We start from the raw sequence: 56,916 nt of genomic DNA, 5'->3' as shown, positions 1-56,916 counted from the left end.
TGCTGCTGCCCGCCCTGTTCACCGGGGGCACCGGGCCGAGCATGCTGGTCTTCGTCGTCTTCTACGGTCTGGACTGGGTGGCGACCGTGCCGCCGACGGTGGCGCTGTGCCGGGAGTACTTCGGCGACTCGGCGGCGGTGGTCTTCGGTTGGGTGTTCGCCGCGCACCAGTTCGGGGCGGCGTTCGCGGCGACCGCCGCCGGCCTGGTCCGCGACCGGCTCGGTGACTACGCGCCGGCCTGGTACGCGGCCGGGGCACTGTCCATCGGCGCCGGGCTGCTGTCGCTGCTGCTGCGCCGCCGTCGCGCGGCGCAGGTGCCGGTCCTGACGCCGGCCCGGCCCGCCGGGGCCTGGAGCTACCGGGGCTGACCGGCGCGGGTCGGCCCCCGCCTGCCGGACGTGCTCAGCCGAGGGTCCACTGCTGGCCGGCGGCGGCGGTGCAGGTGGCCTGCACCAGGTCGTCGCCGGGGGCCGTGCCGTCGTCGCGGACCTGCGCGCACTTGCCCGACCCGACGCCGACCAGCAGGACCGGACCGGTGCCGACCGGGGTCACCCGCCACTGCTGGTTGGCCTGCCCGTGACAGCCGAACTGCTGGAGCCGGGCGCCGTCGTCGCTGCTGCCGCTGTCGACGTCGAGGCACTGGCCGTGCCCGGCGTTGGTGAGCGTCACCAGATCGGGCGCGACCGGGTTGGCGACCCACTGCTGCTCCGCGCCGCCGGTGCAGACGGCCAGTTCGGCGGTGGCCGTCTCGCCCGCGCCGTCGGTGCCGACGCAGAGGCCGGAGGTGACCGCCCGCAACACGACCGGCCCGGTGACCGTGGCCGGGGTGGTGGGCGGCGGGGTCGGGCTGGGCGGCGGCGTGGTCGCGGCCGGCGGGCTGGTCGTCGGGGCCGCCGGGGTCGGGGCGGCCGGGGTCGGCGCGGCGGCGGCCGGCACCACCGGCGGCGGGGAGCCGCCACCGCCGAGCACGCCGGTGGCGAAGAAGACCCCCAGCAGTACGCCCGCCAGGCCGGCGGCCAGCGCGAACCGCATCAGCGGATCACCGGGCAGCCCGGGGCGGGCCGCCCGACGGGCCCCGTACACGGTGCCGGAAGGATCGTGGTGGGGATCGGGGACGGCCATGCCAGCATGGTGACCCACCGGGCGGGCCGACGGCCAGTCGGCCCGCGGGCCGGCGGGATCAGTCGACGACCCGGACGTCCTTCCAGAACGCCACCCGGTCGCGGATCTGCTCCGCCTCGGGCTTCGGGTCCGGGTAGTACCAGACGGCGTCGGGGCTCGTGCGCTCACCGTCGGTGAGGGAGTAGTAGGAGGCGGTGCCCTTCCAGGGGCAGACCGTCTGCGTCGCCGACTCGGTGATCAGGTCGTCGCGCAGGGTGCTTCGGGGGAAGTAGTGGTTGCCCTCCACCAGGACGGTGTCGTCGCTCTCGGCCACGACCTGGTCGTTCCACACGGCTTTCGGCATGTCACCACGCTACGCCCCCGGTGGGCCCCGGTCGCGGGCCCCTCGTGGACCGTCCCTTCCGCCGGTGCCGGACGGGACGGCCGACCCCGCTGACCAGCCCGGCGAGGGCACCACGTCGGAGGTTGCCGGCTGATCCGAAACGGTCAGCGGTGCGGTCCCCCGGAACGGCGCTTCGCGCGTAAGGTGATCTCATGCGCGCGCTGCGTGATCATGAGCTGGCGGTGGACGCGTTGCGACGGTCGTACGCCGCCGTGCCCCCCGGGCATCCCGTACGCCTGGCCAAACGCACCTCCAACCTGTTCCGGCCCCGATCGGCCACCGGCAGCCCCGGGCTCGACGTCAGCGGTCTGGACGGTGTCCTGTCGGTCGACCCGGTGGCCCGCACCGCCGACGTGCAGGGCATGTGCACCTATGAGGACCTGGTCGACGCGACCCTCCCGCACGGGCTGATGCCGTTGGTCGTGCCGCAGTTGCGCACGATCACCCTGGGTGGCGCGGTCACCGGGCTGGGCATCGAGTCGACGTCGTTCCGCAACGGGCTCCCGCACGAGTCGGTCATCGAGCTGGACGTCCTCACCGGCGCGGGGGAGATCGTCACCGCCCGCCCGGACGGTCCGGACGCCGAGCTGTTCGCCGCCTTCCCCAACTCGCTGGGCAGCCTCGGGTACGCCACCCGGCTGCGCATCGAACTCCAACCGGTCGGGCGGGCGGTGGCCCTGCGCAACGTCCGGTTCACCCGGCTGGAGGAGCTGACCGCCGCCGTCGCCGACGTGGTCGCCAAGGGCGAGTGGGAGGGTCGGCCGGTCGACGCGATGGACGGCGTCATGTTCAGCCCCGGCGAGTCCTACCTGGTGCTCGGCTCGTTCACCGACGAGCCCGAGCGACCCAGCGACTACACCGGCCAGGACATCTACTACCGCTCGCTGCGCCGCCGGCTGCTTGACACCCTCAGCGGCCACGACTACCTGTGGCGGTGGGACACCGACTGGTTCTGGTGTTCGGCCGCGTTCGGGGTGCAGCACCCGGTGGTACGCCGGCTCTGGCCGGCCCGCTGGCGGCGCAGCGACGTCTACCACCGGCTGGTCCGGCTGGAACACCGTCACCAGGTGGCCGCCCGGGTGGACCGGTGGCGTGGCCGGCCGGCCCGGGAACGCGTCGTGCAGGACGTCGAGATCCCGCTGGACGGCACGGCCGACTTCCTGCGCTGGTTCGACCGGAACGTGGGGATGACCCCGGTGTGGCTGTGCCCGTTGCGGCTGCGCGAGCCCGACGGCCCCGGCTCCGCCCGCGCCTGGCCGTTGTATCCGCTACGCCCCGGCCAGACGTACGTCAACATCGGCTTCTGGGGCAGTGTGCCGATCGCGGAGGGCGCCGCGGACGGCGAGGTGAACCGCTCCATCGAGCGGATGGTGTCGGAGTTCGGCGGACACAAGTCGCTCTACTCCGACGCGTACTACGACCGGGCGGCCTTCGACCGGCTCTACGGCGGGGAGACCTGGCGTGCCGTGAAGGACCGCTACGACCCGGACCATCGGCTCACCGGACTCTACGAGAAGGCGGTTGCACGAGAATGAGCCTGACCGACCGAGAACAGGGGGCGGCGAGCGCCCCGGCCAGCCCGCCGGCGGGGGGTCGGCGGGCACCGACCGTCGCCGACGTCGTCCGCGCGGTCACCACGCGGGACCTGCCGGTCCGCATCACCGGCTACGACGGCAGCGCGATCGGCCCGGCCGACGCCGGGATCACCCTCGACATCCGTTCCGAGCGAGGGCTGTCCTACCTGCTCACCGCCCCGGGCGACCTGGGCATGGCCCGGGCCTACGTCAGCGGCGACCTCGGGCTCGGCGGGGTGCACCCCGGTGACCCGTACGAGGCCCTGCGGGTGCTCCAGGACCTGCGGCTGCGTATCCCCTCGCTGGCCGAGGGGCTGGCCCTGGTGCGCGGGCTCGGCTGGGAGCGGCTGCGGCCCCCGCCGGCCCCGCCGCAGGAGGCGCTGCCCCGCTGGCGGCGGGTGATGGGCGGGCTCCGGCACTCCCGCAGCCGGGACAGCACCGCCATCTCGCACCACTACGACGTGTCCAACGCCTTCTACGAGAAGGTGCTCGGCGACTCGATGACGTACACCTGCGCGGTCTACCACAGCCCGACCGACACCCTGGAGCAGGCCCAGTCGGCCAAGTACGACCTGGTCGCCGGCAAGCTGGCGCTCAAGCCGGGGATGCGCCTGCTCGACGTGGGCTGCGGCTGGGGCGGCATGGTCCGGCACGCGGCCCGCGAGTACGGCGTCACGGCGCTCGGCGTGACCCTGTCCCGGGAGCAGGCGCAGTGGGCCCAGGAGGCCATCGCCCGGGAGGGGCTGACCGGGCTGGCCGAGGTGCGTCACCTCGACTACCGCGACGCGCCCCGCGAGCAGTTCGACGCGATCTCCTCGATCGGGCTGACCGAGCACATCGGGGTACGCAACTATCCGGCCTACTTCCGGGCGCTGCGGGAGCGGCTGCGTCCCGGCGGCCGGCTGCTCAACCACTGCATCACCCGGGCCGACAACCGGGCCCCGCACCGCTCCGGCGCGTTCATCGACCGGTACGTCTTTCCCGACGGTGAGCTGGCCGGTCCGGGCCGCCTGATCAGCGAGGTGCACGACGCCGGGTTCGAGGTGCACCACGAGGAGAACCTGCGGCAGCACTACGCGTCGACGCTCGCCGCCTGGTGCCGCAACCTCGTGGCGAACTGGGACTTCTGCGTCGACGAGGTGGGCCGGGGCACCGCCCGGGTCTGGGGCCTCTACATGGCCGGGTCGCGGTTGGCCTTCGAACGCAACGGCATCCAACTGCACCAGGTGCTGGCCACCCGCAACGGTCCGGACGGCGTGAACGGCTACCCGCTACGCCCGAACTGGACGCCCTGACCCGTCGTACGGCTGCTGACGAAGCCGCGCCATCCCGGCGCGGCTTTCGTCGATCCAATTGACAAGCAGATTTTTTACGTACAGGATGATTTTTGCGATGAGAGACGTCCTGTACCTGGAGCAGATCGAGCAGGCCGAGACCCTGCTCAAGCCGCAGCGCGTGGACGTGCTGCGGCAGTTGGCCGAGCCGCGCACCTGCACCGAGGTGGCGGCCCGGCTGGCGCAGACCCCGCAGCGGGTCTACTACCACGTCAAGCAACTCGCCGCCGCCGGCCTGGTCGAGCAGGTGTCCAGCCGGAAGGTGCGCGGCATCAGCGAGGGCATCTGGCAGGCCGTCGCCCGGTCGTACTGGCTCTCGCCCCGGCTGGTCGGCCGGATCGGCGGCGTCCGCCGGGTGTCCGACGAGTTGAGCCTGGGTCACCTGCTCGACCTGATGGAGGAGGTCCAGGCCGACGTCGCCGCGCTCGACCGGGGCGCGCCGGAGCTGCCCTCGATCGGGGTCTCCGGTGAGATCCGGGTGCCGGCCGAGCGCCGGCAGGAGTTCCTGCACGACCTGCAATCGACGTTGCAGGACCTGTTCACCCGCTACGGCGGCGTCGAGGGGGACGCCTTCAAGCTCGCCGTGGCCTGCTATCCCAAGGGAGAAGACCGTGACTGAACCACTCACGCTGGGTGCCCGGCTCGCCGCGCCGGTCGAGGCCGTCTGGCGGGCGCTCACCGACCCGGCCGAGCTGCGCGTCTGGCTCACCGAGCACGCCGAGGTCGAGCTGCCCGGCCGGTACGAGTTCTGGGGTCGGCACACGCCCGACGGCGACGCCCCCCACCAGCGGGTGCTGCACGCCGACCCGTACACGCTGCGCTTCGGCTGGCTGCTCGACGGGGTGGAGACGACCAGCGAGCTGCGCCTGACGTCGGAGGGGCCGGACACCACGCTGCTGACCCTCAGCCAGACCCACTTCAACTTCGCCGAGGCGCTGGACGGCAGCAGCATCCGAGGCGTGCTGCAAACCTGGTGGTCGCTGTCGATCGCCAACCTCGCCGCGCACCTGGAGGGTCGCCCGCTGCTGCCGAAGACCGACTTCACCTCCACCGATCTGCGCGGCGAGCTGACCATCGCCGCACCGATCGACCGCGTCTGGACGTCACTGACCGACTCGGAGCAGGCCAGCGCCTGGTTCGGCTACCCGATCGGGATCGAGCCCTGGGTCGGCGGCCGGTATGCCATGGGCGGCTTCGACGCCGGGCCTGCGGCGAAGGTGGTCGACCTGGAGCCCGGCCGGAGGATGTCGGTAGACTGGGGGCCGGTCGGGGTCACCACCTGGGAGCTGGCCGAATCCGGCGGGAAGACGAAGCTGACCTTCGTGCAGAGCGGGTTCGCCGAGGGCAACCCGCCGTACGCGATGTGGTGCGGGTCGGTGGCCGGCATGTTCGAGCTGTGCCGGTTCCACGAGATGGCCGACTGGCAGCCGATCTGGGTCGCCGAGGAGATCCACACCGGCGCTCCCGCCGCCTGACGGGTCCCGCCCCGGGAATCTCCAGGGGCAGGACCATGCGTCGCCGGCCCTGTCCCCACGTCAGGTCCGCGCCGGCCCGGTCGTCGGGCCGGCCGGTCGAGCAGCCGTGACCAGGTGCGGGGCGCCGCCGGAAATCCCGGTTCGGTGGTTCCCCGCGTGCCGGGCTGGGTACTGCGAGGCGATGTTCCTCATCTTCGGACTCCGTACCAGGGTCACCCGGTCGGGGGTGGTGACCGCCGTCTGCCGGCACTGCGGCAACCAGGCCGCACAGGTGATCAGCCGCCGGTCGACGAAGTTCACCCTGTTCTTCGTCCCGCTGATCCCGATCCGAACAAAGTACGTGCAGCAGTGCTCGTTCTGTGGCGTCGAGTCCGTCGTCGACGCCGACGAGGCCCGTCGCCTCCCGGTCGGCTGACCGTGGCCCGCTTCCTCTGCTGGCTGATCGGCCGCCCGCCAGGTCCGCCGACCGCGCCGGTGCACACCGCCTCCCGCCCGCCCTGCACCCCCGGTCGTCGCCCGTCGCGCCGCCGCCGGCGGCCGACCGCCGGTGCCCGTTCCCCCCGTTCGCCCTGGAACCGGTCCGCCGGCCGCTGACCCGGCCGCCCCGCACCCGCAGCGGGCGTCGGCTGCCGGCCGGGGTCGGTCGGGGCGGCTATCGTGGCCTGTCGTGACGAGCACCGCGCAACGCCTGGCCGCGATCCGGGGCGATGTGCCCCCGAAACGGCACAACGCCCGGACCATCGCCGCGCTCACCGGAAACCCCGGCTGCGCCCGCCGGGCCGTGCTGGACGGGGCCGGGGTGGACAAGTCGGCGCTCGCGCAGCGGGTCGGCTTCCCCGCCCGGTTCGGCCAGTCCCGGTTCGCCATCACCCGGGGCAACGCGTTCGAGGCGCAGGTCAAGGCCGACGGTGGGGCGGAGCTGCTGCGGCTGGTCGCGCAGCGGTTGGGCGTACCGGTGCCGCAGCGGGCGAGCTGGACGGACCTGGGTGGCGCGGACGACCTGCCCGACCGGCGGGAACGTTCGCGGGCCGCGCTGACCGCCACCGGGCCGGACGCGGCGCTGTTCGACCATCCGCTGCTCGGCCTGGACGTGGCCGGTCAGCGGGTGCACCTGGAACCGGATCTGGTCGCCGCCCGGCTCGGCGGCCGGTTCCACGTCGTGGAGATCAAGTCGTTCCCGGTGATCGACGGGCAGGCCGACCCGGCGAAGGTGTCCGCCGCCGCCGTCCAGTCCGCCGTCTACGTGCTGGCGTTGCGCGACCTGCTCGCCGCCGAGGGGCGGGACCCGGAGTCGGTGTCGCACGACGTGGTGCTGGTCTGCCCGCGTGACTTCGCCAACCAGCCGATGGCCAGCCTGATCGACGTCCGCAAGCAACTGCTGGTGCTGCGCCGCCAACTGGACCGGATGGCCCGGCTGGACGACCTGCTCACCGCCGTGCCGGCCGGGTTCACCGTCGACCCGGCCGTCGACCCGGTGACGCTGACCGCCGCGCTGCACACCGTGCCGGCCCGGTACGCGCCGGACTGCCTGGCCGGCTGCGAGCTGGCGTACTTCTGCCGCGACGAGGCGCGCGGGCAGACCGGGGCGCTGGGCCGGCCGGTGCGGGAGGCCCTGGGCGGCATCGCCGAGGTGGCCGAGGTGCTGGCCCTGGCGGCCGGCAGGCCGGCCGTCGACCCGGAGCGGGAGGAGGCAGCCGCGCTGCTGCGCTCCGCCGCCCGGCTGCGCGCCGACGCCCTCGCCGGCCACCGGTCATGAGTACGCTGCGCGCGCTGGCAAAGGCGCAGGCGCTCGCCGCGGGGGTGGCCCAGCCGGTCGCCACCGTCCGGCACCTGCACCTGGCGCAGCGCCCGCTGGTGCTGGTGCCGCTGGCGATGGCCGGTGAGGCGCACGCCCCGCTCGCCGCGCTGGTCGGCACCGACCCGGCCGACGCCCGGCTGCTGGTCGTGCCGCAGCCCCGCAACCGGGACCAGCGGTTCCGGTTCGTCACCGAGCTGGCCGCGACCGTGCTGCCCTGGCTCGACGGCTTCCGGGGTGTCTCGGAGGCGGTGGCCGTGGACCGGGGCCGCGACGTCCGCTACCGGTACGCCGACGCCCCGCAACTGTGGGTGCCGAACCCGGCCGGGATCACCTTCCTGCGGCTGCTGGGCCGCTCCACCCGGTTCCGCCGCCCCGACGGGGAGTATCCGGTGCACCCGGCCGTCCCGCTGCTCGGCCGCTGGCTGACGTTCTTCGCCGAGCGGGCCGAGCAGCCCGGCTCGTCGGCGCTGCTGGCGATGACCGACGCGCTCACCCTGCACTGGGCGACCGGGCAGAGCGCGGTGGAGGACCAGCACCTGCCGGCGCTGCTCGGTTGGATCGACCCGCCGGCCGGCTCGACCGGGGCCGAGGCCGCCGCGCGGGCCGAGGACCCGGCGGTGTGCCCGCCGGCCGGCCCGGCCACCGACCCGGAGTTCGACAACGTGGCGCTCGCCCCGGTAATGGCGGCCTGGGCGGCGGCCGACGACGACCCGGCCGCCCGCGACGAGGCGTACGCGGAGCTGGTGCGGTTGCTGCGCGGGCAGCTCGCGCCCACCTGGGAGCTGATGTGGCGCGGCCTGGGGCTGCTCGACGGGCTGCCGCCCGGTGCCCGGGTGGCGGCCCGCTGGGCCGGTGACCGGGACGCCTTCACCGGTTACGCCGAGCACCTCGACGCCGACGGCGGGCCGCAACCCCGGCACGACGGCGCGGTCGCGGCGGCGATCCGGCTGCACCGGCTGGAACGTGCCGCGACCAGCTACGCCGTGCAGCGCGCCTATGACGACCCGCTGGTGATGGCCGAGCACCGGCTGGCCGGGGAGGCGTTCGTCGCCGACGTGACCCTGGCCGACCCGGGGCGGGTGGACGACAGCGGCAAGCGGCCGGTGCTGCGGCCGAGGATCCAGGTGGTGACCACCGAACCGGTGCGGATGCCGGTCGGGGCGACCCTGTGGTCGACGGCACGGCCGGCCCAGAAGGCGACGGTGGTCTTCGTGACCCCGGCGGCGGACGGCCGTACCGAGGTGGTGCTGGAGCTGTCGGGCGGGATGGGACGGGGGCTGACCGCGCCGCCGGGCAGCGTGCCGCAGGTGGGGGAGCGGCTCTGCCTGACCACCCTGTCGGAGGCGTACCTGCCCGCCGGGACGTTCCCCACGGCCGAGGAGACACCGTGGACGCACGGGGGACCGCCGACCTACGAACTGCCCGGGGCGCTGTCCTCAGTGGTCGGATAGCCGACCCGGTGAGTGTGGCGGTGACCCGCCCGGCTGGCTAGGCTTCGATGGTTCGCCGTCCGTGATCCGTCCGCACGGTCGAGGTGCGCGTTGGAGAGAGAGCCGGAGCGATCACCGTGCTACCCCAGGACGCCGTCTCCGGCGCGCCGACCCGACCGCTGACCCTCCCCCGGGCGGGTGCGGTCGTCGCCGCGGTGGCCGTCGTGCTGGAGTTGGCCTGGCTGCTCGCCGCGCTGCCCAGGGCGGCCCTGGTCAGTGACGTCACCGCCACCGCCGTGGCGAGCTGGGCCAGCTACGCCTGCGTCCGCACGATGCGCCGGCACCCCGCCCCGCTGCGCCGGTTCTGGGCGCTGCTCGCGCTCACCATGGGGCTGGCCGCCGCCGGCCGGCTGCTGTGGACGGTGGACCGGCTGCGCGCCGACGAGCTGCCGCACACCCCGCTGATCGGGGCGGTCTTCACCGCCGGCATCGTCACCGGCACGGCCGCGCTGCTGACCTCGCTGACCGCGCCACGCAGCGCGGTGGGCCGGGCCCGCACCGTGCTGGACGGGGTGATCGTCGGGCTGGCCCTGATCCCGATCGGCTGGGTGGTGGTGTTCCGCGACGTCGCCGCCGCCGACCTCGACGATCCGCTGCGCACCCTCGGCCTGCTCTACCCGATGATCGACCTGATGCAGCTGACCATCCTGGTGGCGGTGGCCGGCCCGGCCCGCTCGGTGTGGCCGCCGCTGACCCTGATCGGGGCGAGCCTGGTCACCCGGGCCGGCGCGGACGCGGTCTACGTCTCGCTGGTCGCGCACGGCAGCTACACCCCCGGGCATCCGATCGACGTCTGCTGGCCGCTGAGCTACCTGCTGATCGGCATCGCCACCACCCGGCCACCGCCGCCCACCTGCGACGGCGCCGAGGAGATCGGCGAGTCCCCGCTCCCGTCCTGGTGGCGGGTGGCGCTGCCGTACCTGCCGGTCGGCGGGGCGATCATCGCGGTGGTGCTGGCCCGCCGCCCCACCGGGCAGACCCCGCCGCTGGTCTTCGGCGGCATGATGGCGCTGCTCGGGGTGCTCGCCCTGCGGCAGGGGCTGGCCGCCAACGAGAACCTGCGGCTGGTGGCCCGGCTGCGACGGCTCGCCTACACCGACCAGCTCACCGGCCTGCCGAACCGGCTGATGTTCAACCGGCAGCTCCGCCGGGCGCTGCGCGAGGGGCCGCCGGTGGCCGTGCTGCTCCTCGACCTGGACGGCTTCAAGCAGGTCAACGACCGGTTCGGGCACGCCACCGGCGACACCCTGCTGACCAGCATCGCGCTGCGGATGCGGGCCGCCGTCGGCGACGACGGCACCGTCGCCCGGCTCGGCGGGGACGAGTTCGCCGTGCTGGTCGCCGGGGACCGGACGGTCGTGCCGGAACGACTCGCCGAACGGCTGCTCGCCGCCCTGCAACCGTCGGCGGGCGAGGAGGACGTCGGCGTCCACCCGTCGGCCAGCATCGGCATCGCCGAGTTCGGCCCGCAGCACGCCTCCCACACCGACGTGCTGCGCGACGCCGACATCGCGATGTACGCGGCGAAGGCCGCCGGGAAGTCCGCGTACCGCACCTGCACCCCGGCGCTGCGGGAGTCGGCGGTGACCCGGGCCGAGCTGATCGCCGACCTGCGGCGGGCCGTCGACGAGCGGCAACTGCACCTGGAGTACCAGCCGATCGTCGACCTCGCCACCGGCGTGGTCCGCAGCGCGGAGGCGCTGGTGCGTTGGCGGCACCCCCGGCTCGGACTGCTCGCCCCGGCGGCGTTCCTGCCGCTGGCCGAGGAGACCGGGCTGATCGTGCCGATCGACAGGTGGGTGATCCACGAGGCGTGCCGGGCCGCCGCGACCTGGCGGGCCCGGGTGCCCGAGGCGACCGTGGCGGTCAACATCGCCGCCGCGCACCTGCGCCGCCCCGACCTGATCGCCACCGTCACGGCGGCCACCGCCTCGGCCGGCCTGGCCCCCCGCGCGCTCACCCTGGAACTGACCGAGTCGGCGTTGATCGACGGCAGCGAGGCGGTGCTGGAACGGCTCGCCCAGCTTCGTGAGCTGGGTCTCCGCATCGCCATCGACGACTTCGGCACCGGCTACTCGTCGTTGAGCTACCTGCACCGCATCCCCGCCACCGAACTCAAGATCGACCGGTCGTTCGTGGCCCGGCTGGACACCGACGCGCGGGCGTACGCCACGGTGGAAATGGTCACCCGGCTGGCCGGGGCGTTCGACCTGGCGGTGGTGGCCGAGGGGGTGGAGACCGAGGGGCAGCACGCGGCGGTCACCGCGATCGGCTGCGTCCACGGCCAGGGCTACCGGTACGGCCGTCCCGGCGGCCTGTCCGCCCTGCACGCCCCCGCCGCCCCCCGCTGACACTCCGGCCGCCCGCCGACCCGGGAGTCGTGCCGGCCCGGTCGGGTCCACCGGCGCAGAATCGGGCTTGACCCTCACGTCGCGGCAGGCCGGAGCCTTGGTGCCGAAGGGAGGAAACCATGGCGTACACGGTGGGTCAGGTGGCGAAGGCGGCCCGGGTGACGGTCCGGACGCTGCACCACTACGACGATATCGGGCTGCTCTCGCCGGGCGGCCGGACGCCGGCCGGCTACCGCCGCTACGACGACGCGGACCTGGAGCGGTTGCAGCACATCCGCTTCTACCGGGAGCTGGGGTTTCCGCTGGAGGAGATCGCGGTGATCCTCGACGACCCGGATGCCGACCCGGCGGCGCACCTGCGCCGGCAGCACGACCTGCTGAGCGGGCGGATCGGGAAGCTCCAGGAGATGGTCGCCGCGATCGAGATCGCGATGGAGGCGAGACGGATGGAGATCAACCTGACCCCGGAGGAACGGTTCGAGGTCTTCGGTGACGTCGATCCGGAGGAGCACGCCGAGGAGGCGCGGCAGCGCTGGGGCGACACCGAGGCGTACCGGGTGTCGACCCGGCGGGCGGCGAACTACTCGAAGGAGGACTGGCTGCGCATCAAGGGGGAGCAGGAGGACTGGGGCCGGCGGATCGTGGCGGCGCTGACCGCCGGGACGCCCGCCGACTCGGCGGAGGTGATGGCGCTGGCCGAGGAACACCGGCAGCTCATCGTCCGCTGGTTCTACGACTGCTCGTACGAGGTGCACACCGGGCTGGCCGACATGTACCTGGCCGATCCCCGGTTCACCGCCTTCTACGAGAAGATCGCGCCGGGGCTGGCGGAGTACCTGGCGGAGGCGATCCACGCCAACGCGATCAGCCGGGCCTGAGCGGTGCCGCCTGCGGTGGGTGAGGATGGGGGTCGTCCCGCCCACCCACCGGAGGTCGCCCGTGTTCATCGTCGCCGGAAGTCTCTACGTCGACCCCGCCGAGCGGGACACCTACCTGGCCTCCTGCGTGGAGGTGGTCCGGCAGGCCCGCTCGGCGCCCGGCTGCGTCGACTTCGCCATCGGCGCCGACCTGGTCGAGCCGGGCCGGATCAACGTCTACGAACGCTGGGAGTCCGACGACGAGCTGCTGGCGTTCCGGGGGTCCGGCCCGGAGCAGGAGCAGGTCGCGGCGATCCGTGGCGCGGAGGTGCACCGCTACCGCATCTCCGCCGTCGAGGCCCCCTGACCGGCCCCGACCTGTCGTCGATGGGCCTGCGGTCGTGGTTCCCCGGCGTCACCGCCGCCGATCGGGTGGCCGGTCGGCGGCGAGCTGGTCGGGGGTGGTCGGGCCGGTCGGTGCGGTCGGGGGTGCCCGGTCGGCGGCCGGGTGCCGGGCTAGGCTGGCGCGACCGCTCTGTCACCAGCGTCGATCGGCTCGGCCGGCGGGCGCGCCACCCGGGGAGACCGCCGTGAAGCACCCGAAGCTGGCCGCCGCCACGGCCGCCCTCGTCGCCCTGGTGACGGCGGCCGGCTGCACCTCGGACGACAGCGGTGCGGGACCGGCACCGACCGCCGGGTCGGCCACGACCGCAGCGGCCCCGACCGAGCCGGCCGCCGTACTGGCCACCGCCGCGCAGCGGGTCGAACAGCAGTCCTACCGGCTGACCCTGGGTGACGGCGCGGGCGGCGGGGACACCACCACCCTGGTCTGGGACCCGAGGGGCCGGCGCGGGCGGGAGACGACGACGCTGGCCGTGGCCAACGGCAAGGTGGTCATCGAGCGGCTCGTCACCGGCACCGACGTCTACGTGAAGGTGACCGCCCCGGACCGGCGGGTGCCGGTCTGGGACGGGCGTACCTGGTGGCACCTGGGCACCGTGGAGGCGGCCGCCGCGAAGCGGACCGGGCTGGACAACACCCGGTTGGCCAGCACCCTCGGCTCGGCCACCGAGGTACGCGCCACCGGCGAACGGGCCTACGCCGGGACCCTGGACCTGCGGCGCAGCACCGAGGTGCTCGGCGAGGGGGTGGGTGGGGTGCTCGGCGAGCGGGCCGCCACGGTGCCGTTCACCGCGACGGTGGACGCGCAGGGGCGGCTGGTCCGCTACCGGATCGAGCTGTCCGGCGAGCCGGGCAAGACCTCGGCGCTCGACCTGACGTACGCGGACTTCGGCCTGCCCGTGTCGGCGGACCAGCCGGAGGCCGGCCTGATCGGCGAGGACCCACCCCGCAACATCCCCGGCGCCTGACCCCCGCCCCGCCCAGGCGGCCCCGCCCCGCCCTGCCCGCCCCTGCCCGCCTGCCCGGCGGGGCTGGCTCGCAATATCGCCACAACTGCGGTATCCGCGCGCTCCGATACCGCTCTTGTGGCGACATTAAGTTGATCAACGGTCGACCCGACCTGCGGGCGCGGGCGGGAGGGCCTCACAGGAGCAGGTCGAGGAGGAGCACGCCGGCGAAGCCGACCACCGAGATGATCGTCTCCAGTACCGACCAGCTCTTGATCGTCTGTCCCACGGTCAGCCCGAAGTACTCCTTGACCAGCCAGAAGCCGGCGTCGTTGACGTGCGAGAAGAACAGCGAACCGCAGCCGACGGCCAGGGCCAGCAGCGCCACCCCGGGACGGTCCAGGGTGGCCGCCAGCGGGGCGACGATGCCGGCGGCGGTGATCGTGGCGACCGTCGCCGAACCGGTGGCGACCCGGATGCCCACGGCGACCAGCCAGCCCAGCAGCAGCGGGGAGAGGTTGGCGTCCTTGGCCGCGTCGGCGACCAGGTCGCCCACCCCGGCGTCCACCAGCACCTGCTTGAAGCCGCCACCGGCGGCGACGATGAGCAGGATGCCGGCGATCGGCGGCAGCGAGCCGCCGAGCACCGAGGAGACCTGGCTGCGGCTGAATCCGGCCTGGTAGCCGAGGGTGAACATGGCGACGATCACCCCGGCCAGCAGCGCCACGATCGGCGCGCCGGCGATGTCGAGGGTCTGCCGGGCGACGGTGCCGTCGGCCAGGGTCAGTTCGCCGACCGCGCGCAGCAGCATCAGCACGACCGGCAGCAGCACGGTGAGCACCGCCGGCCAGAACCTGGGGGTACGCCGGGCCGTCTCGGTGCCGCTGTCGTCGACCGGGGCGCCCGGCCGGCCGGAGCCCGGGTTGACCAGGTCGTCGTCGGTGAGCAGGTCGTCGTCGCCGGCCGGTCCCCGCCCGGCGTCCCGGCCGTCCGACTCCCGGTCGCGGCCGGCGGCGGGGCTGCCCGGCCCGCGCCGGCCACCGCCGGTGGTGGCCGGTTGCCGGGTGGGCAGCAGCGCGGCCGGCGCGGTGGCCGGCACGTAACGGGCGATGAAGTTGCCGAACACCGGGCCGGCGACGATCACGGTGGGGATGGCGATGATCAGGCCCAGCCCGAGGGTGAGCCCCAGGTCGGCGTTGAGCGAGGAGATCGCCACCAGCGGGCCGGGGTGCGGCGGGACGAGGCCGTGCAGCACCGACAGGCCGGCCAGCGCCGGGATGCCGATCTTCATCAGTGGTACGTCGGTGCGCAGCGAGACCAGCAGCACGATCGGCACCAGCAGCACCACGCCGACCTCGAAGAACAGCGGCAGGCCGATCAGTGCGGCGACCCCGGCCATGGCCCAGGGCAGGGCGGTGCCGGAGACCCGTCCGACGACCCGGTTGACGATGCCGTCCGCCCCGCCCGACTCGGCGAGCAGGCCGCCGATCATCGCGCCGAGGGCGATCAGCAGACCCACCCCGCCGACCGTGGAGCCGACCCCGGCGCTGAACGACTCGATCATCGTGTCGGGGGCCATGGCGGCGACCACGCCGAGCACCGCCGCGCCGAGGATCAACGCCAGGAAGGGGTGCACCTTGCCCCAGGCGATGAGCACTACGACCGCGGCGATGCCCAGCAGGGCGGCCACGACCAGTTGGGCGTCACCGGCGCTGGTGGCCGGTTCCGCGGGTGCGGCGAGGAGGGTGAGCACGGCGATCACGACCTTCGGACGGGGTCCGACCCGACGAGGGGCGGGCGGTCACATGGGTGCGGGGGTGGGTGGTGGCTCCGCCGGCAGGCTGGGGGCCAGCCGGCGCAGCGACGCGAAGGTGGGCACCAGCGCGTCGTACAGCTCGGAGTGCAGGGGGAGCAGGGCGGCGTAGGTGGCGGCGGAGGCCGGTTCGGGGCGTACCGTCTCGTCGATGCGGACCAGGTCGGCGGCGACGTCGATGGAGTCGATCAGGCCGAGGGCCTGCATGCCGAGCAGCGCCGCGCCGAAGCTGGAGCCCTCGTGGCCGGCGGGGAACCGTACCGGCATGTCGAGCGCGTCGGCGAGCATCTGCCGCCACAGTGGGCTGCGGGCGAAGCCGCCGCTGGCGCGTACCTCACGGACCTCGTTGCCGGCGGCCCGGACCGACGCCAGGACCAGGGCGAGCTGCTGGCAGACCCCCTCCAGCGCGGCCCGGACGAGATGCTCGCGGCGGTGCCCGTGGGTGAGCCCGACGTACGCCCCGCGCGGTAGCGCGCTCCAGTGCGGCGCGCGCTCGCTGAGCAGGTACGGCAGCATGATCAGCCCGCCGGAGCCGACCGGGGCGGTGGCGGCCAGCGCGAGCAGCTCCTCCTCGCCGTGCTCGCCGAACTCGGGGGCGAGGGTGTCGCCGGCCCACTGGAGCACGATCCCGCCGTTGTTGATCGCCCCGCCGACGACCCACCGGTCCTCGGTGAGCGCATAGCAGAACACCCCGCCGAGCGGGTCGACGGCGGGACGTTCGACGGCCACCCGCATCGCCCCGGAGGTGCCGATGGAGCAGGCGACGACGCCGGGGCGTACGGCCCCGAGGCCCAGGTTGGCCAGCGGACCGTCGCCCGCGCCGACCACGACGGGGGTGTCGGCGGGCAGGCCGGTGGCGATGGCGGCGCGGGCGGTCAGCCCCGGCAGCACGGTGGTGGTGGGCACGAGCCGGGGGAGCTGTTCCTCGGTGATGGCGGCGACGCGCAACGCCTGGGCGTCCCAGGTGAGCTGGTGGATGTCCATGAGGCCGGTGGCCGAGGCGACCGAGTGGTCGGTGACCAGTGTGTCGGTCAGCCGCAGCAGCACGTAGTCCTTGATGCCGACCCAGCGGGCGACCCGCGCGTGCAGCGCCGGCTCCTGCTCGGCGTACCAGAGGATCTTCGACAGTGGGGCCATCGGGTGCACGGGGGTGCCGGTGCGCCGGTGCAGGGCCAGCCCCCACGGGGCGGCGCGCAGCCGTTCGGCCTGGCTGCTGGCCCGGGAGTCGGCCCAGGTCACCGACGGGGTGAGTGGTGCGCCGTCCGGGTCGAGACCGATCAGGCTGTGCATGGCGGTGCTGAACGACAGGCCGGCGATGCCGTCGCCCAGTTCGGTGACGACGGTGCGGATGGTCTCCACCACCGCGTCGAAGATGAGCTGCGGGTCCTGCTCGGCGTAGCCGGGGTGCGGCTCGTCGAGGGGGTAGCCGACGGAGTGGCTGGCGAGTTGGTGGCCGTCGGTGTCGTACGCCACGGTCTTGGTGCTGGTGGTGCCGATGTCGACGCCGAGCACCACGCGGCGGCGCTGGTCCGGACCGGTCACGGGCCCCCCTTCGCATCGGCGGTGCGGGCGTCGCGGCCCGGCTGCGGCTGACGTTACCCACGTCGGCAGCGCCCCGCACGGCGGAGAACCCGAAGGTGAGCCGGTGTGCGGTTCGTCGTGGTCCGAGGGATTTCCCTCCCCCGATCGGGTGGTAAATCCGTAATGCCGGGTCCGTCGGTCTTGTTCCTGCCGTTGAGCCGGGTGAACACCCCGGTTGGTGGCTCGCACGGCGGAGGGGTCGGCGCGGCGATGACTGATTCGACGGGTTCCACCTGGCGCTACACCTGGGCACGTCAGCAGAACGAGCGACGACGGCGGGCCTACCGCACCGTCGAGCGGGCCTGGCGACGCCGCGACGACGAACTGCGACGGCTCCGGGCCCTCGCCGTCGGCCTGCAGGGCACCGCGGCGGCCGGGGTCGGCCTGCCGTTGGCGTTGGGCCCCGGCGAGGCGGTCCTCCGGGCGGTGCCCGGCGCGCAGCTGGTCGAGGTCCGCCACACCACCGTGCTACCCGCCCCCGACCTGGTCGTCGAGGCGGAGCCGGGGCCGCTGCGTCACCGGCTGCCCGACGGGGTCCGGGCCACCGACGCCGGGATCGCGGTGGTCACCAACCGCCGGCTGGTCCTGGTCGGCGGGCGTGGCCGGCGCGACTGGGCGTACGGGAGGATGACCGGGCTGCTGCACGACCCGGCGGCCCCGGTCACCCTGATCCAGGTCCTGGACCGGCGGCAGACCTCCGGCGTGCTGCTGCCGCCGGGCGCGGCGGCCGAGTTCCGGTTCGTGCTGACCCTGGCCTTCGCCGACGCCATCGAGCAGCGGCCCGCCGTCCTCGCCCAGCTCGACGAGCTGATCGCCCTGCACGCCGAGAGCGCGCCGTTCCGGCCGGCGATCGCCACCCCGGCGCAGGCCCGGATCAGCGCCCGCGTCCCCGGCGGTCGGCGGACCGTCGCGGTGGCCGCCGCGCTGACCCTGGTGGTGCCGGCGGTGCTGGTCGAGTCCGATCCGCCGGTCACCCCCGAGGTGGCGTCGGCGGCCACCGCCGCGCCCGGTCCGGGCGTCACCCGGCCGCCACAGCCGTCACCGTCACCGTCCGTGGTGCGGGAGCGGCGCTGCGGGGCGCCGGCCAACCCGATGGGGTACGACTACTGCGGCGGCGAACGCGTCCGGGAACCCGACCACCGGATCTGCGACTGGTTCGACTGCGTGCCGCAGTTCTGGGCCGGGCGGGGCTACCTGGTGCTGTGCCGCGACGGCGCGGTCAGCCTGACCGGGGGGCAGCCGAAGCCCTGCGCCGGCCACGACGGCGTCCGCCGCGCCGTCCACCGCTGACCCCCGGGGTGTTTCCCACGGTTGGGGCGAAATAGTGGGGTCAGGCCCGGGCCGATACCGCCACTTCGGCCCACCGGCGGCCCCGACAGCGGGGCTGGCGCGACCGTCGCATCATGTACGGCGTGATCCATTTCAAGCGTAAGCAGCGCAAGAAGAAGCGCGACTGGTGCGACGCCGACTGCGACGGCTGCGACTGTGACGGCCTGCCCTGCTGCGACTTCGGCCTGTTCTCCCTGCTGCTCACCCTCGGCGCGGGCGCGGCCCGGGTGAGCCGGGCGCCGGTGGTGGACCGGGCGGGCCGGGCGGCGATCCTCGGTTACCGGCGGTGGTTGTCGCACCGCTGGCCGGGCCAGTGCCGCTACACCCCGACGTGCAGCGCGTACGGGCTGGCTGCCGTCGAGCGGCACGGCCTGGCCGTCGGCGGCCGGATGGCGGCGGACCGGCTGCGCCGGTGCCGGCCGGGCGTTCCGCGGGGCACCCACGACCCGGTCCGCTGACCGTCGGGCAGGGGCCTAGGCGACGACGTCCCGGTAGACCTCGACGTCGTAGATGAGCCGGACGGGCTCGCCGTTGGTGGTGCCGACGAAGACGGGTTCCGCGGCGGGGGTGCGCCCCCGCCGCCACACCTCGGCGCGGGCGGCGTCCCGGGATTCGCGGTGGACCTTCCCGGCCCGGTGCAGTTCCACCACCCGGCGCGCGGTGTACCGGTCGCTGTCCAGTTGGATGCGCATCAGCGGCACGGTCGTCACCGCCCTTCCGCGAGTACCCACCGTCCACCGGGGACGCGGTCGGCGGACCTTAATCTAACATCGTTAAATTAACTGCGCACGGTACTAGGCTGCTGCGGGTGGACGCGACCGAATTCAGTGGCCGACCGGACGGCCGACCCGCCCCCATCTGGCTGCGGACGGAGCCGGCCCGCAACCGCCGGACCACCCCGCTGACCCGGGAACGGATCGTGACGGCGGCCGTCGACCTGCTCGACCGCACCGGCGTCGACGGGCTGACCATGCGCCGGCTGGCCGAACGCCTCGCGGTCACCCCCACCGCCCTCTACTGGCACGTCACGACCCGGGACGACGTCCTCGACCTGGCCGTCGACCACATCTTCGGCGAGGTGCCGCTGCCGGCCGCCGGCCCCGACTGGCGTGCCGACGTGCGCACGCTGACCTGCGGCTGGCGGGCGGCCATGCTCCGCCATCCCTGGGCCCCCGGCCTGATCGGCCGGCCCATGCTCGGCCCGCACGTCCTCGCCCGGACGGAGTTCCTGCAGGCGGCGCTGGTCCGCGCCGGGCTCACCGGCCGGCACCTCGCCGTGGTCACCCGACTGGTGGCCAACTACGTGATCGGCGCGGCGCTCACCGAGGCCACCTGGCGGCAGACCGACGACCCCGGGGCCCGCGCCGAAGCCCGCCGGCACCTCGTGGCCAACGCCGCCGCCTACCCCACCCTCACCGCCTCGGGCCACCTCGACGACGGCCGGTGGAGCGACGACGACCTCTTCGTCCGGGGCCTCGACGCGATCCTCGCCACCGCCCCGGGGAGCTGACCGCCGCCGGTATTCGGCTCGCGCGCCGACCGGGCGGCTCGCTACCGTCCGGCCATGGTCCGCACCGTCCGCCTCGTCCTGGTCGACGCCACCGGCCGGACGCTCGGCGCGCTACCCGACTTCGACGTGCCGGTGCCCTGGTGGCAGGACGCGGCGGCGGTCGTCGCGGGCGCCCGCGCCGCGTACGACGTCGAGGTGACCGTGCTGCGGCTGCTGACCGGGCGGCGCGGCCGGCCACCCGGGGGCCACGTCAGCTACCTGGCCGAGGCGGCCGGCCCGGTGCGCGTACCGCTGCTGCCGGCGGAGGCGGTGCAGCCGGCGGCGCATCCGCTGCGCGCGCCCTACGCGCAGCCGGGCGGACCGGCGGCGAGCCTGGCCTGGGCCGCCACCCAGCTCGACCGGCTGGGCCGGCCGGCGAACGTGTCGGCACAGGAGCGCACCTGGAACCTGTCGGCGGTCTGGCGGCTCGACGGGCCGCACGGCACCGCCTGGCTCAAACAGGTGCCGGTGTTCTTCCGGCACGAGGCGGCGGTGCTGCGGCTGCTCGCCGACGACCCGGCCACCCCGAGGCTGCTCGCCGCCGACGACGAGGGGCGGATGCTGCTCGACCACGTGCCGGGGGAGGACCGCTACGGGGCCGACCCCGCCGAACGCGCCACCATCGCCGCCCGGCACCACGCCCTCCAGATCCGCACGCTGCCCGCCGCCGACCGGCTCGTCGCCGCCGGAGTGCCGGACCTGCGCGGTGCTGCCCTGGCCCGGTGGCTGCGCGCGACGCTCGCCCCGCACCAGGCGCACCGGCAGCTCGCCGACGTCGAGACGCTGCTCGACGAGGTGACCCGGTGCGGGCTGCCCGACACCCTCGTGCACGGCGACCTGCACCCCGGCAACGTCCGCGCGGACGGGCGGCGACACACCATCATCGACTGGGGTGACGCGTTCGTCGGCCACCCGGCCTTCGACATCCTCCGGCTGACCGAGCAGCTACCCGCCGGGCCGGCCGCCGCCCTCGTCGCCGACTGGTGTGCACGCTGGCGGGCCGACGTGCCGGGCTGCCGGCCGGAACGGGCGGTGGCGGTGCTGCGGCCGGTGGCGTGGCTGCGCATGGCGGCGGTGTACGCGATGTTCCTCGCCGGCATCGAGCCGAGCGAGCGGGTCTATCACGACCGGGACGTGCCGGAGAACCTGGCGCGGGCGAGCGCCGAAACCGGCTGACCGCCGCCGGAGGTGAAGAATGCCGACCGGAGGTCCCGTCCGGGAGGAATTCGCCGGTAGGGTGCCGGGGACCGCCACAGCCAGCAAAGGTGCCGCATGCTCTCCCGCGCCACGTCCGACATCGAATCGCCCGCGCTGATCCTGGAGCGCACCACCGCGCTGGTCGACTACCTGATGGCCGTCCGCGCCCAGCTGGAGAAGCCGGCCCGGACGGTGCCCACAACGGACGTGTTCTGGCAGCACGACCTGCCCGAGCACCCCGACTGCCAGGTGGGCGTCTCGGCCGACGGGGTGAGCTGGCTCCAGGTCGGCCTGCCGGCGGCACCCCGGCGACTGAAGACCCCCGTCGAGTTCGTCGCGCACCTCGCCGACACCCCGCCCTACCCGGCCGAGCCGAGGCTGACCGGCGACGAGGAGACCATCGCGCGGCTGCGACCCCGCTTCGAGCAGTGGCGGGAGCAGGACTGGCGGCCCTGGGCCGAGCAGGCCGCCCGCACCGACCGGGTACGCCAACTGCACCGCGCCCTGTTCGACCTGATGCACCGGGTCGACATGACCGCCGCCAGCCACGAACTCGTCTGGGGCCACGGCGTCATCCGCGTCGAGGTCGCCGGCCACCAGGTGCGGTACCCGCTGGTGGTGACCCCGGTCGCCGTCGAGTACGACCCGGACCGGTCAGTCGTACGGGTGGTGCCGCAGGGGCCGGCCCGGTTGCAGACCGACCCGCTGACCGGCCTCGACGAACGGTACCTGCGGCAACTGCTGGCGCTGGCCGGATCCGGCGGGCAGCTCGACCTCGACGTCTGGGCGGAGTTCGACAGGCGGGAGTTCTTCGAACGCGCGCTGCGCCGCCTCGGCCACGACCCGGTGCTGCGCGACGCCGACGCCCCCGCCCCCACCGGCCCGTACGTGCACGACACCGGGGTGCTGTTCGTCCGGCCCCGGCAGCGGATGCTGCGCCGGTTCCTGGAGGAGCTGAGGGCCCGGCTGCTGGCCGGCGACACCACCGGCATCGGCGCGCTCGCCGCCGTCCTCGCCCACGAGCCGAGCCGGCTGGAGATGCCGCAGGACCAGCCGCAGCGGTGGCAGCCGCTGGGGGAGCGGCTGCTCATGCCGCTGCCCACCAACGAGGCGCAGGAGTCCATCGCCCGCCGGCTCGCCCAGCACCGCAACGTCGCCGTGCAGGGGCCACCCGGCACCGGCAAGACGCACACCATCCGCAACCTCATCTGCCATTTGATGGCGCACGGCAAGCGGGTGCTCGTCGTCGCGCAGAAGGAGGACCCGCTGCGGGTGCTGCGCGACGGCCTGCCGCCGGAGATCCAGCCGCTCTGCCTGGCGGTGCTCGGTCGTTCCGCCGACCAGCTCGTGCAGCTCCAGCTCGCCGCCCGGGAACTCTCCGACCGGGGCGCCACCCTGGACCGTCGCGCCGAACAGCAGCGGGTCGACCGGCTGCGCCGGCAACTGGAGGAGGCCGAGCGGGACCTCGGGCTCGCCCTGGCCGGCCTGCGGGCACTCGCCGAACACGAGTCCGCCCGGTACGAGATCGACGGCGTCCGGCTGTCCCCCGGCGACGTCGGCGGGTGGCTGCGCGAACGGGCCGACCGGTACGGCGACATCCCCGACCCGCTCGCCCCCGACCTGGACGCCCCGCTGACCGCAGAGGAGTTCAGCGACCTGCTCGACATCGCCCGGCGTACCCGGCGGGCCGACCGGGCGCAGGCGTTGCGGGAGCTGCCGACGGCGGCCGACCTGCCGACCGCCGAGGCGATCCGGGACGACCGCCGGGAGTTGGCCGCGACCCGGCACGAACTGGACCGGCTCGCCGACGCCGGGGTGCTGGTCGCCGAGGTACGCGCCGTCGGGCAGCCCGCCCTGGAGGAGCTCGGCGGGCAGCTCCGGGAGGCGCTGACCCTGCTCACCGAGCGGGAGGGCGCGTGGACCGACCGGCTCGGCGCGCTGTCGCAGGCCGATGCGAACTGGCGGATCCGGTGGGAGGACCACGTCGCCGCCAGCCAGCAGGCCCTCGCCGACCTGGCCGCCGCCGCCCGGGTCATCGCCGGGCACGAGGTCGCCGTCGCCGAGATCCACCTGACCGAACCGCGCCGGCTGCTGGCGCTGCTCGACGAGCTGCGGCAACGCTTCGCCGCCGGCAAGGGCGTCAACAAGCTCTTCCAGGGCACCCTGGCCCGGATCGCCACCGACTGCCGGATCGACGGCGAGGTGCTGCGCAGCGCCGACGACGTCGACATCGTCGTCGCGTACGTCACCCGGCGTCGGCTGCGGCAGGCGCTGGCCACCCGGTGGGCGGAGTGGCGCGCGCCGCTCGGCCTGCCCGCCGGGGTCGGCGACGATCCGGAATACTGGACGGGGCAGCTGCTCACCGCCGCCGCCACCGCGCTGGACTGGGACCGGCGGCGCTGGCCGACGCTGCTGCGCACCGTCCGCCGGGTGCTGCCGCGCGCCGAACACACCGTCGACGTACGCCGGCTGGCCGCGCTGATCGCCCTGCTCGGCCGGGCCACGGCGGTGTTCGTCCACGACGAGCTGGTGGCCGAGGAACACCGGCTCGACGCGCTGCTCCAACACGGCATGTCCGGGGTGGACGCCAGCGACCTGTGGCGGCTGCTCGACCACGCCTACCAGGGTGACCTCGACGGCTGGGACGCCCTGCTCGACGAGGTGCGCCGGCTCGCCGCCCTGCGCCCCGAGGCGCAACGCTTCGCCCAGCTCACCGGCCGGCTGCGGCCCGTCGCCCCGGACTGGACCGCCCAGCTCGAGGACGGCACCGCCGCCGCCCTGCACGGCACCGGCGCGGACTGCCCCGACCGGTGGCGGTGGCGGCGCGCGCAGACCTGGTTCGACCAGGTCGTCGGCAGCGTCGACCCGGTCGCCCTGGGCCGGCGCGTCGACCGCACCCGGGAACGCATCCGCCAGCTCACCCGGGAACTCGTGGTCGCCTCCGCCTGGCTGGAGGTGTCGCTGGCGTTGGACGACCGGCGGCGGGCCGCCCTCGCCGACTGGACCACCGCCCTGCGCAAGATCGGCAAGGGGACGGGGAAGAACGCCGCCCAGTGGCAGGGCCACGCCCAGAAGGCGATGACCGCCGCCGTGGACGCCGTGCCCGTGTGGGTGATGTCCGTCGACCGGGCCATCGAACAGTTCGCCGGCGGGGCGCGCTTCGACGTGGTCATCGTCGACGAGGCGTCGCAGGCCGACCTGTTCGCCCTGCCCGTCCTCACCCTGGCGCAACGGGCCGTCGTGGTCGGCGACGACCAGCAGATCGGGCCGCAGCTCTCCTTCGTCGGCAGCGTCACCGGCCTGATCAACTCACACCTGGTCGACGTGCCGTCGGCCGAGCACTTCGACCCGGAGAGCAGCCTCTACGACCACGCGGTCCGCCGCTCGCCCGAGCGCATCCTGCTCACCGAGCACTTCCGGTCCGTACCGGCGATCATCGGCTTCTCCAGCGACACCTACTACGGCGGCGAGATCGAACCGCTGCGCACCGACCGGCCCGCCGGCATCGGCGACCCGGTCGTCGCCGTGCACGTGCCCGAAGGCGTCCGCCAGGACCTGTCCGGCTACGGCAACGTCAACGTCGCCGAGGCCGAAGCGCTCGTCGCCCGGGTCGCCGCGATCGTCGCCCATCCGGCGTACGCGGGGCGCAGCATCGGCGTGGTCAGCCTGCTCAGCACCAGCGGGCAGGCCCTCTACCTGCTGGCCCGGCTGCGCGAGGAGATCGGCGAGGAGGAGATGGAACGCCGCCGGCTGCGCGTCGGCGACTCCTACACCTTCCAGGGCGACGAGCGCGACGTGGTGCTGGTGTCGACGGTGGTCTCCCCGCACCACGGGCCGGTCGCCCCGTTCACCAAACGCGACCACCACCGCCGGGTCAACGTCGCCGCCTCCCGGGCCCGCGACCAGCTCTGGGTGTTCCACTCCGTGCAGCCCGACGACCTGCGCCCCGACGACGCCCGGGGCCTGCTGCTGCGTTACTGCCAGAGCGTCACCACCGCCGAGGAGGCGTACGACGACCTGGAGCGGCGCTGCGACAGCGACTTCGAACGCGAGGTGCTGCGACGCATGCTGCGCCGGGGGCTGCGGCCACTGCCGCAGTTCCGGGTCGGCTCGTACCGGATCGACTTCGTGCTGCCCGCGCCGGACGGGCGGCGGCTCGCCATCGAGTGCGACGGGGACGCCTACCACGGGCCGGAGCAGTGGGAGAGCGACATGCGCCGGCAGGCGGTGCTGGAACGGGTCGGCAACTGCGTGTTCGTGCGGATCCGGGGGAGTGTGTTCAGCCGGGACCCGGAGGCGGCGTTGGCCCCGCTGTGGCAGCGCGTCGAGGAGCTGGGCATCGAGGGTCATCGGAAGGTCGAGGAGCACTCGTCCTGAACGGTCGCTGCTGGCTGATACCGCTCTCCGCCCGTGCCCTGAGCTTGATGGGTAACCCGACACGCGAGTGGCACTAACGGTGAGTGACTGCCTCAAGTTATAGCATCGACGCTATGGCCTGGGGTAGCGTGGAGCTGGAACCAGAAGTCCGAGACTGGTTGGAGGAACTGCCGAGCACCGATTTCGCGCGAGCGGCGTTCTATATCGACCTTCTTGCCAGTCGAGGTGTTCTTCTCGGCGAACCTCACACCAGGCAACTGGACGGCAAACTCAGAGAACTGCGCTTCTACCTGGAGCACAGCGCGGTACGCGTGACGTACTGGATAGCTTCCGAGCGGAGGACCATCCTGTTGACGGTGTTCCGCAAGACGCGGATGCGGGAGGACCGGGAGATCCAGCGGGCTCGCCGGGCGCTTGAGCAGTGCATGGCGGAGCGGCACACCGTGAACGAGGGGGCAGAACGATGAGTGATCGCGTCGACTGGAACGACCTGCGTGGCCGCCGGCTGGCCGAACCCGGAGCAGCCGAGGCGTACGAGGCGACCCGAATCGCCTACGAGCTGGGCCAGGAGGTTCGGCATCTGCGTGAGCGAAGTGGCTGGAGCCAGAGTCAGTTGGCGCGAGCTGCCGGGATGACGCAGTCCGCCGTAGCGCGGTTCGAGGCTGGCGGGACGATACCCACTCTGCCCGTCCTGGAGCGGCTGGCCGGCGCCCTCGACATGCGGCTCGATGTCAGGTTCACGCCGAACGCCGACGCGGCCTGAGAGCCGACCCTCCTCGCACCGGAGCACGCTGAGTCGCGACCGATCCCGGGAAGGCGCACCAACGATTTCCTGACAATCCGGCCGTACGTTTCCCGTCATGACATCGAAGCCAACCCCCGGTCTGCGTCGTCGCGTCGGCGTTGCGGGAGCGGTCACCGCGCTCGTGACGACGACTCTGACCGGGCTCGCTCAGCAGCCCGCGACCGCCGCTCCCGGCCCGGTCGCCACCCATGCCGTGGCCGTCACCGCCGCCGAGCGGCAGGCGGTGCTGGCGTACTGGACGCCGCAGCGGATCGCGGCCCTGAAGACCCCCTCGGCGCAGGTGCCGCCCGTGGCGAAGCCCGACGGTGCACCCTGGACGCGGACGGACGCCGTGTCGCGTACCGTCGGCCGGCTCTTCTTCACCGACCACGGGGAGGACAGCAGTTGCACGGCGACCGTGCTGGACAGCGCCAACCGCAGCACCGTGGTGACCGCCGCGCACTGCGTGAACAACACCGACCTCATCGGTGAGGACAACCAGTGGTCGCGCAACGTGCTGTTCATCCCCGGCTACATTGACGGCCGGGCCCCGTACGGCAGGTTCGTCGCCCGGCTGTCGGTGGTCTCCCCGACGTGGCTGCTCAACGACCAGATCGAGAGCCTCTACGACTCGTACGACCAGGCGTTCGTGGTGCTCCACCCGAACAGCGACGGCCGCCGGGTGCAGGACGCCGTCGGCGCTGCCCAGCGGATCGGCTACGACGTGCCCGGCGCGCGGGTGGTGCACCAGTTCGGCTACCCCCGGGCCAGCTCCGACGAGGCCCGCGAAGGGCTGCCCGAGTACACCGGTGAACGCCTCGCCTACTGCGCCGGCCGGGCGGTGGAGCAGCAGTCCACCGAGGACTGGCCGGAGCCGCCCGGCCAGTGGGGAACCGAGTGCGTGATGGGCGGCGGCTCCAGCGGCGGTCCCCGGTTCACGAACTTCGACCGGCACACCGGGCTCGGCACCGTCGTCGGCGACAACTCCCACGGCTACATCCCGGGGAAGCGTTACCTGGTGGGGCCGCAGTTCAGCACGGCGATCACCCGCCCACTCTTCCAGCGGGCGCAACACAGCTGATCCGGACTGGCACCGGGCAGCCCATCCCGTCACGGGTGTGGGCGTCCGGTGCCGACGGCGGGTCCTCTCCGCCGCGAGGCAGACGATCAGTCGGACGGTCTGTCACCGCCCCTCAGGCGGCGATGGTGCGGGCCGCCGCGTACAGGTCGGCGGGTAGCGGGGTCGCCAGCTCCCACACGATCCGCATCGGCCGTTCCCCGCTGTGCTGCCGGTAGGTCATCGGCCCGGCGTACAGGTAGGCCGGAGCGCCCAGGTCGCGGTCCGGCACCCGGGTCTCGCGGACGAACAGGTGCACGGTCGAACCCCGTGCCGCGTGGTGGACGTACCGCTGCCCGGTAGGGGAGGACTCCGAGGTGGTGCTCTGCGACTCCCACTGGAACAGCCGGTCGGTGATGGCCCGGTCGGCGTACATGGTGGTGGGCGAGTAGTGCTGCTCCGACTTGACCAGGGTGACGAAGAACAGGTCGGCCTGCTCGGCTTCCAGCCACTTCACGCCTTCCCGCAGCGACCCGGGATTCGGCATCCCGAACGCCGCGCACGCCTCGTTGCGGCTGTACCGGGCGTGCACCCGCAGCACGCCGACCGGGGCGGTGACCCGGTGGATGCGGTCCCGCAGCACCTCGGCGACCTGGCGCAACTCGGTGCAGCGGGCCGGCGTCGCCCAGAGCCGGCTCAGCCGCTCGTCCCGGGAGGTCAGCGGCACGTTGGGTCCCCACAGGTCGAAGTGCAGCATGTCCCACAGCCGCCCGGCCGGCGGCGGGTCACCGGCGGCGACCCGGGCCAGCAGGTCGAGCCGGTCGACGTCGTCGAGGTGCAGCATCCGCCCGATCGCCCGGCCCAACTCCCGGTCTGCCGGGCCGGGGGCCGAGGTGTCCAGGCCGGCGAGCCGCCGCAGCCCGGTCCACCCGCCGATCGACGCCGACCGGTAGACGTCCTCGACCTCCAGGCCGGTCTCCCGCAGGAACTCGGCGAGGCTGACGTCACCGAGCTGCCGCAGCTCGGCAACCAGACCCTTCTTGGACGTGGGCAGCGCGGTGCGCAGGTTGGCGAGCACGATCTCCCTGGCGACCCGGTCGAGCTGCACGTGGCAGCCGCTGGGCAGCGACGGGAAGTCCTGCTCGACGGCGGCGCTGACGGCCCGGCGGCTGACCCCGGTCAGCGCCCGCCACCGCAGGTCGAACCGGAAGTTGGCGTGCTGCGCGCCGATGAAGTCGAGCACGGTCAGGCACGGCTTGTCGTCGTCGAGGCGCAGCCCACGGCCGAGCTGCTGGAGGAAGATCGTGGCGCTCTCGGTGGGCCGCAGCATCAGGATCGTGTCGACCATCGGCAGGTCGACCCCCTCGTTGAACAGGTCGACCGTGAACAGCACCCGCAGCTTCCCGGCCCTGAACTCCCGCAGCAGCCGGTCGCGCTCCGCACGGTCCGCCCGCGACGTGACCGCCGCCGACGGTACGCCGTGCCGGGTGAACCAGTCGGCCATGAACTCGGCGTGCCCGATACCCACGCAGAACCCGAGCGCCCGCATCCGGCCGGTGTCCACGGTGTCCCGGACGGCCCGGAGGATGATCCGCGCCCGCGCGTCGTCACCGGTGTAGACCCCGTCGAGATCCGCCAGGTCGTACCCCTGGCCGCGCCGCCAGCGCAGGTGCGAAAGGTCCGTGTCGTCGTGCACCCCGAAGTACTGGAACGGCGCGAGCAGTTGCCGCTCCAGCGCCTCCCACAGGTGCAACTCCACCGCCGCCCGGCCGTCGAACCACCGCCGCACGTCGCCGCCGTCGGCCCGGTCGGGCGTCGCCGTCAGCCCCAGCAGTACGCGTGGAGCGAGCCGCTCCAACAACCGGGCGTACGTCGGTGCTTCCGCGTGATGGAACTCATCGACGATCACCATGTCGTACCTCTGCGGGTCGATCTCCCGCCGGTGCAGCGACTGGATGGAGGCGAAGACGTGCGTCCAGTGCGTCGGCACCTGCCCGCCCACCAGTGTCTCGCCGAAGCTGCCGTCCCCCATGACCTGCCGGAACGTAGACAGGCTCTGCCGCAGGATCTGCTCCTGGTGGGCGACGAAGAGCAGCGAGTCGACGGTCTTGTTTCTGTGTAGCCGCCGGTAGTCCAGCGCGGCGACGACCGTCTTGCCGGTGCCGGTCGCCATCACCACCAGGTTGCGGTGCCTGCCGTGCACCTGCCGCTCAGCGTCCAGGTCGGCCAGGATCTCCGCCTGGTACGGGTACGGCCGCACGTCCAGGTTGGCGATCTGCGTCGGTTCGTCGGTGCGGCGTTCCCCGCTCAACGCCCGCCGCAACCGGTCGGCGTCCCTACCCGGGTCGTAGGTCTCGAACGCCGGGTCGTGCCAGTAGTCCTCGAAGGTGGCGGTGAACGTGTCGATGACGTGCGGCTGCTCGATGTTCGAGATCCGGACGTTCCACTCCACCCCGTCGACCAGCGCGGCCTTCGACAGGTTGCTCGACCCGACGTACGCGGTGGTCAGCCCGTGGCGGCGGCGGAACAGCCACGCCTTGGCGTGTAGTCGGGTGGTCCTGGTCTCGTAGGAGACCTTGATGTCGGCCCCGAGTTCGGCGAGCCGGTCGAGGGCGCGTTGGTCGGTCGCGCCCAGGTAGGTGGTGGTGATGACGCGTAGCTTGCCGCCGCGCCCGATCAGCTCACGAATGGCGGGTTCGACGATGCGCAGGCCGTGCCACTTGATGAACGCGCAGAGCAGGTCGACATGCTGCGCCGAGGCCATCTCGTGAGTGACCTCGTGGCCGATGCGGGGCTGGTGCTTGCCGTTGACCAGCAGCGCACCGGTGGAGAGCGGGGTGGTGGGGCGCTGCGGGAAGGTCGGTTGTGCCGGGGGCGTGGGTGGGGCGGCGATGGCGTGCAGGAGGTTTCTGGCGTCGGCGATCTGGTCGTGCTGGTCGGTCGCAGCGGGGCTGAGAGTGGCGATGGCCTCGGCGATCCGGTTGGTCAGGTCGACCTGGTGTCGGACCTTGTCGTCGCCGTTGGGGACGGCTTGCAGGGCACGGCTGATCAGGGCCGCGAGGTGGCGGGTGAGGGGGTGGTGGGCGTCGGCGGGGTCCAGGGGGTGGTGCTGGACCTGGGCCGGATCCAGGGGTTGGAGACAGGCAGCGACATGGTGGGTGACCAGGTGTTCGTAGATCCCCATCGCAAGCCCGTCGTCGTCCATGAGGGTGGAGGTTAGCGTGTGTGTCAGCTCTGCCGACTTCCGCCGACTGGGGGGTACCCGGGGTGTCCGTCGTGTGCCGCAGTCGATTACCCCCAGGGGATTCTCCGCTGAGTCGACCTTGACCATCAGAGTGACGGTCGATAATCTGACCGGTTCGCTCTCACGATAGGTTCCCAGGGAGATCGCTCGATGGCGCTCGACAGTCCGAAGCTTCACGAACTCTTGAAAGACATCAAGTCGGGGATATTGCAGCTGCCAGACTTCCAACGCGAGTGGAAGTGGGATGACCAGCGGATCCGCGAGCTGATCGCCACGGTAACCCTTGACTATCCGCTCGGTGTTGTGATGACGCTCGAGACGGGTGGTAAGAAGCCCTTTCGTCCTCGTACCCTGACCGGCGCTGAGGCCGGTCGGGCGGTTGTGCCTCACCTTCTGCTGTTGGACGGTCAGCAACGGCTCACCTCCCTGTTCCAGGCCCTGCACCTTGACCAACCGGTGCGGACCGTCGATGATCGCAACAAGGACCTTGAGCGTTGGTATTACGTGGACATGGAACGGGCTGTCGGTTCGTCCACCGACCGCGACGAGTCCATCGTTTCCGTACCGAAGGACCGTGTCCTCCGTTCGAACTTCGCTCGCACGATCAACCTCGATCTCAGTAGTCGGTCGAAAGAGTGCGGCGCGAGGCACTTTCCACTGAGCGATGTTTTCAACAGCGACAAGGTCACCGCATGGCAGCGGGAATTTGTCAAGCTCGACGATGAGAACTGGGAGTTGTGGGCCAAGTTCGAGCAACAGATTCTCCACAACATCAGATCGTTCCAGATTCCCATGATCAAGCTTGCGGCCTCAACCACCAAGGATGCCGTCTGCTCCGTGTTCGAGCGCGTCAACACCGGCGGCGTTCCGTTGAACGTATTCGAACTGCTGACCGCCACCTACGCAGGCGACAGTCAATACGAGCAGAACCACGGCGACTACTACCGTTTGCCGGACGTGTGGCAGGACATCAAGCGGATCCTGGCCACCGCATATCCGGTCCTGGGACGCCTGGAGCAGGGGGTCGACGATGGCTTGAGCACCAGCGATTTTCTTCAAGCCGTCACCCTGGTCAACACATGGGAACGCAAGAGGACCAAGCCGAACATGGCTGTTTCCTGCAAACGGCGCGACCTGCTGAACCTGCCGCTGGATGACTTCATTCGGCTTGCGCCCAGGGTGGCGAGTGCCTTCGGCTGGGTCGGGGGGTTCCTCAACGAGCAGTTCATCGTCCGACAGGCCGACCTTCCCTACCGAACCCAACTCGTGCCTTTGGCGGCGGTGCGAGCGATCCTCGGTGACCAGGCAGATGAGACCGACACCCGGGAACTGCTCACCCGCTGGTACTGGTGTGGCGTGCTGGGTGAAATGTATGGGGGTGCGACTGAGAGTCGCTTCACCCGTGATGTTGAGCAACTCGTTGCCGCGGCGAAGGGTCAGGCGCTGAGCGTGCCCGACACCATCACGGAAGCGGCCTTCCTGGCCGACCGGTTGGATACCCTAACCACCCGTAACAGCGCCGCCTACAAGGGAATTTTTGCGCTGCTCGTCAAGCAGGGTGCCGTCGACTGGTACCACAGCGAATCTGCTTTCACCCCGGGGTCGATCCTGCAGCATGCCGTCGACATTCGTCATGTGTTCCCGAAGCAGTGGCTGGCCCGGCATGTCCCCGGTGACTGGCGAGGCAATTCGATCGTGAACAAGACCCCTTTGTCCTACCGGGCGAGCAAGAGTCTGACGGGTTCGCCATCGGCCTACCTGCAGGTGCTTGCCAGGGAAACCGGCACGCGGCCCGAATGGTTCGACGACGTGGTCGCCACTCACGTGATCAATCCGGACTTGCTGCGTGAGGACGACTTCGACAAGTTCTACGACGACCGGTCGGCCAGACTGGTTGAACTGGTCAACGAGGCCATGGGTAAGCAAACGGTCTTCCGTATCGAGGTGGACCGGTGAGTCCGTCTCTTCCGAGCCGTGAGGCGCTGCTCGATCTCAAGGGGAAGACCATAAGGGTTCCTGCCCTCCTGGAAATGTTTGGTGAACGTGTCCGCAATTATCAGACCGTTCCCCTGATCCAGGAAGCGTTGCATGAGGTGGGCCTCGACACTCATCCCTCCTTCACGACCTGCGGACTCAAGACCGACATGCTGATCGTCCCTCAGGTGGCGGTGCCGTTCGTCGAGGAGGAAGCCGAAGAGGAGGTGCAGACAGGCACGTTGCCCCAGCAGCCACTTCGGATCGGCGACGTGCCTTCGGCCCGTGCGGGAATTGACTCGGTCACGTCCAAGTCGACGCTGAGTTCCGCCGCGCATACGATGCGCGTGAAGAACTACTCGCAGCTGCCGGTGATCGACGGGCTTGCCGATCTCAAGGGTGTCGTGACCTGGGACTCCATCACTGCGCGGTACGAGATCGGCGAGACTAATCCCACGCTCGCAAAGTCGATGGTCCGTGATGCGATCCCCGTGGCGGAAGTTCACCAGGAACTCTTCACTCGCCTGCCCGAGATTCAGCGTCACGGATACTTGCTGGTTAGGGAGAACAGCGGCGTCTTCGTGGGGATAATAACCGGCTCTGATATCGCCAAGCGATTCCAGAATATTGCATTGCCATTCTTTCTGGTCGGTGAGATCGAGTTCCGTCTCCGGAGATGTCTGGGGCCAAAGCTCGCTGGCGATTCGGTCAAGAAGTTGAAGGGGGAAAATCACTCAGGCGACTTCTCCAAGCTAATGTTCGGCGAGTATGTCAGGCTGCTGGACTGCGAGCAGGGGAACGGGAAGCAACGCCTCAATGCGGTGGAGAACTGGAAACTGTTGGGCTGGGGTGGAGTGGACAGGTCCCAGTTCGTGGCTCAGCTGGACAGGGTGAGAGTCATACGTAACCAGATTGCTCACTTTGACGAAAAGGCGCTCAGTGACCAACAGATTGACGAATTGAAGGAGTTCTCGGGTCTGCTCAAGCAGCTACTCTGAGGAATCTGACCCCGGCCGTGCGGCAGCCATGTCACGGCTGCCGTCGGGTGTCGGGCCTGGCTTGCCGCTGGCCACGATGTCGCTCCTCGTGGCCAGCGGCCACCCGGTAAAGCGACGGCCCTGCCCGGATGGGCCGCTGTCGCACCGAGGATCATTGTGAAGCAACTCCGTGTCTCCACCCAGATTCGGCTGCTGTGTCCCCGAGCCGGTCGCCTCTGGGCAACCCACCCGTCACGGGCGTAGGTTGCCCGGAGCGGCCGGCGGCCTCTCAGGCGAGGACACCTTGCGCGAATCGTGGGTGAGAATGTCGAACACGGGCGCATCAGGCCAGTTGGGTTTGAGTCGGGTAATGGTCTGCCACCCCCAGGATCGGTAGGCGGCCTGGGCAGGGCCGTTGTCTGGCCGGGCGAGAAGGGTCATTCGCTTCTCGTGTCGACTACTGACCAGGTCGTCATGTAGTGCGCGTGCGACGCCTTGCCGCCGCCAGGCGGCCCGCACCAGCAGTTCGCAGATGGCAAAGGTGCGTTGCCCGTCCTCGTCGGTGAAGCCGGCCGGTACGGGCTCCTCAATGCCATCCCACCATCGGGTGTCGGGTGCGAGTGGGAACCCGTACACGTAGCCGATCAACTCTTCGCCCAGCCTCGCGGTGATCAACACCCACCCGGCGCGCTGTCGATGGGCCGAGAGTTGGCGACGGTAGCGGTCCGCACTGTAGAACCCGCCAGCACCCGCGTGAACCTCAAGGTAGAGGTCGACCAGTTGCTCGATGATTCCTTCGGATTCGGTCGCGCCGTAACGGCGGAGGGTCAGCTTCTCGTTCATCAGACGACCTCGCCGTCGAAGGCTTCGATGAAGTTCCGGACAGGGGCGGTCGGCCGGGTCACCTGACCCAATGCCGACCGGATGTCGGCCAGGTGCCGAGTTACGCGCCGGGAGTTCATCTGCTTCACCTCAGGTAGGAGGCCAAGCGCCATCAGGGCAGCCTGGTTGACGTCGCCTTCTCGGTGAGTTGCCTCAGCTAGTCTGACGCGGTAGTAGACCTGGTTGCGCCGGTGCGCGGGGGACGAGTTGGCGATGGCGTCGCGGAGCGCCTCGGCTGCGCGTCTCGGTTGGTCGAGGGAGAAAAACGACAGTGCTTCCAGGCCCTGCACCTCTTGAAAGTTGACGAAGTGGATGAACTCCGGGTCGCTCTCGTGCGGGCCCCGCTCCAACTCTTGGCGTGCCTTGCGCATCTCGCGCTCAAACGCGCTGCGGTCCTGAAGCGCGGCGAATGCGCATGCCCGGCGGAGGTGCAGGAGTGTCCGTAGGCGTGGGGTGGCCCAGCCGGCGGATATCCGGAGCGCGGCGTCCGCGCAGTGCAGCGACTCGGTTGGTTGGGAATCCCCGTTGAGGAGTGCGAGTTGCGCGAGCGCGCGTACCTCGACCTGGGGATCGTCGGCGAGGCGTGCCCTGGTGATGGCGTCGTTCAGATACGGACGCGCAACCACCCGACGGCCGGCGTCGATCGCCAGCCATGCCGTCTGTGCGGCGAGGTCGGCGAGCGATGCCTGGAGGGCTTCACCGACGTCTCGGCTGTAGCGTGCCTTCGCTGCCCAGGATGAGAGGCGGCCATGAACGTGCATGGCAATGTCGCATAGCTGATTGGCGCCGGCCACCGCGTCGGCCTGCCGGAACTCCCTCACCAACGAAGTGGCCAGGCGGACGTGTTCGAGGCCGATGGACGGAGACTCGTCCGCGAGTGTGGCGAGGAAGCCCCACTCGCCCATGGAACCAAGTCCCGCCAAAGCTGCCAGCGTATGGAACTGCCGGCGGTCCGTCGTGACCACCTCCTTTATCGGTATCTCGAACGACGCTGGCAACGTGGGTGACCCCACGAGGTTCCCACGGTTGTGGCAATCCGGCTCCGGAGCGGCCGTCCTTCTGGCCGGGTCCGCAGACGAGATGAGCCGAGCGTCGGGCAGGCTGAACCACAACAGGGTGTCCGGTATCCCGAGGATCTTCGCCCAGTGGGCCAGCCGATCCAGGTGTACCACCGGCGACCCGTTCTCGACCCGGCTCAACTGTGCCTGAGTGATCCCGAGCCACCCAGCCACCACGGTCTGAGAAAACGCCGACCGTCCGTGGTACGGATGGAACCGGTACGCCCGGATGACCCGGCCCAGATGACGGGACGCGAGCGCCTGCCGTAGCGGCTCATGTGCCCAGAACGACGCCGGCACCGCCGGTGGCGCGCTCAACCGGTCGCGCTCGGCGGCCTGGCAGGGCGCGCACCGCCCACTGTCGTTGTCGCGGGCCAGCCGTCCGCCGCACCTGGGGCAGTTGGTGTGTGTCACCGGCAACCTCGCCAATCGCGGGCGGCTGTATCCGAAGTTGAGCCTATCCATTGAACCCGCTGCGTGGTCGAGTGGCATACGCAGCGCGTATATCGATGATGCTCGCACTGTCATGCGGGAGCGGCACGGAACGGGCCAGCCTGGGCTGGACACCAACGGAAGGAGCGCCATGCTGCTGATCAGCGCAACCCGTGCCGGGAGGGAACTCGTGTCTGACGAGCTCTTCACCCGGCTGGCCCGTCGCATCGCCCATGACCACCCCGAGTTGTCCCCGGACCTCCCACCCCGGATCGTGGATCAGGCGCTGGCCTTCCTCGGGGCCTGCGCCGTCACCACGGAACCGATCGGTCCCTCCGAGATCGTGGACATCGGATGGCACACGTTCATCCTGCACACCCGCGACTACGCCGACTTCTGCCAGCGGACCGCCGGCCGGTTCATCCACCATGAGCCGGAGCCCACCTCCGACGACCCGCCCCCGTCGTCGCCGGAGCCGATCGGTGCGCCGCTCTCCCGCACCATCTCCGCGATCGTCGCCGCCGGTTTCACGCTCGACCGAACGCTGTGGGCCGGTGTGGCGATCGAGTGCACGCAATGCCACGCGGGCTGCACTGACAGTCCCACGCGGTGACGCGACGGTGAGGCGGCCCGGAGGCATAGGCTCTCCGGGACCGCCTCACCGTCGGAGGCCCACATGCCACGCCGTCAGCCTTGGGAAGAGTTGCCCGACAGGGTTCGCGATGAGGTGTCCCGCCACATCGGCCCGATGCGCTCGGCGGTGACGGTGCCGTCCGGCGCTTACTGCGACCTGGCTGTCACCCTGGACACCGCTGCCGGCAGGTTCTTCTGCAAGGGCTGCCAGGTCGACGGACCGACCGATTGGCTCCACCGTAACGAGGCCAGGGTCAACAGGTGGCTCCCGCCCGCCGCGCCACGCCTGCGTTGGACCGTCGAGCAGTCCGGCTGGCTGCTGCTCGGCTTTGACCACGTTGCCGGCCGGCATCCCGACCTGGCTCCAGGCTCTCCGGACCTCGCACCGCTCGCCGATCTGCTGGCCGGGCTGGCGCACACGTTGACGCCCGCCCCTCCGGTGCCGATCCAGCGCTTCACCTACCGATGGCGCGACCTGATTGCCCCCGAACTGGTCGACGGTGACACCCTCCTGCACACCGACATGACGCCACGGAACTTCCTGCTGGGCGATCGTCCACACCTGGTCGACTGGTCCAGTCCCGCCAGGGGCGCTGCCTGGATCGACGCCGCTTTCCTCGTCCTGCGGCTCGTCCGCGCGGGACATGAGCCGGTCGATGCCGAGACGTGGGCAGGGCAGATCCCCGCCTTCGCGGCAGCGCCCGGCGATGCGGTCACCGCCTTCGCAGATGCGCTCGTTCGGCTCTGGGAACGCAAGCAACGCACCGCCCCTGGACCCCACCACGGTCCGCTCCTCGCCGCTGCCCGTCGCTGGTCGGCGTATCGATCCCACCTTCGTGCGTATACCCACGGCGCATGACCGTCGCGAACATCCAGGCATAGCGAGCTACGGATCTGCGACCAGGGTTGATGCATGGCCCGGGGCGGGTGCTGGGCTCCGGGGCGTGTCGATCCGAACGACGCGACCTCGTCCCCGCCCGCCCCGGTGCCCGTCACCCTTCCGCCGAGAAACAGGGGCCGCAGACACCATGAAAACCGCCGCAACAGACCCCCCGTCCCGGCCACCGACGAGGAGGAGGAAGCGCAGCGCGCCAGCGAACACACCCCGTACCCGTGCCTGCTGTCCGATCGTGAGCAGGGCACCCGAGGGCGGTGCGCAGTCATGACGCCGCAGGAGATCGTCCACCGGTGGTTGCGGCTGGTGACGGCGGACGCGGAGCTGTCGCCGTACCTCGTCGGGGTGGATCGGGTCCGGCTGGCCGCGCACCTGACGGCGAGCGTGACCGCCGCGCTCGCCGGGGAGCCGGCGGACGCCTGGGGTGGGCTCGGCCTGTCCGAGGAGCAGCATCGGCGCATCGGTGACTACCTGGTCGGGGTGTGCTGGGCGGCCGACCTGCCCGAAGGGCGGATCGCCCGGGTGCGGCGGGCGGTGGCCCGGTGAGGGAGGCCGACGAGTTGCGGTCGGCGCTGCCGGATCGGCTCGCCGCCCACGATGCCGAGCTGCTGATCGCCACGCTCCGCCGGCTCGCCACCGACCCGGAGCCGGCGGCGCAGGCGGTGACGCTGACCGTGCTGGGCCATGCCTTCCGCCGGTTCGCGTTGCTGCCGCATGCCAAGCTGATCAGCGCGCTGGCCGGTGCCGACGTGCCGGTGGAGTTGCTGCGGCAGGCGGCGGGGCGGGCCGACGACGATCCGCCGTGGCGGCCTGCCCAGGTGCTCGCCCGCGACATCCCCGGCGACCACATCGCCGTCCTGACGGTACGGCCGTGGCGGCGGCTGCGCTACCGGCCCGGCCAGGCCGTCGCCGTCAGCACGGAGCGTAATCCCGGTCGGTGGCGCTGGTATTCCCCCGCCAACGCGCCCCGCCCCGAGGGCACCGTCGAGCTGCACGTTCGTGCCGTCCCCGCCGGCAGCGTCTCGGTCAGCCTCGCCCATGAGATGAACCCCGGCGACGTGGTCTGGCTCGGGCCGCCCCGCGACACCGGCCAGCACCTGCGCGACGGTGACCTGCTGCTGGTGGCCGGTGGCACCGGTCTGGCCCCGCTGCGCGCCCTGGTCGAACAGGTCGCCGCCGCCCCCGACGGTCGCCGGGTCACCCTGGTCGTCGGCGCCCGCACCTTCTTCGACCTCTACGACCCGATCGTCCTCGACAAGCTCCAGTGCGCCCACGACTGGCTGACCATCGTGCCCGTCTTCTCCGACGACCCCGAGGCGCACCCGACCGAGCAGGGCGACGCGCTCACCACCGCGCTGCGCCACCACCAACCCCACCAGCAGGTGTACGTCTGCGGCCCGCCCGCGATGCTCGACGACGCCCGCCGCTGGCTGCCCCTGGCCGGGGTGCCCGTGGATCGTCTCCACCTGCCCGGCTTACTGGCCGGATGATGGGGTTGTGCCGCCATATCCGCGAATGCGACGAGGCACTCGCTGGGAACCGGGTATCACGAGTGCCCTCCAGCGACTGGCAGACCACCCGAGCCGCTTGACATCAGGGCTACGACTTGCCGCGCGGACCAACTGACGAAGCCGACCCGGAAGCGGCGTGACCGGCCGGCTTGAAGCCGGTCAGGCCGACGACGCGGCCAGGCGGGGTAGCAGGCTGGCGGACTGCAAACGCTCGTACGCGGTGGTGACGTGCGCCGGGGTGAACAGGCGTGCCTTCCGCCCGCTCCACGCCTGGACACGTTCGATCAATTCGTCGAGGTCGCTGGTCGGAGGCTCCACCTCACCGGCGAAGTGCACCGTGGCGAGCAGTTCGAGGCTGTACGGAGACTCAAACCCGTCCACCAGCACAGCGATGCGGTCGAGCGCTTCCGGCATCCGGTGGCCGGCAGCGAACCACGCGGAAACGGCCTCGCTGGTTCCGTCGGTTAGGTGGATGGGACGCAACTCCTCGACCCGGGAGGATCGGTCGCCGAAGCCGATCAGATAGTGGCCTTCGAGTCGATCGAGAACGTGGTTAAGGTTCTCCGCGTACGGCCCGTAGCGGCCCCGGGTGAAGGAGAGGCGTAGCGGCTCCCCGAAGACCTGGAGAAAGTAGGCGATCTTCTGGATTTCCAGGTTGGTGATGCCATCCCGGGGTTCCAACGCGCGGGCGCGGTCGAGATAACGTTCGATGGCCCGCAGCAGTGTGGCGCGTCCGGCGGTCAGGGCCGGTTTCCGGGTGGCGACCGGCATGTCCGCCGGCTCCGGAGCGCCCTCCGGAGGGAACACCAGCACCTGGACGTCGGGCAGTTCGGCGAAAGCCTGCTCGATCATCGGTTGGACCATGCCCCAGTCGAGTCCACCGTTGCCACAGCCTAGGGCCGGCAGCGCCACCGAGCGGATCTGATGTTCCCGGACGACCCGGACGAGATCAGTGAGACCGGACTGGATGTCGGACAACTTCGAGCTGGCCTTCCAGTGACCCTTGGTCGGGAAGTTGATCACGTAGCGGCGGGCGCCGAGCAGGCCGGAATCAAACACGAACATCCGGCCCAACTGGACATCTTTCGCCGTGCAGGCGGCTCGGTAGGCCGCGTAGTTGGCGGGGAAGGCACGCTTGAACTGGAGGGCGATTCCCTTGCCCATGACGCCCACCGTGTTGACGGTGTTGACCAGGGCCTCGGCGTCGGCGGTGAGCAGGTTGCCATGGCTAACGACGATCATTCGCGCACCTCCCTCCGGGTGTAGCCGTAGTACCAGTCCGGTCTGACAGCGACGTACGGGTTGATGATGCCAGCAGAACGGAGGAGCCGCCTCAGCTGTGTCTCCCGTGCCGTCGTCCGTACGGCATAACCGGCGACCAGCTCCAGCGGAAACTCCCGGTGCACCAGCAGCTCGGCCATCCGTCGCCGTCTGCGATCCGGGTCTTCATCGGTGTTCTTCCAATCTTTCTCCAGCATCAGCGGCCAGTCCACCAGATGAGCAAGATCTTCCAGCTTCCGGGAGAACGTGGTGGGCGAGGCGGCACAGTTGCCATCGCTGGCCACCCACGGCAAGGCCGCCTGGTTGACACGGTCGACTGAGCTGACCAAGTAAACCAACGGGTCGTCCCCACCCGGGTAGAAACCAGACTTACCGGTCTCATGATCCTTAGCGATGCGGAACATCATCGGCGAGCAGGGCGCGAAGTAGAAAGGTACGTAATCGGCGACGAACCCGCCGGGTGGGCAAGGTACCGGTTTAGTCCGTCGGCTGGTCTTGATGGGCACCGAACCTACGTCGGTTACCAGGAGCGAGCCCACCACGCTGTCCGCGACGAGCTTTCGCGCCGCCAGGATCGCCGGCAGGTTGTCAATATGGGTGAAATGCATGATCAGCGCCTGTTCGGGTGGACGCCGTATGTCCATGCTCAGTCCAGATCGCTGGGGTCGATCCGGGCCGTCACCCCCGCGTGTTCGCCGAGCAGGTAGAGCAGGTTGGAGCCGTCGATCAACTCCAGCGGCTTACCCGAGGCGAACTCGTACGAGGCAGGTCCGTAGCCGCTGGTGGTGACGAGAATGCCCTTCGACGCACCCTCGTTCTGCAGGGTGCCGAAGAGGTCCCGCACGGCGGACACGTCGACCGTGTTGCGGTAGCGCTTGGCCTGGATGACGACCTTGCCACCGAAGATGGGGCGCGGGTCGAAGGCGACGCAGTCCACGCCGCCGTCCCGGGACGGGCGGGTCTGCTTGGTGTCCAGGCCCATCTTGGCGAAGAGGTTCTGGATTAGGCTCTCGAACTCGTTCGGGGTCAGCCTGAGTAGGTTGGGTCGCTGGTCCAGGTCCGCCAACACGTCCACCTCGTCGATGAACCGCTTGTCGACCATGTCGAACTCCAGCACTGGCCGGACCGGTGCCAGCTCGGCGGGCCGTTTCGACACCGAGGCGTTGAGATGCGCCAGGCAGGCGAGCGGCTCGACCAGGCGCAGGTTGAGCGCGGTGAAGGTCTCGCGGGTGGTCCGCAGCGTCACCAGGCACGGCTGGACGGACGCTCCGGTCCGAGGGTCGGTCGTGTCGACGATGCCGTTGAACACCACCGTGTCGACGAGCTTGGACCGGTCGGCCTCGAACAATTCGTGCACCGTCCGCAAGGTGACCCGGGCGACGAGGACGGCGTACCGCTCCTTGATCTCCTTGCTGGGCCGCGCGGTGGTGGTGATCTCGTCGCGGGCCTTGACGTAACGGTATTCGCGTACGGCGGGGATCACATCGAGCGTCGGCAGGTGATACTCCACCACAAGTTGGCGGGATTCCGGAACGTAGGCCAGTCGGTAGTGCTGCGGGAAGTCGTCTGGGTAGACGGAGTTCCCCAGGACCATGCCGAAGTAATCGACCACCGCGGCCGGCTCCGCCGCGGCGACGGCTGCCGCGAAGCGGTCGATCTCCGCGTTGTGCGCGTTCACCTCCGCGTCGACCTTGGCGCACTTCTGGAGATAGCGCTGGTGGGCGGCGGCCAGCTTCCGCTGACGTTCGGCCTCGGTGGCGCCGTGTTCCGCCTGTGCCTGCACGAATGCCTGTTGAGCTGCAGCGAACTGCTGCTGGTACTTGGCCTGGCCGCCGAACATCTTGCCCAGGAACCCGGGCGGGGCCGGCACGAACCGCTGCCAGTCGGGTGGTGTCAGCGGCACCCCGAGGTTGCCGGGCTTGAACGGGGCGTGCTCAACCGACTTACGTAGCCGGCGAAAGTCGATGTAGTCGTCGACGTCGAGAGTTGCGGCCAAGAGATTGTCCAGGTCGTCGAGGTGCGCCTGGAGGCCGGAGTTGTCGGCGGCTACCTCGGCCATCCGTGCCTCGACGTACAGCCGCTTGCGCTCGCGCTCGTTGGCGACGGCCGTCCGCTGGGCGGCCTTCAAGGCGCGTTCGGCATCTCGACGCAGTTGCTGGTGGTGCCGGTGTGCGGCAGCTTGAGCCTGCTTCTGGGCGCGCACCTGCCGTGCGTGTGCCCGCTGCATCTCTTGGAGGATGCCCACGTAAGTCCTATGTGTTGCGAGGGATGACGGAGCCGACACCATAGCCATTGAGCGACTGGGTGGATACCCCCAGCTATCGTCGCTGATCATTGCGACGGGGCGTTACGCGTACTTCCTCCTGACTGTGGGGTGCCCTGAGTCGGATGCCAGACAAACGCAGGGCTGCCTCGATGTGCCCAGCCCTGACCACGTTTTGTGCCGTGAGCTGACTCTCGTCCGGCAGGTGCCGCGCTAGGGCATGGGCTACGGGGCATCTGACAGGCCACCCGGCCGCTCCGGCGACGATCCGTATCGTGGTGGAACTACCGCTGGCCAAGCGACAGCGGAGCGGGAGGAGAGGTCGATGATCGGGCTTGAGGTGCCGCCCGCCGTCGAGGCGGAACGGGTCGTCGCGGCCGTCCTGGCCGACCTGCGCTCAGGCGACCACCGGGGCGTGGTGGTGGACTCCCCGCCCGGGGCCGGCAAGTCGACCCTCGTGGTGCGGGCCGCCGCCGAGCTGGCCGCCGCCGGTGAGCCGCTGATGATCGTGGCGCAGACCAACGAGCAGGTCGACGACCTCATCGACCGGCTGGCCACCAAGGCCCCCGAGCTGCGCATCGGCCGGTTGTCGGCGACCGACTACCGGCCGTCGGAGCGGGTCCGGGGGCACGACACGGTCCGGGTCGCGTCGAAGGTCGCCGACCTGGGCGATCCGGCCGTCACCATCAGTACGGCGGCGAAGTGGGCCACGGTCACCACGGGGCGGTGGCCGTGGGCGATCGTCGACGAGGCGTACCAGATGCGCTCGGATGCCCTGCTGCGGGTGGCCGGGCGGTTCGAGCGGGCGCTGTTCGTGGGCGATCCCGGGCAGCTCGACCCGTTCTCCACCGTCGAGACGCTGCGTTGGACGGGACTGAGCTGGGACCCGATGCAGGCGGCGGTGGCGGTGCTGCTGCGGCACAACCCGGAGCTGCCCGTGCACCGGCTGCCGGTGTCCTGGCGGCTGCCCGCGACGGCGGCCCCGGTGGTCGCGGCGGCGTTCTACCCGTTCACCGGCTTCCGCGCCGGCACCGGCCCGGCCGACCGGGCGTTGACGCTGACCCGGCCGGGGCCGGGCGACGCGCTCGACGCGGCGGTGGAGCTGGCCGCCGGCACCGGCTGGGCGTTGCATGAGATGCCGGCCCGGCACACCCTGCGTACCGATGCCGAGGCCGCCGCGGCGTGCGCCGCGCTCGCCCTGCGGGTGCTGCACCGGGGCGCGGTCGCGGTCTCCGAGCACGCGCCGGCCGGCGCGCCGGTGACCGCCGACCGGATCGCCGTCGGCGCGGCGCACCGCGACCAGGTCGCCGCGATCCGCGCCCACCTCGGCCCGGCCGGGGCGGACGTCACGGTGGACACCGCCAACCGGCTCCAGGGCCGAGAGTACGACGTGACGATCGTGCTGCACCCGCTGTCCGGCCGGCGGGACGCGACGAACTTCCACCTGGAGTCGGGGCGGCTGTGCGTGCTGACCTCCCGGCACCGGCACTCCTGCATCGTGGTGGCCCGCGCCGGCATCGGTGAGCTGCTGGACGCCCACCCGTCGACGGAGTCGGTGCACCTGGACGTGCCGGTGAAGTTTCCCGACGGCTGGGCCGCCAACCAGACCACCATGACGTTCCTGGCGGGGCACCGGCCGTAGCCGGGACGGTGAACTGTGGGTACACGACGATCCGTACTGAGTGGTGTGCGGACGACGGAACTGGTCACCTGCCCCCGGAGCGTGTTCGACTGGCTCGGCCCGGCCGGCGTGCGCGCGGTGGTGATCCGCTGGCTGCGCCTGGTCGCGGCGGACGCCGAGTTGGCCCCGTACCTGATCGGGTTGGACCGGCCCCGGTTGGCCGGTCGCCTGACCGCCCAGCTGGCCTCGGCCCTGGGTGGCCCGGGTGGCGGGCGGGCCGTGGGTGGGGCGTGGCGACGGCTCGGGCTGACCGACGAGCAGCACTGGCGGGTGCTGGACTACCTGGCCGCCGTGCTCTGCGGCCTGGGCCTGCCGGTCGACACGATCGTCGCGGCCCAGCGCGCCGTCGCCGGGGAAGCCCGCGCCTGACGGCGGTCAGCCCCAGTTGTCGCCGTACTCGCGGACCCCGTCGACGTCGAGGGTGATCCGACTGTTGGGGGTCCACGCGCCGGTGGCCGCCTGCCAGCTCGGGTCGTCGCGTTCGTCGATCGCGGTCCAGTTGGGCCGGTGCAGCCGCAGTTGGATCGGCCCGGAGGACGCGCCGGGGGCCAGCACGCCGGTGTCGAAGGTCAGCTCCACCCAGCCGGGGAAGGGCGTCCCGGGCACCGGGTAGACGGTCGGGGTCGGCGTGGGGCCGGGGCCGGGCGGCGGCGCGGGCGGCGGAAAGTACTGGAGGGTACGCCGGATGTGGTCGCAGCCGAGCGTCGCCCAGTCGCACTCGGTGGTCAGGGCGGCGTTGCCGTTCTCGAAGCGCAGGTGGTAGCGGACCCGCACGGTGGTCAGGTCCAGCGGCCGGCCGCCCGTGTTGGTGATGTTCAGGCGGAACTGGGCCTGGTTGTCGGTGGGTGCCCAGTCGAGGTTGAGGTAGTCGACCTTCGCCCGCCCGTACGCGGTGCGCACGGTGGTGACCGCCGAGGTGTCGGAGTAGCCGCCGATGGCGTACGCCTGCAACGCGATCCGGTAGTCGGTGCCCGGGGCCAGGTCGGTCAGGGTGACGGCGTTGGTCTGTGTGCTGCCCAGGCCCCGGTAGGCGTTCGGCCCGATCGGCGAGCGCACGTCGTAGGTGATCGGGCCGCCCGGTTCGCCCTTCCACGTCGACGGGGTCCAGGTCAGGCTGAGCCGGTGCGGGTCGTTGGCGACCACCACGGGTGCGCCGGGGGTGGTCAGCGCCGGGGTGTCGTCGGCGCGGGCGGCGCTGACCGCGACCAGGCTGACGAGCGCGGCGGCAGCGGCGGTGGCGGTGACACGACGGGCACGCATACCCCGGATGGTACGGAGTGCCATGCACGCTCATCAATGACAGAACCGGTGATTCGTTTGCGTCATCAGCTCGACAGCATCCGCATCACCTCACGGCACCGCCGACCACCGAGGACCCGGAACGGCCCCGCAGGGCAGACGCCCGTCACCAGGGCAGCACCCCGTACGAGTCGTCGGCGGCGAGGTGCCCCCAGAGCTGCCCGGTCGGCCCGCCCGCCGCAAGCGTCGCCAGCCGCACGCTCACCTCGGCACCCTGCTCGGCGGTGCGGTACCCGGAGTGGCCGTTGAAGTCGGTCGCGCAGTAGCCCGGGTTCGCCGCGTTCACCCTGACCGGGGTGTCCCGCAGCTCCTTGGCGTACATCGCGGTGAGCATGTTCAGCGCGGCCTTCGACGACGGGTACGGCACCGAGGTCAACGGCCACAGGAAACTCTCCGGGTCGGTCATCGCGGTGATCGAGCCGACCTCGCTGGAGACGTTGACGATCCGTCCGGCCGGGGCGCGCAGCAGCAGCGGCAGGAACGCGTTGGTCACCGTGACCACCGCGAAGACGTTCGTCTCGAACACCTCGCGCAGGGTGGCCAGGGTGGTCTCGCTGGGCCGCGCCATCCCGTCGGCCCGGACGATGCCGGCGTTGTTGACGAGCACGTCGAGCCGGCCGTACTCCCGCTCCACCTGCTCCGCCGCGGCGGCCACCGACACCGGGTCGGTCACCTCCAGCGGCAGCGGACGGGCGTCCGCCCCGCCGTCGCGCAGCGCGGCCACCGCCGCCGCGCCCCGGTCGGCGTTCCGTGCCCCGACCAGCACCGTCATCCCCCGTGCGGCGAGTTGCCGCGCGGTAGCGTACCCGATTCCCCGGTTGCCCCCGGTGACCAGGGCGAGTGGCGTCGTCGTCATGGTGTCGAGCGTGCCGGCTCCACGGCGGGCGCGGGAGGGGTCGGCGCAGCCTGGTACCGGTGGTACCACCCTGCGCGCCCCACGCTGCGGCAGGCTGTACGCATGACGTTGCGCCGCGCCGAACTGGCCACCTTCCTGCGCAGCCGCCGCGTGAAGTTACGTCCCGTCGAGGTCGGCCTCCCCGAGGGGGTACGCCGCCGCACGCCCGGCCTGCGCCGGCAGGAGGTCGCCCAGCTCGCCGGCATCTCCGTCGACTACTACGTCCGGCTGGAGCAGGGCCGGGGAGCGCACCCGTCGGGGCAGGTGCTGGCCGCGTTGGCCCGCGCGCTGCTGCTCGGCCGGGACGAACGGGAGTACCTGTTCCGGCTGGCCGGTCTGGGGCCGCCGCCGGTGGCCGGCCCCAGCGCGGTGGTGGCGCCGGGAATGCGGCACCTGATCGACGCGATGACGGAGACCCCGGCCTACCTGGCGGACGCCAGGTACGACGTGTTGGCCTGGAACCGGCTGGCCGGGCACTTCGTGGGGGACCTGCCGACCGACGACCGCAACATGATCCGGTGGTGGTTCCGGCAGGAGGCGTCCGTGCCCTGGACCGACGCGGAGACGCTGCGCTTCGCCCGCGACTCGGTGGCCGACCTGCGCGCCGCCTACGGGCGTTACCCCGGCGACCGGGAGCTGGCCGAGCTGGTCACCGAGCTGCTCGGCGTCTCGCCGAGATTCGCCGCCCTGTGGGCCGAACACGACGTGGCCACCCGCCGGCCGGTGGTCAAACGGGTGGCCCACCCCGAGCTGGGACCCCTGGAGTTCGAGTGCCGGGTGCTGCTGGTGCCCGAGAGCGACCAGCGGTTGATCGTCTATACCGCCGCGCCCGGCTCACCGACCCGCGAGGTCTTCCGCCGTCTCGGCGAGCGGATCGCCGGCTGAACCGCGCCCGCTCAGGCGGGGACGTAGTCGAACTCGTCCGGGTTCGGGCCGGTCCGGCCGGCCTCCCCCTTGTCCAGCCCGCTGATCCGCTCCATCGCCGTGTCGTCGAGGGTGAAGTCGAAGATCCGGAAGTTCTCCTCGATCCGCTTCGGGGTGGTCGACTTCGGGAAGACGATGTCGCCGCGCTGCACGTGCCAGCGCAGCACCACCTGGGCGGGGCTGCGGCCCAGCTGTTCGGCGACGTCGACGATCGTCGGGTCGTCGAGCACCCGGCCCTGGGCGATCGGGGACCACGCCTCGGTGAGGATGTTGTGCTCGCCGCCGTACGCGCGCACCTGCTCGTTGGTGAGGTACGGGTGCACCTCGATCTGGTTGACCGCCGGCACCACGTCGGCCTCGGCGGCCAGTCGCTCCAGGTGCGGCACCTGGAAGTTCGACACCCCGATCGAGCGGGCCCGGCCGTCGCGCTGGAACTCCTCCAGGGCCTTCCAGGTGGAGACGAAGTCGCCGTCGTAGCGGGTGGGCAGCGGCCAGTGGATGAGGAACAGGTCGACGTAGTCCATCTTCAGCGCGGACAGCGTCGACTCGAACGCCCTGCGGGCGTCCTGCGGGCGGTGGAAGCCGTTGTTCAGCTTGCTGGTCACGAAGACCTCGCCCCGGTCCAGCCCGGAGGCGCGGACCGCCTCGCCGACCTCCGCTTCGTTGCCGTACATCTCGGCGGTGTCGATGTGCCGGTAGCCGATCTCCAGCGCCCGGCCGACGGCCTCGGCGGTGTCCTTCGGCTCGATCTGGTAGACCCCGAAGCCGAGCTGCGGGATGGTGTTGCCGTCGTTGAGGCTGATGTCGGGAACGGTGTTGGCCATGCCGGTGGATTACCCGGTCGGGCGGTTTCCTCACCGCCCGACCGGGGTGATCTGAGACAACCGGCCCGTTCAGCCCCAGATCGCGGTGGCCCACTCCGGGTGGTCGACGAACGGGTTGCGGTTGCCCTGCCAGCGCTCGTAGATACGCTGGTTGCGGCGCTGCTCGAAGGCGTCGGGCGGGTCCTGCCGGTGCCACTGCAGCAGCACCGGCAGCCGGCCCAGGTAGGGCGCGGAGCCGTTGGTGACCGAGTTGTTCATCTCCAGGTTCGGCCAACCGTCGTCGCCCTCGTACCGGATCGCCATATACATGATCATGCGGGCGACGTCGCCCTTGACGGCGTTGCGGGGCTCGAACGAGTCGGCGTCGCTGTAGCTGCCCGGGGCCTCGGCGACCGCGCTGCCGCCGGTGTCGAAGTCCTTGTTGCCGCGGGTGGAGTTGACCGTCACGTCCTCGGGGCGCAGGTGGTGCACGTCGGTGCCCGGCCCGGTGGCGGTGCCGAAGTCACCGTGCGACTTGGCCCAGACGTGCTCCCGGTTCCAGTCGTTGGCTCCACCGCCGTTGCTGCTCTTGCTCTGCGACCGCCCGCTGTAGAGCAGGACCACGTTGTTGGCGTTCGCCGGGTCCTGGTCGGTGTCCTTCAACGCCTCCCACACCTGGTCGTAGTTGAGCTTCGTCTGGGTCTTGATGATGGTGTGCAGGGACGTGCGCAGCGCGCTGCCGGTCTTGCCCATCGCGTTCGCGTAGTACGTCGAGTCGTACGGCCCGGTGGAGCCGGTCGGCCCGGGGGTGGGGGAGGCGGTGGCGGTGGCGGTGGGCGTCGGGGTGCCGCCGCCGAGGCTCATCGCGGTCGGGCTCTTCAACCCGCCGTGACTGAAGTACGCGGTCAGCGTCCCGGTTGCGGTGACCTGCCGGCCGCGCAGCGACGGGTTGGTCAACAGCCCGAACGTGCTGCGGTAGTCGGCGGTGATCTGGACGTAGAGCATCCGGCTGGTGCCGGTCTCGGTGGCGGTGTCGGCCAGGGCGATGGCGGTGTCGGCGGTGTAGCCGGAGGTGAGCACCGTGCTGGTGGCGGTCGGCTGGCCGATGACGTACCCGGTGACCGTGGCGGTCCGGCCGTCCTGGCTGGCGAGGGCCTGCGCGACGGTCGACGTGGCCGCCGCGGACGCCGACGTCGCGACCACCGTCACCGGGATCGCCAGGGTGACGGCGGCGGTGAGCACGGTGACCAGCCGCCCGGTTCGCGGGCGGATGCTGCTCTTCATATCCATGCCCGGCGATGTTATCGGCCGGAACCCGCCCGGCGGGAGGTCGCCGGGGTGAATTCCCGTCGACCGTCTCGCCGACGCTGCGCCGGACACCGGCCGGTGCCCGGCGGGCCGGGCGACGCCGGGGCCGCGCGGGCCCCGGCCCGGTGCCTCACTTGATCAGCGGCTGGCCCTGCTTGTCGCGGAACGCGCCGACCAGGATCATGATCAGATCGATGAACGTCCAGATGCCGAACCCGCCGATGGTGATCAACTGGAGCACGCCGGTACCGACCTTGCCGGTGTAGAACCGGTGCGCGCCGAGCACGCCGACGAAGAAGCAGAGCAGCAGGGCGACGACCCAGGACTTCTGAGTGGTGACAGGAGCGGTCACTGCGGTCCTTTCTCGGGTGGAGACAGCCGCGGGAGCGTATCCACCGTCCCGGCCCCACACAAGATCGAGACAGCCGGCTCCGCCCGGACGGACGAGCAGGTCCGGGCCGGTCAGGCCGGCTTCCCCCGACTGCGGGCCGACGCCGCAGGGCGCGCCGGTGCCCGTTGCTCCCGCCTGGTGCGGTCGGGCCGGGACGGCTCAGCGGGCACGCACGGCGGCGGAGGCGACCCGGAACCCGATCGTCCGGTCGACCAGCCGCTCCACCAGTTCCGCCTTGCGCAGGCCGGTCACCCCGCGCAGCCCGAGCCGGGCGGCCAACGCCCGCAGGTCCCGCACCGCCCAGGGCGTCAGGTATTCCGTGCCGTCGCGGCGGTGCGCGAACGCGTCCAGGGTGGCCGACGCGGCGGCCAGGTCGACGCCCGACGGGGCGGACGACGTCGGTGCAGCCGGCCGGTCCGCACCATTTCGGGGCGGCGTCACCGGGGCGACGACCAGCCGGGCCCGCCCCTGCGCCAGCGCGGCGGCGTCGGCGGCCGACAGCCCGGCCAGCAGCTCGCCCACCCGGGCCAGGACGCCGACCGCGACGTCCCCCGTCGACTCCGGACCGCTCACACCGTCACCTCGCGGGGTTGCAGGTGGGCGATGAACTCGGTGGTGATCTGCCGCAGCTCCTCCTGTACCACCGGCGAGGTGACCCGGTTGCGCAGCACCACCGGGACGCCGCGCGGGGTGTTCCCGGCGAACAGGGTGACGTTCTCCCGCAATGCGGTGGGGAAGACCGGCAGGCCGAGCGCCCGTACCTGGTCCAGGTAGCCCTGGTGGGCGGCGATCGGCCGCTGTGCGGTCAACTGGATCATGGTGAAGACCACCCCGGCGACGTCCGGGGCGACCTTGTGGTGCCGGCGGCTGGTGGCGAACCGGCGGGCGTCGGCGTTGTACCGGTCCACCAACTCCCGGACGCTGCCGCAGAGGTGGTCGATGCCGAGGGTGGACAGGTAGTCGGCCTTCGCCGGGATGAGCAGGTGGTCGCTGGCGATGACGGCGGACTGGGTGACCACGTTGAAGTTCGGCGGGCAGTCGATCAGCACCAGGTCGTAGCCGTCGAGGGCCGCGTCGTGCAGCCCCTCGGCCAGCGCGCCCCGGACCCGGAACAGCTCCCGGTCGTAGTCTTCCCCGTCGGCCACGCCCCGGGCCAGCGCGAGGTCGATGTCGGCCAGGCCGAGGTGCGAGGCGATCAGGTCCAGCCGGCCGGCCCCGGTCAGGTGGGCGTTGGCCGGGCCGGGGGAGACCACCAATTCACCCAGCGTCACCGCCGGGGTGTCCCCGCGCAGGCCGTCGTACCAGCGTTTCACGGTCCGGCCGTCGCGCAGCCGTTCCCGCCAGTCGTCCGGGTCGTAGAAGCTGAACGTCAGGCTGGTCTGCGGATCGAGGTCGATCAGCAGCACCTTCATCCCCCGGTTCGCCAGTTCGGCCCCGAGGTTCGCGGTCACGGTGGTCTTGCCCACCCGCCCTTGTAGTTGATCACGGACACGACGTACACCGACGGCACCTCCCCAGAGGGGGAACCGTAGCCGCCCGGATGGCGTCTGACCATCCATGATGCCCATTCCGAGCGGTCACGCTCCGCGATCGGGCCGCCGGCTCGCCGCCGCCGGCATCGGGCTCGCGGCCCTGGCCGTGCCGCTCTGGGCGATCGGCATGACCCGGTGGCAACCGCTCACCGAACCGGTCGGCCCGTGGTCGGAGCGGCTCCCCGAGGCGTCCACCTACTGGGCCCGCGACCTGCGTTTCCTGGCACTGATGGCGGTCGCGTGCGGGTTGGTGCTGGCCGGTGCGGGCCGGCGCCCGTGGCTGACGCCGGCCGTGCTGCTCGGCGGCGGCGTGCTGGCCGCCGACATCGCCGTCGACCGGGCCGACCTCACCGGCCCCGGCGCGACCGTGTCACTCGTCGCCGCCGGCTGGCTGGCCGTCGGCGTCACCGTGCTGCTCGCCGTACGCCGGGACGGCGCGACCGGTGTGGACGGTCCGCACCGTCGGACGGCCGGGGCCGGCGCGGTGGGAGCGGCCGGGCCGGACCGTACCGTCCCGTGGGTGGGCCCGCGCCGGACGGGCGGCCGGGACCGGGCCGTCCTGGCCGGGGTGGCCGCCGTCGCGGCGGTGCTGGCGCTGACCGCCGTGCTGACCCGGTCGCCTACCGGCCGGGAACCCGCGCTCGACCCGGCAGCCCTGGTCACCGCCCTGCTCCTGCTGGCGGTGACCGTGGCCGGCGCGGCGGCCGCCGCCCCCGCCCGGGGTCGACGTCGGCTCGCGGCGGCGGTGGGCCTGGCCGTGACCGGCGGGATCGGCCTGCCGCTGGTCCGGCTCGTCGGGCCGGCCGGCCGGCCCGTGCCGGTGGCGCTGCTCGGCGCGGTCCTGCTGCTGGGGGTGACGCTGCTGACCCGTCCCGCCCTGCCGGCCAACCGGTACGCGGTGCTCGTCCCGGTGGTCCTGCTCGCCCCGCCCGCGCTGTGGCACGTCGCGTTGCTGGTCAGCGGGGTCCTCTCACCCGGTGCGCCGTTGACCGTGCTGGCCGGCAACAGCCCGGTCGGCGGCGGCGGCCCGGACGTGCTCCCCGCGCTGGCCGGCCTGGTCGCCGGCCTCGGCACCGCGTTGGTGCTGGCCCGGGCGGCAGGCGTCCCGGGGCGGCCCGGTCACCGCCCGGCACCATCGGCCGGTGGATCGGCACGGCCGGCCAGCGCGGAGCGCCGGTACCCGTAGCACGCGTAGATCAGCCCGCCGAGCAGGAACCAGGCGGCGAACCGCAGCCAGGTGACGTGGTCGAGGAAGCTGATCAGCCAGACCGAGAAGACCACCCCGAGCGCCGGCACCACCGGCATCCCGGGCAACCGGAACGTGCGCGGGACGTCCGGGCTGCGGTAGCGCAGCACGATCACCGCGACGCAGACCACCACGAAAGCCAGCAGGATGCCGATGTTGGTCAGCTCGGCGGCCTGCCGGATCGGCAGGAAGCCGGCGATCACCGCCGAGGCCACCCCGACGATCCAGGTGACCCGGGTGGGCACCCGGCGCACCGGGTGCACCTTGGCGAACCAGGCCGGCAGCAGGCCGTCGCGGCTCATCGAGAACCACACCCGGGTCACCCCGAGCATGAAGGTGAACATCACCGTCAGGATGCCGATGATCGCCCCGACGGCGATGACGCTGGCCAGGCCCGAGAGCCCCACCGAGGCGAACGCGGAGGAGAAACCGCTCTCCGGGTCGATGTCCCGGTAGTTCTGCATCCCGGTGAGCACCAGCGTGGCCAGCACGTACAGCACCATCGAGATGACCAGCGACCAGACGATCGCCTTCGGCATGTGCCGGCGGGCGTCACGGGACTCCTCGGCGGCGGTGCTCATCGCGTCATACCCGAAGACGGCGAAGAAGACCGTGGCCGCGCCGGTGAACGCCCCGCCGAGCCCGAACGGGAAGAACGGCGAGTAGTTGGCGGTGCGGACGTGGAAGAAGCCGACCACGATCACCAGCAGTACCACGGCCACCTTAACCCCGACCACGACCGTCTCGAACCGGGCGGCGGTCCGGATGCCCAACGTCAACAGGAAGGCGATCAGCAGGCAGAGCAGCACGGCGAACAGGTCCACCACGTGCCCGTCGCCGGTGCCCGGAGCGCCCAGCATCCAGGCCGGCAGGTCGACGCCGAGCTGCCCGACGAGGAAGCCGAAGTAGCCGGAGATGCCGATCGCCACCACCGCCACGATCGCGGTGTACTCCAGTAGCAGGTCCCAGCCGATGAACCAGCCGACCGCCTCGCCGAGCACCGCGTAGCCGTAGGTGTAGGCCGAGCCGGCCTTGGGGATCATGCCGGCGAACTCGGCGTACGACAGCGCCGCCGCCGCGCTGGCCAGGCCGGCGATCAGAAACGACACCAGCACGGCCGGCCCGGCGGTCTCGTTGGCGACCGCCCCGGCCAGGGCGAAGATGCCGGCGCCGATGATGCCGCCGACGCCGATCGCGGTGAGTTGCCACAACCCCAGCGAGCGGGACAACCCCTGGTCGGTCTCGTCGGCGATCTCCTCGACGGGCTTGCGGCGGAAGATCCCGCCGCGGTCGACTGTGGAGGCCATCGTCGTCCCCTTCCGCCGGGAATGCATCCACCTAGGTTGATACTCCCTGGGCGGCGGATGCACAATCGGCGACGACCCGGTCACGCTCGAATGAGGTGCCGGCTGGCCGGACCGGAGACACCTGGCTACGGCTGCGGCGGGGCCTGTCCACCCGGGCGCGGAGCCGCCCGCCAGTACTGCCGGCCACCCTCGTCCCGGACGACCACCCCGATCCGGGCCAGTTCCCCACCCAGCTCCCGGACGTCGCGCGCCCGGTGGGCGTCGACGGCCCGCTGGCGGGCGCGCAGCAGCGGGTCCGCCCCCGGCGGCAGGTCGGGCAACCCCTCCACCCACCGCCGGTACGCGTCCCGGTACGGATCGGCGTCCCGCCACGGCCACCCGTGCCCGTCGAAGGCGTCCTTCAGCCGCTGCCGGCTCAGGTCGGAGCGTTCCCGGGCCAGCTCCGCACCGGCCGGGCCGAGCAGCACCAGCTCCCTGCCGTCGACGAAGACGGCGGTGACGGTGCGCCGGGCCAGTTCGCGGTCGACGCCGTCGCGGCGCAGCCGGACACCGTCCCGGTCCATTGTGACGATCAACCGTTCCCGGGTGCCGACGTAGGCGAGGAGCAGCCCGGCCAGCATCCCGAGCAGCAGGCCCCCGGCCAGCGCCCGCCGGTACGGCAACCCGGCGACCAGCTCGAACCAGCCCTGCACCGGGGCCCAGGGCAGCCCCGCCACCCAGTCGGCGACCATGGGCAGCCGCCCGCCCAGGGCACCGCCCAGCAGCGGGAAGCCGACCCACATCACCAGCAGCTCCCCGACGTCGCCACCGACCCTGGTCGCGCCGCCCGGCTCCCGCGCCCGCATCGTCAGTGCACCTCGCGCCGCAGTGTGCGCACCATTCCGACGGCGAGCGGCGCGACCACCCAGACCAGCAGGGACACCGCGAGCCGACCCCACTGACCGGCGGTCATGTCCGGGCCGAGCAGCGGCTCCATGGTGATCGACGTGTCCAGCCAGCGGGCCGGGCCGTGCAGCGCCGCGATCATCGCGGACAGGATGCCCCACACGGTCGGCAGCAGCAGCGAGGTGACGATCGCCAGCGGGGTGTTGAGCAGCAGCAACCCGAACCCCGCGCCGATCAGCACGTTGATCGACTGGAACACGGCGGCGTGCCCGGCCACCGTCGGGTTGAAGTCCCAGCTCCCCGCCCCGCCGGTGATCCCCGAGAGCAGGGTGCCCACGGCGGCGACGGCCAGGCTCACCAGCACCGACGCCAACGCGGCGAGCAGCACGGCGGCGAGCTTGGCGACGATCACCCGTTCCCGGCGCGGCACCAGGGCGAACGTGGTCAGTGCGGTGCGCTGGGACCACTCGGCGGTGATCGACAGGATGCCCAGCACCGGCAGCAGCAGCGCCACCGGCGCCAGCGACGCGGTGAAGAAGTTGGTGAAGGTCTGCGCGGTGTCGTCGACGAAGCGCAGTTGCAGCGCGACGATCGCGGCGGCGATCAGCCCGATCGAGGCCAGCAGCCAACGGCCGGCCCGGGTGTCGCCGAGTTTGCGCAGCTCCACCCCGATCAGCCGGGCCAGGGACGGTCCGGGGACCGCCCTGCGGACGGTGGCGGGGGGAGTGGTCGTCATGGTGGTCACTGCACGGCCTCCTTGGTGCTCGCGCCGGCGGTCAGGGTGAGGAAGAGCTGTTCCAGGCCACCGCCGCCGGCCGGCCGCAGCTCGGTCAGGACCAGTCCGGCGTCGGCGGCGGCCTGCCCGACGACGTCGGGTTCGGCGCGGACCACGTACCCGCCGTCGGCGCCGGCGGTGGCGTCCAGCCCGGCCCGGTCGAGGGTGAGCCGCAGCGCGTGCGGGTCGCGGGCCCGGACCAGGGTGCCGGCCCCGGCCAGCAGTTCGTCCTTGCCGCCCTGGGCGACGACCCGGCCGCCGCCGATCACCACCAGCCGGTCGGCGACCGCCTCCACCTCCCGCAGCAGGTGGGAGGAGAGCAGCACGGTGCCGCCCCGGTCGGCGAAGTCGCGCAGCAGGCCGCGCATCCAGAAGATCCCCTCCGGGTCCAGGCCGTTGGCCGGCTCGTCGAGGACCAGCACCCGGGGCTCGCCCAGCAGCGCCAGCGCCAGGCCGAGCCGCTGCCGCATCCCCAGCGAGTACGCCCCGACCCGCCGCTTCGCCGCCACCGGGTTCAGGCCCACCCGGTCGAGCACGGCGGGCACCCGGTCGGCGTCCACGCCCATGGTCCGGGCGGCGAGGAACAACGTCTCCCGCCCGCTGCGCCCGACGTGCTGCGCGGAGGCGTCCAGCAGCACGCCCACCTCGCGGCCCGGGTTGGGCAGCTCGCGGTAGGGCTGACCGGCGACGGTGGCGGTGCCGGAGGTCGGGCGGGTCAGCCCGCACAGCATCCGCATGGTGGTGGACTTGCCCGCCCCGTTCGGGCCGAGGAAACCGGTCACCGTGCCCGCTTCGCAGCGGAACGAGACGTCGTCGACGGCGGGGTGCGGGCCGTACCGTTTGGTGAGGTGGTCGACTGCGATCATGCGTCGAGCCTGTCCCGACCACCCGGCCGGGCGCTGCGGCCGACCGTCGAGAGCCGCCCCTACCTCGGTCTACCCGTAGACCTCGACTTTGGTTGGTGTCCGAGGCGCCGTTCGGCTTTCTAGCATGGGTGGGTGAGTGCTGCCGTCGTACCCGATCATCCCTGGCTGCTGCCGGGGGCGCTGACGCCCGAGGCCAGGACGCCCCGGCGGACGCCCCGGGACTGGCTGGTCGACACGGTGGCCTTCCTGCTCGCCGTCGGCTGGGCGTTGGTGGGCTTCGGTGACGCGGTGTCGCCCGACCCGCAGTTCGCCCACAACGCCGGGCCGCCCTGGCTGGTCGGGGTGGACCTGGCGGCGGGTCTGACCTTCTGCGCGGCGCTGTGGCTGCGCCGCCGCTGGCCGGTCGGGCTGGCCGTGGCCGGTCTGCCGCTGGCG

53 protein-coding genes (2 of these 53 only partly in view) are annotated in these 56,916 nt (G+C 72.0%); 31 read left to right on the top strand and 22 right to left on the bottom strand.

Annotated elements, in window-relative coordinates; genetic code table 11:
* Window positions 1-368, top strand: the end of a protein-coding gene (locus JQX11_RS24395) for an MFS transporter (protein WP_307826341.1). It extends 931 nt beyond the left edge of the window; the window shows 368 of its 1,299 coding nt (coding positions 932-1,299); its start codon lies off the left edge, out of view; its stop codon occupies window positions 366-368.
* Between the two features lie 34 nt (window positions 369-402).
* Here the strand turns inward: JQX11_RS24395 and JQX11_RS24390 are convergent, their stop codons facing one another.
* Entirely contained in the window at window positions 403-1,122 is a 720-nt protein-coding gene (locus JQX11_RS24390) for an RICIN domain-containing protein (protein WP_204927284.1), read from the bottom strand.
* A gap of 58 nt (window positions 1,123-1,180) precedes the next feature.
* A complete protein-coding gene (locus JQX11_RS24385) occupies window positions 1,181-1,465 on the bottom strand; it encodes a DUF427 domain-containing protein (protein ID WP_204927283.1) in 285 nt (94 codons plus the stop codon).
* Window positions 1,466-1,656: 191 nt separating this feature from the next.
* Here JQX11_RS24385 and JQX11_RS24380 point away from each other — a divergent pair, with 191 nt between their 5' ends.
* From JQX11_RS24380 to JQX11_RS24330, 11 genes are all read left to right on the top strand, one after another.
* Window positions 1,657-3,039, top strand: coding sequence for an FAD-binding oxidoreductase (locus JQX11_RS24380; protein ID WP_204927282.1), 1,383 nt, complete (start codon window positions 1,657-1,659; stop codon window positions 3,037-3,039).
* A complete protein-coding gene (locus JQX11_RS24375; RefSeq protein ID WP_204927281.1) occupies window positions 3,036-4,373 on the top strand; it encodes a class I SAM-dependent methyltransferase in 1,338 nt (445 codons plus the stop codon). Before JQX11_RS24380 ends, JQX11_RS24375 begins: the two co-directional genes overlap by 4 nt.
* Before the next feature lie 97 nt (window positions 4,374-4,470).
* Window positions 4,471-5,031 carry a winged helix-turn-helix domain-containing protein gene (locus JQX11_RS24370; RefSeq protein ID WP_204927280.1) on the top strand — a complete coding sequence of 187 codons (561 nt, stop codon included), beginning with the start codon at window positions 4,471-4,473 and terminating at the stop codon, window positions 5,029-5,031.
* Complete coding sequence (locus JQX11_RS24365; RefSeq protein ID WP_204927279.1) at window positions 5,024-5,887, top strand: SRPBCC family protein; 864 nt, start codon at window positions 5,024-5,026, stop codon at window positions 5,885-5,887. Before JQX11_RS24370 ends, JQX11_RS24365 begins: the two co-directional genes overlap by 8 nt.
* 181 nt (window positions 5,888-6,068) lie before the next feature.
* On the top strand, window positions 6,069-6,302 hold the full coding sequence (locus JQX11_RS24360) for a zinc-ribbon domain-containing protein (RefSeq protein ID WP_204927278.1): 234 nt from the start codon (window positions 6,069-6,071) through the stop codon (window positions 6,300-6,302).
* A gap of 252 nt (window positions 6,303-6,554) precedes the next feature.
* Window positions 6,555-7,643: a hypothetical protein gene (locus tag JQX11_RS24355; protein WP_204927277.1), complete on the top strand. Its 1,089-nt coding sequence runs from the start codon at window positions 6,555-6,557 to the stop codon at window positions 7,641-7,643.
* Window positions 7,640-9,136, top strand: a complete 1,497-nt coding sequence (locus JQX11_RS24350; protein WP_204927276.1) for a hypothetical protein — start codon at window positions 7,640-7,642, stop codon at window positions 9,134-9,136. Before JQX11_RS24355 ends, JQX11_RS24350 begins: the two co-directional genes overlap by 4 nt.
* A 116-nt stretch (window positions 9,137-9,252) precedes the next feature.
* On the top strand, window positions 9,253-11,526 hold the full coding sequence (locus tag JQX11_RS24345; protein ID WP_307826340.1) for a putative bifunctional diguanylate cyclase/phosphodiesterase: 2,274 nt from the start codon (window positions 9,253-9,255) through the stop codon (window positions 11,524-11,526).
* A 119-nt stretch (window positions 11,527-11,645) separates the two neighbouring features.
* The gene (locus JQX11_RS24340; RefSeq protein ID WP_204927275.1) at window positions 11,646-12,404 is read left to right on the top strand and encodes a MerR family transcriptional regulator; all 759 of its coding nucleotides are present in this window, start codon (window positions 11,646-11,648) and stop codon (window positions 12,402-12,404) included.
* A gap of 25 nt (window positions 12,405-12,429) precedes the next feature.
* Entirely contained in the window at window positions 12,430-12,750 is a 321-nt protein-coding gene (locus JQX11_RS24335) for a putative quinol monooxygenase (RefSeq protein WP_204927274.1), read from the top strand.
* 223 nt (window positions 12,751-12,973) lie between these two features.
* A complete protein-coding gene (locus JQX11_RS24330) occupies window positions 12,974-13,753 on the top strand; it encodes a hypothetical protein (protein ID WP_204927273.1) in 780 nt (259 codons plus the stop codon).
* A gap of 175 nt (window positions 13,754-13,928) precedes the next feature.
* Here JQX11_RS24330 and JQX11_RS24325 read toward each other — a convergent pair whose 3' ends face one another.
* Both JQX11_RS24325 and JQX11_RS24320 read right to left on the bottom strand, forming a co-directional pair.
* Window positions 13,929-15,485 (bottom strand): GntT/GntP/DsdX family permease, encoded by a 1,557-nt coding sequence (locus JQX11_RS24325; protein WP_204927341.1) that lies wholly within the window; start codon window positions 15,483-15,485, stop codon window positions 13,929-13,931.
* 48 nt (window positions 15,486-15,533) lie between these two features.
* A complete protein-coding gene (locus JQX11_RS24320) occupies window positions 15,534-17,087 on the bottom strand; it encodes a gluconokinase (protein WP_307826339.1) in 1,554 nt (517 codons plus the stop codon).
* Window positions 17,088-17,336: 249 nt separating this feature from the next.
* Here JQX11_RS24320 and JQX11_RS24315 point away from each other — a divergent pair, with 249 nt between their 5' ends.
* Window positions 17,337-18,416, top strand: a complete 1,080-nt coding sequence (locus tag JQX11_RS24315; RefSeq protein WP_204927272.1) for a hypothetical protein — start codon at window positions 17,337-17,339, stop codon at window positions 18,414-18,416.
* A gap of 113 nt (window positions 18,417-18,529) precedes the next feature.
* The gene (yidD, locus tag JQX11_RS24310; protein WP_088641832.1) at window positions 18,530-18,913 is read left to right on the top strand and encodes a membrane protein insertion efficiency factor YidD; all 384 of its coding nucleotides are present in this window, start codon (window positions 18,530-18,532) and stop codon (window positions 18,911-18,913) included.
* A 15-nt stretch (window positions 18,914-18,928) separates the two neighbouring features.
* Here the strand turns inward: yidD and JQX11_RS24305 are convergent, their stop codons facing one another.
* On the bottom strand, window positions 18,929-19,165 hold the full coding sequence (locus JQX11_RS24305) for a hypothetical protein (RefSeq protein ID WP_307826338.1): 237 nt from the start codon (window positions 19,163-19,165) through the stop codon (window positions 18,929-18,931).
* 98 nt (window positions 19,166-19,263) lie between these two features.
* Here JQX11_RS24305 and JQX11_RS24300 point away from each other — a divergent pair, with 98 nt between their 5' ends.
* From JQX11_RS24300 to JQX11_RS24275, 6 genes are all read left to right on the top strand, one after another.
* Entirely contained in the window at window positions 19,264-19,965 is a 702-nt protein-coding gene (locus JQX11_RS24300) for a TetR/AcrR family transcriptional regulator C-terminal domain-containing protein (protein ID WP_307826337.1), read from the top strand.
* 54 nt (window positions 19,966-20,019) lie between these two features.
* On the top strand, window positions 20,020-21,180 hold the full coding sequence (locus JQX11_RS24295) for a phosphotransferase family protein (protein WP_204927271.1): 1,161 nt from the start codon (window positions 20,020-20,022) through the stop codon (window positions 21,178-21,180).
* Window positions 21,181-21,276: 96 nt separating this feature from the next.
* The gene (locus JQX11_RS24290; RefSeq protein WP_204927270.1) at window positions 21,277-25,578 is read left to right on the top strand and encodes a PDDEXK-like endonuclease domain-containing protein; all 4,302 of its coding nucleotides are present in this window, start codon (window positions 21,277-21,279) and stop codon (window positions 25,576-25,578) included.
* Window positions 25,579-25,691: 113 nt separating this feature from the next.
* Window positions 25,692-26,045 (top strand): type II toxin-antitoxin system RelE/ParE family toxin, encoded by a 354-nt coding sequence (locus tag JQX11_RS24285; protein WP_204927269.1) that lies wholly within the window; start codon window positions 25,692-25,694, stop codon window positions 26,043-26,045.
* On the top strand, window positions 26,042-26,341 hold the full coding sequence (locus tag JQX11_RS24280; RefSeq protein ID WP_204927268.1) for a helix-turn-helix domain-containing protein: 300 nt from the start codon (window positions 26,042-26,044) through the stop codon (window positions 26,339-26,341). The genes JQX11_RS24285 and JQX11_RS24280 overlap by 4 nt, the downstream gene beginning before the upstream one ends.
* Window positions 26,342-26,438: 97 nt before the next feature.
* Window positions 26,439-27,443, top strand: coding sequence for a trypsin-like serine peptidase (locus JQX11_RS24275; RefSeq protein ID WP_204927267.1), 1,005 nt, complete (start codon window positions 26,439-26,441; stop codon window positions 27,441-27,443).
* Between the two features lie 112 nt (window positions 27,444-27,555).
* Here the strand turns inward: JQX11_RS24275 and JQX11_RS24270 are convergent, their stop codons facing one another.
* Window positions 27,556-30,624, bottom strand: a complete 3,069-nt coding sequence (locus JQX11_RS24270; RefSeq protein ID WP_204927266.1) for a DEAD/DEAH box helicase — start codon at window positions 30,622-30,624, stop codon at window positions 27,556-27,558.
* A gap of 189 nt (window positions 30,625-30,813) precedes the next feature.
* Between JQX11_RS24270 and JQX11_RS24265 the strand changes: the two genes are divergently transcribed.
* On the top strand, window positions 30,814-32,619 hold the full coding sequence (locus tag JQX11_RS24265) for a GmrSD restriction endonuclease domain-containing protein (RefSeq protein ID WP_204927265.1): 1,806 nt from the start codon (window positions 30,814-30,816) through the stop codon (window positions 32,617-32,619).
* Window positions 32,616-33,635 (top strand): CBS domain-containing protein, encoded by a 1,020-nt coding sequence (locus JQX11_RS32710; RefSeq protein WP_204927264.1) that lies wholly within the window; start codon window positions 32,616-32,618, stop codon window positions 33,633-33,635. The genes JQX11_RS24265 and JQX11_RS32710 overlap by 4 nt, the downstream gene beginning before the upstream one ends.
* 231 nt (window positions 33,636-33,866) lie before the next feature.
* Here JQX11_RS32710 and JQX11_RS24255 read toward each other — a convergent pair whose 3' ends face one another.
* Together JQX11_RS24255 and JQX11_RS32705 are read right to left on the bottom strand one after the other, a co-directional pair.
* Window positions 33,867-34,457, bottom strand: a complete 591-nt coding sequence (locus JQX11_RS24255; RefSeq protein ID WP_204927263.1) for a GNAT family N-acetyltransferase — start codon at window positions 34,455-34,457, stop codon at window positions 33,867-33,869.
* Window positions 34,457-35,968, bottom strand: a complete 1,512-nt coding sequence (locus JQX11_RS32705; RefSeq protein WP_307826336.1) for a helix-turn-helix domain-containing protein — start codon at window positions 35,966-35,968, stop codon at window positions 34,457-34,459. The genes JQX11_RS24255 and JQX11_RS32705 overlap by 1 nt, the downstream gene beginning before the upstream one ends.
* Window positions 35,969-36,176: 208 nt before the next feature.
* On the opposite strand from JQX11_RS32705, the gene JQX11_RS24245 reads away from it, so the two are divergent.
* The 4 genes from JQX11_RS24245 to JQX11_RS24230 all read left to right on the top strand — a co-directional run bounded on the left by JQX11_RS24245 (window position 36,177) and on the right by JQX11_RS24230 (window position 39,004).
* Window positions 36,177-36,599: a glycine-rich domain-containing protein gene (locus JQX11_RS24245; protein ID WP_307826335.1), complete on the top strand. Its 423-nt coding sequence runs from the start codon at window positions 36,177-36,179 to the stop codon at window positions 36,597-36,599.
* A gap of 63 nt (window positions 36,600-36,662) precedes the next feature.
* A complete protein-coding gene (locus tag JQX11_RS24240) occupies window positions 36,663-37,478 on the top strand; it encodes a hypothetical protein (protein ID WP_204927262.1) in 816 nt (271 codons plus the stop codon).
* A gap of 303 nt (window positions 37,479-37,781) precedes the next feature.
* Window positions 37,782-38,060, top strand: coding sequence for a globin family protein (locus tag JQX11_RS24235; protein ID WP_204927261.1), 279 nt, complete (start codon window positions 37,782-37,784; stop codon window positions 38,058-38,060).
* Window positions 38,057-39,004 carry an FAD-binding oxidoreductase gene (locus JQX11_RS24230; protein WP_204927260.1) on the top strand — a complete coding sequence of 316 codons (948 nt, stop codon included), beginning with the start codon at window positions 38,057-38,059 and terminating at the stop codon, window positions 39,002-39,004. Before JQX11_RS24235 ends, JQX11_RS24230 begins: the two co-directional genes overlap by 4 nt.
* 180 nt (window positions 39,005-39,184) lie before the next feature.
* Here JQX11_RS24230 and darG read toward each other — a convergent pair whose 3' ends face one another.
* The 3 genes from darG to JQX11_RS24215 are packed head-to-tail and all read right to left on the bottom strand — an operon-like array spanning window position 39,185 to window position 42,533.
* The gene (darG, locus tag JQX11_RS24225; RefSeq protein ID WP_204927259.1) at window positions 39,185-40,267 is read right to left on the bottom strand and encodes a type II toxin-antitoxin system antitoxin DNA ADP-ribosyl glycohydrolase DarG; all 1,083 of its coding nucleotides are present in this window, start codon (window positions 40,265-40,267) and stop codon (window positions 39,185-39,187) included.
* Window positions 40,264-40,950, bottom strand: a complete 687-nt coding sequence (darT, locus tag JQX11_RS24220) for a type II toxin-antitoxin system toxin DNA ADP-ribosyl transferase DarT (protein WP_204927258.1) — start codon at window positions 40,948-40,950, stop codon at window positions 40,264-40,266. Before darT ends, darG begins: the two co-directional genes overlap by 4 nt.
* A gap of 2 nt (window positions 40,951-40,952) precedes the next feature.
* Window positions 40,953-42,533, bottom strand: a complete 1,581-nt coding sequence (locus JQX11_RS24215) for a restriction endonuclease (protein WP_232378469.1) — start codon at window positions 42,531-42,533, stop codon at window positions 40,953-40,955.
* Window positions 42,534-42,894: 361 nt separating this feature from the next.
* Here JQX11_RS24215 and JQX11_RS24210 point away from each other — a divergent pair, with 361 nt between their 5' ends.
* Together JQX11_RS24210 and JQX11_RS24205 are read left to right on the top strand one after the other, a co-directional pair.
* A complete protein-coding gene (locus JQX11_RS24210; protein ID WP_204927256.1) occupies window positions 42,895-44,211 on the top strand; it encodes an AAA family ATPase in 1,317 nt (438 codons plus the stop codon).
* A gap of 45 nt (window positions 44,212-44,256) precedes the next feature.
* The gene (locus JQX11_RS24205; RefSeq protein WP_204927255.1) at window positions 44,257-44,619 is read left to right on the top strand and encodes a globin family protein; all 363 of its coding nucleotides are present in this window, start codon (window positions 44,257-44,259) and stop codon (window positions 44,617-44,619) included.
* Window positions 44,620-44,625: 6 nt separating this feature from the next.
* Here the strand turns inward: JQX11_RS24205 and JQX11_RS24200 are convergent, their stop codons facing one another.
* Entirely contained in the window at window positions 44,626-45,510 is an 885-nt protein-coding gene (locus JQX11_RS24200) for a cellulose binding domain-containing protein (RefSeq protein WP_204927254.1), read from the bottom strand.
* A gap of 145 nt (window positions 45,511-45,655) precedes the next feature.
* Complete coding sequence (locus tag JQX11_RS24195) at window positions 45,656-46,405, bottom strand: SDR family oxidoreductase (protein ID WP_204927253.1); 750 nt, start codon at window positions 46,403-46,405, stop codon at window positions 45,656-45,658.
* A 102-nt stretch (window positions 46,406-46,507) separates the two neighbouring features.
* Between JQX11_RS24195 and JQX11_RS24190 the strand changes: the two genes are divergently transcribed.
* On the top strand, window positions 46,508-47,329 hold the full coding sequence (locus tag JQX11_RS24190; RefSeq protein WP_204927252.1) for a helix-turn-helix transcriptional regulator: 822 nt from the start codon (window positions 46,508-46,510) through the stop codon (window positions 47,327-47,329).
* An 11-nt stretch (window positions 47,330-47,340) separates the two neighbouring features.
* Here JQX11_RS24190 and JQX11_RS24185 read toward each other — a convergent pair whose 3' ends face one another.
* The 5 genes from JQX11_RS24185 to JQX11_RS24165 form a co-directional block, all read right to left on the bottom strand.
* Entirely contained in the window at window positions 47,341-48,192 is an 852-nt protein-coding gene (locus tag JQX11_RS24185; RefSeq protein WP_204927251.1) for an aldo/keto reductase, read from the bottom strand.
* 69 nt (window positions 48,193-48,261) lie between these two features.
* On the bottom strand, window positions 48,262-49,461 hold the full coding sequence (locus JQX11_RS24180) for an endonuclease (RefSeq protein ID WP_204927250.1): 1,200 nt from the start codon (window positions 49,459-49,461) through the stop codon (window positions 48,262-48,264).
* 148 nt (window positions 49,462-49,609) lie between these two features.
* Window positions 49,610-49,831, bottom strand: coding sequence for a TM2 domain-containing protein (locus JQX11_RS33165; RefSeq protein WP_204927249.1), 222 nt, complete (start codon window positions 49,829-49,831; stop codon window positions 49,610-49,612).
* Window positions 49,832-50,029: 198 nt separating this feature from the next.
* The gene (locus JQX11_RS24170; protein WP_204927248.1) at window positions 50,030-50,443 is read right to left on the bottom strand and encodes a Rho termination factor N-terminal domain-containing protein; all 414 of its coding nucleotides are present in this window, start codon (window positions 50,441-50,443) and stop codon (window positions 50,030-50,032) included.
* Window positions 50,440-51,336: a ParA family protein gene (locus tag JQX11_RS24165; protein WP_307826332.1), complete on the bottom strand. Its 897-nt coding sequence runs from the start codon at window positions 51,334-51,336 to the stop codon at window positions 50,440-50,442. Before JQX11_RS24165 ends, JQX11_RS24170 begins: the two co-directional genes overlap by 4 nt.
* A gap of 94 nt (window positions 51,337-51,430) precedes the next feature.
* Between JQX11_RS24165 and JQX11_RS24160 the strand changes: the two genes are divergently transcribed.
* Window positions 51,431-52,588, top strand: a complete 1,158-nt coding sequence (locus JQX11_RS24160) for a hypothetical protein (protein WP_204927247.1) — start codon at window positions 51,431-51,433, stop codon at window positions 52,586-52,588.
* On the opposite strand, the gene JQX11_RS24155 is transcribed toward JQX11_RS24160, so the two are convergent.
* The 4 genes from JQX11_RS24155 to JQX11_RS24140 form a co-directional block, all read right to left on the bottom strand.
* A complete protein-coding gene (locus JQX11_RS24155) occupies window positions 52,522-53,955 on the bottom strand; it encodes an amino acid permease (protein ID WP_204927246.1) in 1,434 nt (477 codons plus the stop codon). The two genes, JQX11_RS24160 and JQX11_RS24155, sit on opposite strands and share 67 nt — an antisense overlap.
* Before the next feature lie 125 nt (window positions 53,956-54,080).
* Window positions 54,081-54,800 (bottom strand): YqeB family protein, encoded by a 720-nt coding sequence (locus JQX11_RS24150; RefSeq protein ID WP_204927245.1) that lies wholly within the window; start codon window positions 54,798-54,800, stop codon window positions 54,081-54,083.
* A 2-nt stretch (window positions 54,801-54,802) separates the two neighbouring features.
* Entirely contained in the window at window positions 54,803-55,576 is a 774-nt protein-coding gene (locus JQX11_RS24145) for an ABC transporter permease (RefSeq protein WP_204927336.1), read from the bottom strand.
* 5 nt (window positions 55,577-55,581) lie between these two features.
* A complete protein-coding gene (locus JQX11_RS24140; RefSeq protein ID WP_204927244.1) occupies window positions 55,582-56,481 on the bottom strand; it encodes an ABC transporter ATP-binding protein in 900 nt (299 codons plus the stop codon).
* A gap of 132 nt (window positions 56,482-56,613) precedes the next feature.
* On the opposite strand from JQX11_RS24140, the gene JQX11_RS24135 reads away from it, so the two are divergent.
* Window positions 56,614-56,916 carry the 5' end (the start) of a sensor histidine kinase gene (locus JQX11_RS24135; RefSeq protein WP_204927243.1) on the top strand. Its footprint extends 939 nt past the window's final position, so only the first 303 of its 1,242 coding nucleotides appear in the window; the start codon lies at window positions 56,614-56,616; the stop codon falls past the right edge of the window.

This window comes from Micromonospora humida (assembly GCF_016901255.1).
GTDB lineage: Bacteria > Actinomycetota > Actinomycetes > Mycobacteriales > Micromonosporaceae > Micromonospora > Micromonospora wenchangensis.
Note: the sequence above shows the minus strand (reverse complement) of the source record. Positions and strands in the feature narration are given on the sequence as shown.

Bases quoted from the DNA above. Each gene is read 5' to 3' on its own strand.
- JQX11_RS24380 (WP_204927282.1), top strand. From the start codon at position 1,657: ATGCGCGCGCTGCGTGATCATGAGCTGGCGGTGGACGCGTTGCGACGG.
- JQX11_RS24140 (WP_204927244.1), bottom strand. From the start codon at position 56,481: ATGATCGCAGTCGACCACCTCACCAAACGGTACGGCCCGCACCCCGCC.
- JQX11_RS24360 (WP_204927278.1), top strand. From the start codon at position 6,069: ATGTTCCTCATCTTCGGACTCCGTACCAGGGTCACCCGGTCGGGGGTG.
- JQX11_RS24340 (WP_204927275.1), top strand. From the start codon at position 11,646: ATGGCGTACACGGTGGGTCAGGTGGCGAAGGCGGCCCGGGTGACGGTC.
- JQX11_RS24210 (WP_204927256.1), top strand. From the start codon at position 42,895: ATGATCGGGCTTGAGGTGCCGCCCGCCGTCGAGGCGGAACGGGTCGTC.
- JQX11_RS24240 (WP_204927262.1), top strand. From the start codon at position 36,663: ATGCCACGCCGTCAGCCTTGGGAAGAGTTGCCCGACAGGGTTCGCGAT.
- JQX11_RS24180 (WP_204927250.1), bottom strand. From the start codon at position 49,461: ATGGATATGAAGAGCAGCATCCGCCCGCGAACCGGGCGGCTGGTCACC.
- JQX11_RS24280 (WP_204927268.1), top strand. From the start codon at position 26,042: ATGAGTGATCGCGTCGACTGGAACGACCTGCGTGGCCGCCGGCTGGCC.
- JQX11_RS24275 (WP_204927267.1), top strand. From the start codon at position 26,439: ATGACATCGAAGCCAACCCCCGGTCTGCGTCGTCGCGTCGGCGTTGCG.
- JQX11_RS24235 (WP_204927261.1), top strand. From the start codon at position 37,782: ATGACGCCGCAGGAGATCGTCCACCGGTGGTTGCGGCTGGTGACGGCG.
- JQX11_RS24215 (WP_232378469.1), bottom strand. From the start codon at position 42,533: ATGCAGCGGGCACACGCACGGCAGGTGCGCGCCCAGAAGCAGGCTCAA.
- JQX11_RS24195 (WP_204927253.1), bottom strand. From the start codon at position 46,405: ATGACGACGACGCCACTCGCCCTGGTCACCGGGGGCAACCGGGGAATC.
- JQX11_RS24285 (WP_204927269.1), top strand. From the start codon at position 25,692: ATGGCCTGGGGTAGCGTGGAGCTGGAACCAGAAGTCCGAGACTGGTTG.
- JQX11_RS24150 (WP_204927245.1), bottom strand. From the start codon at position 54,800: ATGCGGGCGCGGGAGCCGGGCGGCGCGACCAGGGTCGGTGGCGACGTC.
- JQX11_RS24145 (WP_204927336.1), bottom strand. From the start codon at position 55,576: ATGACGACCACTCCCCCCGCCACCGTCCGCAGGGCGGTCCCCGGACCG.
- JQX11_RS24200 (WP_204927254.1), bottom strand. From the start codon at position 45,510: ATGCGTGCCCGTCGTGTCACCGCCACCGCCGCTGCCGCCGCGCTCGTC.
- JQX11_RS24385 (WP_204927283.1), bottom strand. From the start codon at position 1,465: ATGCCGAAAGCCGTGTGGAACGACCAGGTCGTGGCCGAGAGCGACGAC.
- JQX11_RS24390 (WP_204927284.1), bottom strand. From the start codon at position 1,122: ATGGCCGTCCCCGATCCCCACCACGATCCTTCCGGCACCGTGTACGGG.
- JQX11_RS24290 (WP_204927270.1), top strand. From the start codon at position 21,277: ATGCTCTCCCGCGCCACGTCCGACATCGAATCGCCCGCGCTGATCCTG.
- JQX11_RS24265 (WP_204927265.1), top strand. From the start codon at position 30,814: ATGGCGCTCGACAGTCCGAAGCTTCACGAACTCTTGAAAGACATCAAG.
- JQX11_RS24350 (WP_204927276.1), top strand. From the start codon at position 7,640: ATGAGTACGCTGCGCGCGCTGGCAAAGGCGCAGGCGCTCGCCGCGGGG.
- JQX11_RS24160 (WP_204927247.1), top strand. From the start codon at position 51,431: ATGCCCATTCCGAGCGGTCACGCTCCGCGATCGGGCCGCCGGCTCGCC.
- JQX11_RS24315 (WP_204927272.1), top strand. From the start codon at position 17,337: ATGACTGATTCGACGGGTTCCACCTGGCGCTACACCTGGGCACGTCAG.
- JQX11_RS24370 (WP_204927280.1), top strand. From the start codon at position 4,471: ATGAGAGACGTCCTGTACCTGGAGCAGATCGAGCAGGCCGAGACCCTG.
- JQX11_RS24295 (WP_204927271.1), top strand. From the start codon at position 20,020: ATGGTCCGCACCGTCCGCCTCGTCCTGGTCGACGCCACCGGCCGGACG.
- yidD (WP_088641832.1), top strand. From the start codon at position 18,530: ATGTACGGCGTGATCCATTTCAAGCGTAAGCAGCGCAAGAAGAAGCGC.
- JQX11_RS24155 (WP_204927246.1), bottom strand. From the start codon at position 53,955: ATGGCCTCCACAGTCGACCGCGGCGGGATCTTCCGCCGCAAGCCCGTC.
- JQX11_RS24270 (WP_204927266.1), bottom strand. From the start codon at position 30,624: ATGGACGACGACGGGCTTGCGATGGGGATCTACGAACACCTGGTCACC.
- darG (WP_204927259.1), bottom strand. From the start codon at position 40,267: ATGATCGTCGTTAGCCATGGCAACCTGCTCACCGCCGACGCCGAGGCC.
- JQX11_RS24190 (WP_204927252.1), top strand. From the start codon at position 46,508: ATGACGTTGCGCCGCGCCGAACTGGCCACCTTCCTGCGCAGCCGCCGC.
- JQX11_RS24335 (WP_204927274.1), top strand. From the start codon at position 12,430: ATGGGGGTCGTCCCGCCCACCCACCGGAGGTCGCCCGTGTTCATCGTC.
- JQX11_RS24185 (WP_204927251.1), bottom strand. From the start codon at position 48,192: ATGGCCAACACCGTTCCCGACATCAGCCTCAACGACGGCAACACCATC.
- darT (WP_204927258.1), bottom strand. From the start codon at position 40,950: ATGGACATACGGCGTCCACCCGAACAGGCGCTGATCATGCATTTCACC.
- JQX11_RS24375 (WP_204927281.1), top strand. From the start codon at position 3,036: ATGAGCCTGACCGACCGAGAACAGGGGGCGGCGAGCGCCCCGGCCAGC.
- JQX11_RS24255 (WP_204927263.1), bottom strand. From the start codon at position 34,457: ATGAACGAGAAGCTGACCCTCCGCCGTTACGGCGCGACCGAATCCGAA.